This window comes from Pseudomonas sp. Irchel 3F6, assembly GCF_900187595.1.
Taxonomy (GTDB): Bacteria; Pseudomonadota; Gammaproteobacteria; order Pseudomonadales; family Pseudomonadaceae; genus Aquipseudomonas; species Aquipseudomonas siliginis.
Window position 1 is genome coordinate 1 of the sequence record NZ_FYDP01000007.1, and the last position, 57,391, is coordinate 57,391.

Consider the following 57,391-nt stretch of genomic DNA (forward strand, 5'->3'; position numbering starts at 1 on the left):
TGTCAAGTGATTATTTTCAGAAGTTTTCGAAGAATTTTTCAACAACTTCAACCACTTGCGCTTCCGATCTCTCGTTAGCGGGAGGCGAATTCTACAGCGTTAATCGCTGCTGTCAACACCTCTTTTTTTCCGCTTTCGACCGAGAAGATCGAACCGTTAAAAGAACTACACATCACTGCCCTTTCAACTCCTTCCAGGCTTCGACGACCTGAAGCAAGCCGCTGTCGAAAACCGCATAACTCTTTGAATCTTAAGGAGTTTTCCGTTTCGACTGCGCCGGAAGTGGGGCGAATTATAGACCTCTGGAATCTGCCGTCAACCGTTAATTTCGCTTTTCTTGCAGATTCTGCTTTTTAGCCATTAAACGCGGGATTCGCCTCATCACCGGCGGCACACGAAGCAGCAAGAGCACAGCGCCTATAAAGGCATAAATCGCCCACTCCTCTAGATCGGCCCGCACGATCCAGAGCATATGCAGCAAACCCAGCCCAAGTATCACGTAAACCAAGCGATGCAGCTTCTTCCAGCGAGCACCCAAACGACGCTGACTATAACGATTCGACGTCACTGCCAGTATCAGCAATCCGAGAAAGCCGAGTGCACCGACAATGATGTAAGGCCGCTTACGTAGCTCAACGCCCAACTGTGACCAGTCAAACCCGAGGATAAACGCCATATAGCTGAACAGATGTAGCGCTACATAAGCAAAACACCAAAGCCCTAACTGCCGGCGCACTGCAATCCACCCCGCCCAACCGCTCAGCTTTTGCAACGGCGTCATGCTCAACGTAATCAACAGCAACACCAGCGTGCCAAGCCCGAGACGATCAACCAGCACCTTGCCTGGATCAGGCCCGAGCAGATCGGCGAACGCCTGATAGAACCACAGCAATGGCCAGATCGCTGCCGCAATGAACACGCCCACTCGCCAGAACGGATAACGCATCAGTAGTTCTTCCGCAGATCGAGCCCTGTATATAAAGAAGCGACTTCATCCGAGTAGCCGTTGAACATCTCCGTATCGCGCACATTCGGTTTGAACAGGCTGTTCGGCAAGCGCCGCTCGCGGGCTTGGGTCCAGCGCGGATGATCAACCGTCGGATTCACATTCGCGTAGAAGCCATATTCATCGGCAGCAATGCTTTGCCAAGTGGTCTTCGGCTGCTCGCTGACCAGACTGATGCGCACAATGGATTTCACGCTTTTGAAGCCGTACTTCCACGGCACCACCAGACGCAAAGGCGCGCCGTTCTGGTTCGGCAGTTCGCGTCCATACATGCCCACCGCCAGAATTGCCAAAGGATTCATCGCCTCATCCAGACGCAAGCCTTCGACGTACGGCCAGTCGATCAAGGCAAAACCGGAACGCTGGCCGGGCATGCTCTTGGGATCCTGCAGGGTTTCAAAGCGGATGTACTTGGCCTTGGAAGTCGGCTCGACCTGCTTGAGCAAGGCCGAGATGGGAAAGCCGATCCAGGGAATGACCATCGACCACGCCTCGACGCAGCGCAGACGATAAATACGTTCCTCCAGTTGATACGGCTTCATGAAGTCTTCCAGCGCATAACGCCCCGGCTTACCCACCTCCCCGTCAATGACCACGCTCCAGGGTTCGGTTTTCAGGTCGCCAGCGTTCCTCGCGGGATCGCCCTTGCCGGTACCGAATTCATAAAAGTTGTTGTAGTTCGTAGCGTCTTTATAAGGCGTGATCGCCTCGTCCTTGACATTGACCGCCCCCCATTGAGTAGAAGGAAGCTTTTCGGCAAACCAGGCCGGAGCCTTGCCGGATTCGACGTCAGAGTAGCGAGGGGTATCAGCGGCATTGGCCCAGCGCGGCAGGCTGCTCACGGCAATACCGGCAGCAGTGGCGCCGAGCAATTGGCGGCGGGAGAGATAAATGGCTTCAGGCGTGACATCCGACTCATGGCAGTCGGATGCTTTGGGGATCTTGATCAACATGACAACTCCGCAGCTTTGGAGGACAGGTGCACCCATAGACTGCGGAGTATGCGGGAAATTACATCACTCGGCGTTTTTGTGACGACGAAGGCGCAACAGATACTGCACCGGACCGGACGCCGCATAGGCGAGGAACACCAGCAGCAGAATGCGCGGCGGATCACTGAACACGACAGCGAATACCAGCACCACCGCCAGGATCGCCACGAACGGCACGCGACCTTTGAGATCCAGCTCCTTGAAGCTGTTGTACTTGATGTTGCTGACCATCAGCATGCCGGCCGCCGCCACCATCAACGCCACCAGGAACGACATCTTCGAACCCTGAATGCCGTAATCGCTGAACGCCCAGACAATGCCGGCCACCACACCTGCCGCCGCCGGGCTGGCCAGACCGATGAAGTAGCGTTTGTCCGCCGTGCCGACCTGGGTGTTGAAACGCGCCAGACGCAACGCCGCTCCCGCTACATATATGAAGGCGACCATCCAGCCGACCTTGCCCATGTCTCCCAGCGCCCAACCGAAGGCCAGCAATGCCGGCGCGACGCCGAAGGCGACCATGTCCGACAGCGAGTCATACTCGGCGCCGAAAGCACTTTGCGTATTGGTCATGCGCGCTACGCGACCATCGAGACCGTCGAGCACCATCGCGACGAAAATCGCGATTGCAGCGAAGGCGAAGTACTTGCTCGCATTCACCGAGTCGCCGGCGCTCAACGCGGCCTGCGCGCTCATCGAGTTGATGATGGAATAGAAGCCTGCGAACAGGTTGGCGGTGGTGAACAGGTTCGGCAGCAGATAGATACCACGATGCCGGACTTTACGACCTTCGGCGTCGTGCCCTTCTTCGATGTGTTCATCGATGGGCAGCAGGCTTTCGGCGTCGGAAGCCTTGTTCGGCTCTTCGGGACGTTCGCTCATGGACATTACCTTGCAACGGTTTGGAAAAAATTCGACAGAGGCTTGAGGACGACAGTTCGGCCACAAACGATGCAGCTTTATACCAGAAGCACCGGCCCAAACGAAAAAACGCGGCCTAGGCCGCGTTTTTCGTGCAAGGGACGACGACTTAGTTTTTGGCTTTGTCGACGATCTTGTTGGCACCGATCCACGGCATCATGGAGCGCAGTTGCTCGCCGATGATTTCGATACCGTGAGCGGCGTTGTTACGACGCTTGGCGGTCATCGAAGGGTAGCCGGTTGCGCCTTCGCTGATGAACATTTTGGCGTATTCGCCGTCCTGAATACGTTTCAGGGCGTTGCGCATGGCCTGACGGGATTCGGCGTTGATCACTTCCGGGCCAGTCACGTACTCGCCGTACTCGGCGTTGTTGGAGATCGAGTAGTTCATGTTGGCGATACCGCCTTCGTACATGAGGTCAACGATCAACTTCAGTTCGTGCAGGCACTCGAAGTAGGCCATTTCCGGCGCGTAGCCAGCTTCAACCAGAGTTTCGAAACCGGCTTTCACCAGTTCAACGGTACCGCCACACAGAACGGCTTGTTCGCCGAACAGGTCAGTTTCGGTCTCGTCCTTGAAGGTGGTTTCGATGATGCCGGTACGACCGCCACCGACGCCAGCGGCGTAGGACAGTGCAACGTTTTTGGCGTTGCCCGAGGCGTCCTGGTAGATCGCGATCAGGTCAGGGATACCGCCGCCTTTGACGAACTCGGAACGCACGGTGTGGCCCGGGGCTTTCGGCGCGATCATGATCACGTCGAGGTCGGCACGCGGAACAACCTGGTTGTAGTGAATCGCGAAGCCGTGGGAGAAGGCCAGAGTGGCGCCTTTCTTGATGTTCGGCTCGATTTCGTTCTTGTACAGCGAGGACTGGAACTCGTCCGGGGTCAGGATCATGACCAGGTCGGCAGCGGCAACAGCGGAAGCAACGTCGGTCACTTTCAGGCCGTGAGCTTCGGCTTTGGCAACGGTGGCCGAACCTTTACGCAGACCGACGGTAACGTCGACACCGGAGTCTTTCAGGTTGCACGCTTGAGCGTGGCCCTGGGAGCCGTAACCGATGATGGCAACTTTCTTGCCCTGGATGATCGACAGGTCGCAGTCTTTATCGTAGAAAACTTTCATGAATTTCCCCTTATATCCGGCCGTTCAGGCCATGCGCTAATTTGGTTTAGATGCTGAGAACTTTGTCGCCGCGAGCAATGCCGGTCACGCCGCTACGGACGGTTTCCAGAATCGATGCGGTGCCGATGGACTGAATGAAGCTGTCGAGCTTGTCGCTGGTACCGGTCAACTGAACGGTATACACGCTGGCGCTGACATCGACGATCTGCCCACGGTAGATATCGGTAGTGCGTTTGATCTCGGCGCGCTGGGCGCCAGTGGCCTTGACCTTGACCAGCATCAGTTCACGCTCGATGTGAGCGCTTTCCGACAGGTCCACCAGCTTGACCACTTCGATCAGCTTGTTCAGGTTTTTGGTGATCTGCTCGATGACTTCATCGTGGCCCACGGTGGTCAGCGTCAGACGCGACAGGGTCGGGTCTTCGGTCGGCGCCACGGTCAGGCTTTCGATGTTGTAGTTGCGCTGCGAGAACAGGCCGACTACACGAGACAGAGCGCCGGGTTCGTTTTCCAGAAGCAGGGAAATAATGTGCCGCATGATTAAGTACGCTCCGTCTTGCTCAGCCACATATCGCGCATGGAGCCGTCTTTGATCTGCATCGGGTAGACGTGCTCGCTGGTGTCGACCGCAACATCGATGATCACCAGGCGATCCTTCATGGCGAACGCTTCGGCCATCTTCGACTTCAAATCTTTCGATTCGGTGATGCGTACGCCAACGTGGCCGTAGGCTTCAGCCAGCTTGATGAAGTCGGGCAGCGATTCCATGTAGGAGTGCGAGTGACGGCTGCCGTAGCTCATGTCCTGCCACTGGCGAACCATGCCCAGCACACCGTTGTTGAGGATGACGATCTTTACCGGCAAGCCGTATTGCAGGCAGGTCGACAGCTCCTGGATGTTCATCTGGATACTGCCTTCGCCGGTGACGCAGGCAACGTCGTCGTCCGGAAAGCTCAGCTTGATGCCCATCGCTGCTGGCAGACCGAAGCCCATCGTGCCCAGACCACCGGAGTTGATCCAGCGGTTAGGCTTGTTGAACGTGTAGTACTGCGCAGCGAACATCTGGTGCTGACCCACGTCGGAGGTCACAAAGGCGTCGCCCTTGGTCACTTCGCAGAGGGTTTCGATCACGGTCTGCGGTTTGATCTTGCTGCCGTCGCCCTTTTCATAAGGGAACAGGCCGCGATCGCCACGCCATTCATCGACCTGCTTCCACCAACTGGCCACGGACTCCTTGTTCGGGGTCTCGCCGATTTCCTTGAGGATCGCGACCATTTCGGTCAGGACGCTCTCGACCGGACCCACGATTGGCACGTCAGCCTTGATGGTCTTGGAGATCGACGCCGGGTCGATGTCGATGTGGATGATCTTGGCGTTCGGGCAGAATTTCGCCGGGCCGTTGATCACCCGATCGTCGAAGCGTGCGCCGACGGCGAGGATCACATCGGCATGGTGCATCGCCAGGTTCGCGGTGTAGCTGCCGTGCATGCCGAGCATGCCGATGAACTGACGGTCAGTGCCAGGGAAAGCGCCCAGACCCATCAAGGTGTTGGTCACCGGCAGGTTGAGCATTTTCGCCAGCTCGGTCAGTTGCGCGGAGCCATTGCCGAGAATCACGCCGCCGCCGGAGTACAGCACCGGGCGCTTGGCCGCCAACAACATTTCTGCCGCCTTGCGGATCTGCCCGGAGTGACCGCGAACGGCCGGGCTGTAGGAACGCAGCTTGGCTTTCTTCGGGAAAACGTATTCGAATTTCTCGGCCGGATTGGTCATGTCTTTCGGGATGTCGACCACGACCGGGCCCGGACGACCGGACTGCGCCAGGTAGAAGGCCTTCTTCATGACTTCCGGGATTTCCGAAGCGTGCTTGATCATGAAGCTGTGCTTCACGATCGGCCGGGAGATACCGATCATGTCGGTTTCCTGGAACGCGTCGGTGCCGACCATGGTGCTTGGCACCTGACCGGAAATGATCACCATCGGAATCGAGTCCATATAGGCGGTGGCGATACCGGTGATGGCGTTTGTGGCGCCTGGACCGGATGTCACCAATACCACGCCGGCTTTACCGGTGGCACGGGCGTAGCCGTCAGCCATATGGGTCGCCGCTTGTTCGTGACGAACCAGGATGTGGGTCACTTCCGGTTCTTTGAACAGGGCATCGTAAACATGCAGGAGAGCACCACCCGGGTACCCGTAGATATATTTGACGCCTTCGTCACGCAAAAAGCGGACGAGCATCTCACCGCCAGATAAAAGCTCCACGTTGTTCACCTCTAAAACGCCAGAATACCGTCCACAAAAAAGGGGCGGGTCTTAATAGGTTTACTTCTCGGCAGAGCATGAGCGACGGTGGTCGCCGACTACGTCAGCACTGACTGAGCAAGTATTGGGATCGTCCCAAGTGTTGCGGGCCTTTCCCACCCAGCGCGAGGTAACGCGTTGCGGGTGTAACAGGTCGGCGCGGATGTGCGCCTCATGATCTACCGAGTGGGTCTGCTTCTGGCAGTCCCTCTACAGCGGACTTTGGATTCTTCTGTTTCGCCCTCTGCAAGTCAAGTCGTCTGTGGGGTTAATTGTGGGTAAGCACATGAGAACGCAAGAAAAAACCTGAAAAGCGCTACTCTGTTAGCGTCAATTGCGCATTTTTGCCAAGGAATCAGCATGCGAACGCTCCTCCTTACTCTGCTGATCGGTCTCAGCCCATGGTGCTCGGCCGCTCAAATCTACAAATGGGTCGATGCCCAAGGCGTCACGCATTTCGATGCACAACCGCCGCAGGGCCAACCGGCGACGACCCTGCAAACGCCCTCCTCACCCGCGCCGAAAGCCGCGCCGCTGCCGGGCGGCGGCGTACTCGGCGATCAGAAAGCCATTGATGCCAAGGTGAAGAAACAGGTCGCCGAGCAGCAGGCGCAGCTCGAGGCCTTTTGCGAACAGGCACGCACGAACCTGGCGCAACTGCAGAACAATCCGCGTTTGCGTGAGGAGGTCGAGGGGGATGTGCGCAGGCTCGACGATACACAGCGTCAGGAACGCATCGTCGAAGCGAAGAAGCAGATTGCCGAGAATTGCTCGTAATCGCGACGTCGGAACTTGTAGGAGCTGACGAGTGCAACGAGGCTGCGATCTTTTGATCCTGCTCGTCTAAAGTCAAAAGATCGCAGCCTTCGGCAGCTCCTACAAAGCTCCTACACAACCGCGCTCAGCGGGAGGCAGTGATCAGCCGGTCAAACTCTTTGAGCAGCACCTGCAACTGCCGATCCTTGCCGCCAAGGTTGCGCTGGGCGAAGACCATTTCCGCCATTTCCTGAATGCCCGAGGCGTTCGGTAAGGGCAGATCCTGTTCGAGGATCATCTTCATGCGCGGCAGGAAGATCCATTGCAGCCATTGCTCGAAGTCCAGCGTGTCGACCGAGAACGGCTCGACACTGCTCAGGGCTTCGACCGACGGCTGAACCTCATCCCACCAGCCCTGGGTGCGCAGCTCGCGTTCAATCAACAACAGCTGATCGGCGATTTTCGGGAAACGCACGTCCATCACAGGGAAACCTTGGCCTTCTGACGGGCCAGCGCGGCGCCGGCGGAATCGCCTTGTTTCTCACGAGATTGAGCGATGATTTCCCACAGGCTGGCTTGCAGATCCGGACGACCGTTGGCCATGGTCAACGCGCGACGGGCAAATTGCTCGGCTTGCGGCGCATCGCCCTGGGCCATGCGCACCTGCGCCAGACGGTAAAGCACTTGTGGCTCACGGGGGGCGACACGTTGCGCCCGCTCCAGGCTGGAAGAGGCACCGTTGAGGTCGCCGCCGGCCTGCTGCTGTTGCGCGGTGGTCAGCAAGGCGAGTACCGGACCGTCCAGTTGCTCATCCGCCGACAGCCCGCCACCGCTGCTGGCCGAAGGAATGCCACTTGGCGTCGACGGCATGCTGTAGCTGCCGGAGTTGATCGGTGCCGACTCAACCGCCGATGGGTTGTAAGGCCCCGACGTGATACCGCCGGATGCAGGCCCCGGGACGATCGGCGAAGAACTGATCGGTGTTGACACCGCAGCACCGCCGCCCGGCACCATCACCACCACGCCGGTATCGCCCTGCGGAATCGCCTGAGTCTGGCCCTGCGCCGGGCGCTTGACCGTGGTCTGGCGGAAACCGCCATTGGCGCCGATGCGTTCGCTGTTGGACACGGCCGTACCCGAATCCACTACCGGAATCGAACCACGCTGTACGGTGGAGCAGCCGCTGAGCAAAGCCACGGCGGTCACCGCTGGAATCAACCACTTGTTCACTTGAAACCCTCTTTGCTTAATTCATCCAGCCCTTGACCCAGTCCATCACCGACTCCGGCGAGGCAGGTGTTTCGCTTGCACACGCGGCGCCGGGTGGCGGCTCGCTGCCGCGAATATACGGCATCTGTACCGCGCCGGGGCAGTTGGCATCGGAACCCTGGCCGGTGCGCGAATCGACCCACGCTTGCACGACGTTGTCCGGCTGCGGCATGTCCAGCGGCAGCGGATCGGCCTTGCGCATGAAACTGGTCCAGACCTGCAGCGCACCGGTGGCCCCGGTGAACGGCGTCTTGCCGTTGTCGTCGCGACCCAGCCAGACCACTGCCAGCAGATCCTGACTGAAACCGGCAAACCAGCTGTCGCGCGAATCGTTACTGGTACCGGTCTTGCCCGCCAGTGTCAGGGTCTTGGGCAGCACGTTATAAACCGAACTGCCGGTACCTTCACGCATCACCCGCTGCATGGCGTTCTGGATCAGGTAAATCGAGGCAGGGTCGAAGCGCTGTTCGATCTGGAACGGATAACGCTTGAGCGGCTCGCCCTCGGCGGTCAGCACGCTGCGAATGCCGCGCATCGGCGTATTGAAACCACCGTTGGCCAGCGTCTGGTACATGGTCGCCACTTCGATCGGCGTCATGCCGCCAGCACCGAGCAGCATCGACGGGAACGCCGGGAATTCACGGGTAACTCCCAGACGACCTACGGTCTTGAGCACGTTCGGCACGCCGACTTCCAGGCCCAGGCGCGAGGTCGACAGGTTGTAGGAATGCGCCAGGCCCTGATAGAGGAACACCGTACCGTGGGAGCGGCGATCGTAGTTCTGCGGCTTCCACACCTGACCGTTGGCGCCTTTGACTGACAGCGGATCGTCCGACAGCCAACTGGTCAGCGTGTACTGGCTCGGTTTCTCAAGCGCGGTCAGATACACCGCCGGTTTGATCAGCGAGCCGATCGGGCGTACCGCATCGAGTGCGCGGTTGAAACCGGCGTAACTGGCCTGACGGCTGCCGATCATCGCCTGGACTTCACCGGTTTCCGGGTTGGTCACGACCATCGCCGCTTCGACGTCATCCGAGCCCTTGCGCCCGGCCAGACGCTTGAACGTGTCGTTGACCGAGGCTTCGGCTTTCATCTGCAGAATCGGGTCGAAACTGGTGAAGATGCGCAGGCCTTCTTCGGTCAAGTCTTCGTCGCGGTAGTCTTCGCGCAACTGGCGTTTGACCAGGTCGATAAAGCCCGGGAACGAGCTGTCGGCGAGCTTGCCGCGAGTCGTCACACCGAGCGGCATTTTCTTCGCCGCTTCGACTTGTTCGGGGGTTGCCACGCCTTGCTGCGCCAGCACGTCGAGGACCAGATTGCGCCGCTCCAGCGCGCGTTCCGGGTTGCGGCGCGGGTTGTAGTAGGACGGTCCCTTGACCATGCCGACCAGCATCGCAACCTGATGCAGTTTCAGCTCGGACAATGGCTGGCCGAAGAAGAACTGACTGGCCAGACCAAAACCGTGCACCGCACGCTGGCCGTCCTGACCGACGAAGACTTCGTTGAGGTAGGCCTCAAGAATTTCCTTCTTGTCGTAATGCAGTTCCAGCAGCAACGCCATCATCGCTTCGGTGAGCTTGCGGGTCAGGCTGCGTTCGCTTGTCAGGTAAAAGTTCTTCACCAACTGCTGGGTCAGCGTACTGCCGCCCTGGGTCATCTTGCCGCCGGAGGTGTTGATCCACACGGCGCGGGCGATCGATTTCGGCGACACGCCCCAGTGGCTGTAGAAGTCGCGGTCTTCGACGGCGATCAGGGTTTCGAGCAAGTACGGCGGCACCTGATCGAGTTTGATCAGGATGCGGTCTTCGAGATTTTTCGGGTAAATGCCGCCGATCATCAGCGGCTCGAGGCGCACCACCGACAGTTTCGAACCGTTGGTCGAGGACAGTTCGGCGACGTAATCGCCGGAGAAGCGCACACGCACCGGCTGCGGCTTTTCCAGACCTTCATAGAACTGGAAGCCACGGGTGTTCAGGTCAACCGTATTGCCGCTGACGGCTGCGGCGCCGGGGCCGTTGCTCACGGCTTCGCGGCGATAGCCGAGGGCATCGAGTTCGGTGAGGAAATCGTCCTTGCTGAGCTTCTGTCCGACGAACAGCTCGAGCGGGCGCGCGTATACCTTGGCCGGGATGGTCCAGCGCTTGCCGGAGAACTTCTCCTGCACCACGGCATCGAGGTAAACGGCAAAGCCGGCCAGCACTACAAGGCCGACCAGGCTGAGTTTAATGGCCCAGCTCAACCATGGGCTGAGGCCCTTGGCTGGTGGTTTTTTCTTGGTACGGGGGGATCGGGATCGAGTCATGGCGGCGGATTATACGCACTTTATCGATCCTCAACAGGCACGCGCGGAGGTTTGCGTCAGGCGGGCAAGCAGCCATAATGGCCGCCTCGAATTCCCCCGCCTCTGAAGGATCGCCCGTGAGCCAGTCCCTGATCGCTGCCCTGCAAAACCCGGCCCTCTACCCGCATCCCGTCGAAGGGTTTCAGGTCATCGAAACCCACATCTCGTGGGTGATTCTCACCGGGCCCTTTGCCTATAAAGTGAAGAAGCCGGTGAATTTCGGCTTCCTCGACTTCACCAGCCTCGACGCACGTGCGCATTTCTGCGCTGAAGAGCTGCGGCTGAACCAGCGTCTGACCGATGATTTGTATCTGGACGTGTTGCCGGTCACCGGCAGCGTCGAGGCACCGCAACTGGGCGGCGACGGCCCGGCTATCGAATACGTGCTGAAAATGCGCCAGTTCCCGCAGAGCGGCTTGCTCAGCACCCTGCAAGCCAATGGCGAACTGACCACTCAGCACATCGACGCGTTGGCCGAGCAGATCGCCCATTTCCATCTCAACGCCCCGAAAGTCCCGGCCGAACACGACGCCGGTACACCGGACAGCGTGATGGCGCCGGTCGCGCAAAATTTCGAGCAGATCCTGCCGTTCCTCAGCGACAAGAACGACTTGCTGCAACTTGAGGCATTGAAAGCCTGGGCCGAAAGCAGCTTCGAGCGCCTCAAGCCCCTGTTCGCCCAGCGCAAGACACAAGGTTTCACCCGTGAATGCCACGGCGACATTCACCTGGGCAACGCCACGGTCATCGACGGCAATGTGGTGATCTTCGACTGCATCGAGTTCAACGAGCCATTCCGTTTCACTGATGTCTGGGCCGACACCGGCTTCCTCGCCATGGACCTGGAAGACCGTGGCCTGAAATCGTTGGCGCGTCGCCTCATCAGCCAGTATCTGGAACTGACCGGCGACTATGAGGGCCTGGAAGTGCTGAACTTCTATAAAGCCTACCGCGCGCTGGTGCGGGCCAAGGTGGCATTGTTCAGCATGCCGGCGGACGCGACTGCGGTGCAGCGCGCCACCACCCTGCGCCAGTACCGCAACTACGCCAACCTGGCGGAAAGCTACAGCACCATTCCTTCGCGCTTCATGGCCATTACCCACGGTGTTTCCGCCGTCGGCAAGAGCCATGTGGCCATGCGCCTGGTCGAAGCGCTGGGCGCAATTCGCCTGCGTTCCGATGTCGAGCGCAAGCGCCTGTTCGGTGAGCAGACCGTTGCCAACGACGTGCAGGCCGGCATTTACAGCGCCGATGCCAGCACCGCGACCTACGCGCGCCTGCATGAAATCGCCGAGGTGATTTTGCACGCCGGGTTCCCGGTAGTGATCGACGCGACCTATCTCAAACGCGAGCAGCGCGATAACGCGGCGAAGATTGCCGAAGCCACTGGCACGCCGTTCCTGATCCTCGACTGCAATGCCCCGCAAGCGGTAATCGAAAGCTGGCTGGCGATGCGCCAGGCCGATCAGAAGGATCCGTCCGACGCCACCCTGGCAGTGATCGAAGCGCAGCAGGCCAACCGCGAAGCGCTGACCCCGGAGGAGATTCTGCGCAGCAAACGCGTGCAGACCAATGAATCCGGCACGCTGGACACCGTGGTTGCGCAGATCCGTCAGCGCCTGCCGGGCCTGTAAAAAACTATTTCGGCCGTGAAGCCCTCGCTCGCTTCACGGCCGGCAAATAGTGGCACTATACTGGCGTCATAAAACCAACAGGTGATCTGACATGAGCCAGCCTAAACTGCTCGACACTCCGCTTTACGCCCTGCTGCACAAAGATGACGTTGCAGGCTTCAACAAAGAACGTCCACAGGATGGTCTGATCGACATGGTCGGCGGCGATTTTCGTGGCCTCGACCTGCGTGAACTGAACGCCGATAACGTGGATTTCCGCGATGCGTATTTCCGCTCCGCCGATTTGCGTGGCATCGATTTCCGCAAGGCTTCGCTCGAAGGCGCCAGCCTGGCCCATGCACAGATTTCCGGTGCGTACTTTCCGCCGGAGCTGAGTGCCGACGAGATCCTGATGTCAATGAATTTCGGTACACGGTTGCGCTATCGCACTCGCTGATATCCGGAAATCTTCCTGACACCACGCCTTGCCCCTATGGGAGCGAGCCTGCTCGCGACGGCGTAGTGTCAGTCGATATTGATTGTGTCTGATACGCCCTCTTCGCGAGCAGGCTCGCTCCCCCATTGATAATCGTTTACCTCCCTTCCCTCTGCGTTCGCAGGTCCTTTACCCCCCTTTCTTAGAAGCTTTTGCGTCGAATCCGACCAAACAACCACGCTTTTCCTACTGATGGCTACACTGCTGAGAAGCTCGCCCACGCACCATTCGGCCGTCGCAAGGAGGCTTGATGAATGATGAACTGCAACACCTGAAAAATCTTGGCAAGACATCGGCGCAATGGCTGCATGCCGTGGGCATCCACAGCGCCTCGGACTTGCGTCGCCTCGGTGCAGTGGATGCCTACCGGGCCGTGCGTACTCGAGGCTTTCGCGCTTCAAAGGTGTTGTTGTATGCGATCGAAGGGGCGTTGATGGACGTGCACTGGAACGACATCCCTGCCGAGCGCAAGGACGCCTTGAACAAGCAGCTCGAAGCCATTTCCGCGCGCCATAAAAACTGAACAGGCGCTGACGCCATGTATTTACTGGGGGAACAATCGGCCCACGCCGACGCATTGATCAATCGCTTGCAGAGTCTTCCCGGGCAGTGGCTGCAGGATTTGTCGCCGTGCGCGCCTGTTGTCGAACTGGAGGCCACGGATGATTTGTATACGCAGTTGCCGGACGATCAGCTGTTTTTGCTGAGCGAGGGCGTGGTACATGGCTGCATCGCGGGCCGTGCGCTGTTCTACTGGCAGGAAGGTGATCTGCTCGGCCTGCAACGTGGCGAGCAATGGAGCGACTGTCGCGTATGCAGCGAGAGCACTGTGCGCCTGCTGCCCTATGGTCGCGCAGAGGTTTTGCAGCATTTGTATGCCGACCCTGATCGAGCCGAGCAGCTTCTGAGCTATCTGCTCGGGCAAATGGCGCTGCTCGCCCACGCTGTGGCCGAGTTGAAACCCCGGGAGTTCCGCAGCACCAACGGCTTCAAACGGGTCGAGGCCGGTGCCGTGCTGATTCAACAGGGCGATGCAGCGGACCATGTTTTCGTGATTATCGATGGGCATGCTGAGGCGTTCGTCGACGGGCACAAGGTCGGTGACGTGCCGAAGGACGAGATTTTCGGCGCCATGGCGTTGTTTACCGGCGAGCCGCGCAACGCCACGGTAGTGACTTCCGAGCCGAGCACGGTGATGTTGATTCCCGGTGATCAATTTTTGAGCATGACCCGCAGCAACCCGAAGATCGCCCATGGCCTGATTGAGGGTATGGCTCGGCGCATCGGACAGTTGAATCGCCAGATCACGCAGTTGACGACGCAGCGCACCTAGCGCATAGCCCTTTATTCACAGGGCCTCACCACCACTCGCAAAACTAAATTACAGATTGGCAAAAACAGCGGTTGACTCGGTAATGAGAATCGCTATGATTATCACAACTGGTCGCGAGATCAGTCGATATTCTGAAAAGCCCTTGGTTCGGACTCTCAGATTATCTCCTCATCAGGCTAATCACGGTTATTTGACCCGGTTTTTACCGGGTCTTTTTTTGCCTGCCGGAAAGTCATTTGGCGAATTGCTGACGCATCTGCTCGCAGTAATCCGGCTTCGGTGTGGCCGGCGTGTACCAGACGTAATCGGCCATCGCCGGCGTTACCGCAGCGCCCTGCTCGGCCAGCATCAATACGGTCGGCGCCCTGGTGGCGCCCAGATCGAGCAGATGCAGCGGCACGCCGACATCCTTGCGCGCATGCCAGGCACCGGCCAGCAGGATCGAAGGCGTCGCCGCCGCCAGCATGCGTTGGGCCATTCGCCGATCGCGCTGTTGCTGAATCGCCAGCATCGCCGGCATCTGTGATTCGGGCAGCAAGCCGCAGTGAGATTCACTGACTTGTCCAAGCAACGTGTTCTGCACGGACAACGCATTACTGCGAGGACCGTTCAGCGCAGGTGGATTTCGGTAAAACGCACGGATTTCGCTGTCATCGAGATTGGCCGCCAGCAGCGGATATGGCTGTGTCAGAGCGAAGCGCACGATCGGCCCGTAAAGATTCCAGTCCCAGCCCTCCTGCCAGGCCAATGCCGCAGGCAAATCAGCCGCGACGGACTTCGACTGGCGCAGCGCATCGACTTTCGCTTGTTGATCCGGCGTGAGCATTTCCAGCAGCAGACTGCCTTGCACCCGGCGCTCGCCCAGCGACTGCAACAGCCACAATTGCGCAGCATGATGATCGGCATTGTCGTGCTGCTCACCGATGATCAAACGCTCAGGTTCAGCGAGACGCACCAGCAGTTGCTGCGCGGTGAGCATCTCGCCGCTGCGCAGATCGCGGATATCGCCACCCACCGGTGGAGCCGCCACGTGCTGACACCCCGCGAGCAACACCAGTGCCAACAACCACAATCCACGCATGCGACACCTCGATGATTGATCAGCGGGCGATGATCAGCGGATGCCCACGCTCCGGGTGCGGTTGCACCAAAACCTCCAGGCCGAACACCGCTCTGAGCGTATCCGGACGCAGAACCTGCTGCGGGGTATCCAGCGCAACCGGGCGCCCCTCCTCCAGCAACAGCACGCGATCACAATAGCGCGCCGCAAGATTCAGATCATGCAGGATCACCAGTACCGCCGCGCCGCGATCGGCGAACTCGCGCACCGCTTGCAAGGTGGTGTGCTGATGCAGCGGATCGAGCATCGATGTCGGTTCGTCGAGCAACAAGGTTTGCCCGGCCTGACCCGGCCAGAGTTGCGCCAGCACCCGCGCCAGATGCACGCGCTGACGCTCGCCACCTGACAACGCCAGATAGCTGCGCCCACTCAGGTGCCCGGCATCGGCGGCGGCCAGCGCTGCCGCGACGATTTCGTCATCACGTACACGCCCGGTCTGGTACGGCAAACGGCCCATGCCGACGACCTCTTCGACGGCAAAGGCAAAATCCAGCGTCGACACCTGCGGCAACACCGCCAGTCGTTGTGCCCGCTGTGTTCCGCTCCAATAGCTCAATGCCTGACCATCGAGCGAAACGTTGCCGTCACTGGCGAGCAACTCCCCGCACAAGGCGCCAAGCAACGTGCTTTTCCCGGCGCCGTTCGGTCCCAGCACGCCAAGCACCTCGCCGGGTTCGAGCCCGAGCGTAACCCCACTGAGCACCGCTTTGCGGCCACGGCGGACATGCAGATCGTGCGCGGACAACATCAGGCACGCCCTCGCAGCAGCAGATAAAGGAAAAACGGCGCGCCGATAAACGCGGTGACAATGCCGATCGGCAACTCCGCCGGCGCCAGCGCCAGGCGCGCCACCAGATCGGCGAGCAATAACAGGCTCGCACCCGCCAGCACCGAGGCTGGCAATAGCACTTTGTGATCCGGGCCGGCCAGCAGGCGCACCAGATGGGGCACCACCAGCCCGACAAAACCGATCATGCCCGCAGCGGCCACCGCCGCGCCGACACCCAGCGCGGTGCAGAACACCAGTTCGCGCTTGAGCCGTTCGACATCGATGCCCAGATGACCGGCCTCGGATTCACCGAGCAACAAGGCATTCAATGCCTTGGCCCGACGCGGCAGCCACAGCGCCACGCCGATGGTGATGATCAGCAAGGGCCACAGCCGCGCGTAACTGGCGCCGTTGAGGCTGCCCAGGTTCCAGAAGGTCAGGGTGCGCAGCGTCGCGTCATCGGCCAGATAAGTGAACAGACCGACCGCCGAACTGGCCAGCGCCGTCAGCGCGATACCGGCCAGCAACATGGTCGCCACGTGGGTCTGACCGTTGCGCCGGCCCAGCCGATAGACCAGCGCCGTCACCCCGAGACCACCAAGAAACGCACACACCGACAACAGATACGGCCCGAACCACTCCGGCAGGCCGCCAAAGAACGAGCCGCCGACAATCGCAATCGCCGCGCCAAGTGCCGCGCCACTGGACACCCCGACCAGCCCCGGGTCCGCCAGCGGATTACGAAACAGACCCTGCATCGCCACGCCGGACAGCGCCAGCACGCCACCGACCGCCAAGCCGAGCAAGGTTCGCGGCAGGCGGATCTGGCCGAGAATCAGCTCGGCCTGCTCCAGACCTTCCGGCGCCAGCGGCACGCCGATCAGACGCAGCGCCGCGCGCAGGGTATCGAACAACGGCAGGCTCACCGGCCCCAATGCCAGCGACAGCCAGATCGCCAGCAAACACAGCAATGTCAGGCCGATGAACAAGCCACGGGGTTTGACCTGTGTGGTCATTGGCCGCCCTTGGCCGGGTAGAAACCGTCCGTCAGGGTTTGCAAAGCAGCCGGCAACCGTGGCCCGAGACCGCCCACCAGCAGCGTCGGGTCCAGCTCCATCACCCGCCCGCTCTTGGCCGCGCGGCTGGAATTGAGGATGGGGTTTTCCTTGAACAACGCGGCTTTTGCCGCCTCGCCGGTCAATGCTCGGTCAGCGAACACCAGCACTTCGGGATCGAGGCTGGCGAGGGATTCGACAGAAAACGGTTTGTAGCCGGTATGCGTCGCAAGGTTGTGCCCGCCAGCCTGTTGCAGCAACCAGTCGGCGGCAGTGTCCTTGCCGGCGATCAACGGCTTGCCGCCGGCGTGCCCGAGCAACAGCAACACACCGGGGGCTTTCTGTGTGGTTTGCACTTGGGCAACTCGCACTGTCTGCGCCTGGAGTTGCTGTTGATAACTCTGCAGTAGCTGCGCCGCCTGGCTTTGTGCGCCGAGCAACTGGCCCAGATGAGTGACATTCTTTTCCAGCGTCGGCAGATCAGGCTGGGCTGAAAACAACTCGACTTTGACCTTGGCCGCTTTGACTTGCGCCAGAACCGGCGGCGGCCCCATTTCTTCGGTACCGATCAGAATGTCCGGGCGCAGGCTCAAGATGCCTTCGGCCGACAGGCTGCGCTGATAACCAATGCTCGGCAGCGTCTGCAACGATTGGGGATGCTGACTGGTGGTGTCGACCCCTACCAGCTTCGATTCGCCGCCCAGTGCGCTGACCCATTCCGACAGCGCACCGCCGGCGCTGACCCAGCGTTGCGGTAAATCCGCTGCGCTCGCCTGATGGCTGAGAAAAAGGCCGACGCACAGTACGGCAACGCGGGTTTTCAGGCGCATACGCAGCTTCCTTGAACAAGGTTTCCCGGGCATCGGCGCAGCGAGCCAAGTATCCTCGGCAACGGCCAGACTCCCTGTGGGAGAAGGTCGCCATTTGATAATTGTTTGCATTTGAACGTCAAGCTCGGACATATCCCGACACGAGCGGACATTAGAGGATAGCCATGAAGTTTCTCTGCGCCGGCAGTGATCTGGCCGAAGCCGGCAGTCGCGGTTTCGAAATTGAAGGCAAAAAGCTTTTCGCCGTGCGTCGTGGCGGGCAGGTCTATGTCTACTTCAATCGCTGCCCGCATCGCGGCGTCGGGCTGGAATGGCAGCCCGACCAGTTTCTCGACCCCAGCAACAGTCTGATCCAGTGCGCCACCCATGGCGCACTGTTTCTGATCGAGAACGGCGAATGCGTCGCCGGCCCCTGCGCCGGGCAGTCACTCACGGCAATTGAATGCCGGGAAGATACACGAGGCGTGTGGGTCGACGTTTAACCGTTGAGCCGCACATCGAGTCGGCGGTCGATGACCATCTCTTCATGGTCCAGGCGCACGCCGTACGCCAACACCTCGACACCGCACGCGACCGCTTCACGCAGCGCCTCGGCGTAAGCCCAATCGATTTCCTCGGCCGGGCGCACGGCATCGATGCCGGAGAGGTTCACGCAGTACAACTGCACCGCCCGAATGCCGTCGCGCGCCAGATGCGCCAGCTCGCGCAGATGTTTGGCGCCGCGCTGGGTCACCGCATCGGGAAACGCCGCCACCGCCGTGCCGTCGAAGCCGAGGGTGACGCTTTTGACTTCGACATACGCCGGTCCGCTGGGGTATTCGAGGCGGAAGTCGATGCGGCTTTTTTCCTGTCCGTAGGCAACCTCACGCTTCAACGCGGTATAGCCGTTCAACTCGGTAATCACGCCAGCCTGCAAGGCTTCTTCAACCAGCCCATTCGCCCGCCCGGTGTTGACACAAAACAGCCGGCCCTGCGGTGTTTCGCCAATCTCCCAAGTGCCGGGCAACTTGCGTTTAGGGTCGTTGGAGCGGCTGAACCAGACCTGCCCGCCCTCGACCTGGCAATTGAGCATCGAACCGGTGTTCGGGCAGTGAATGGTCAGCAATTCGCCGCTAATGGTCTCGATATCGGCGAGAAAACGCTTGTAACGTCGAATCAGCCGCGCTTCTTCCAGAGCAGGATAAAAGCGCATCAGCCTTGCCAGCTCTTCAAGCCGCGCGCGATGCGCTCCACCGCTTCCTGCAAACGTGCGAGGTTTTGTGTGTAAGCGAAGCGCACGTGATGACCGGCCTGATAACGACCGAAATCCAGTCCCGGCGTAAAGGCGACGTGCTCGGTTTCGAGGAAATGCCGGCAGAACGCGAAGGCATCGCCGCCGAAACGGCTGATATCGGCGTACAGATAAAATGCGCCTTCCGGCTCAACGGCAATGTTGAAACCAAGTTCACGCAGCGCCGGCAGGAGAAAATCGCGACGGCGCGCAAACTCGGAGCGGCGCTCTTCGAGAATCGCAATGGTGGCTGGCTCGAAACAGGCCAGCGCAGCGTATTGCGCCATGCTCGGCGCGCTGATGTAGAGGTTCTGCGCAAGCTTTTCCAATTCGCTGACCGCCGCGTCTGGCGCCACCAGCCAGCCCAGGCGCCAACCGGTCATGCCGAAATACTTGGAGAAACTGTTGAGGACAAAAGCGCCGTCATCGACTTCCAGCACACTGGCAGCATCAGTGCCGTAGGTCAGGCCGTGGTAGATCTCATCCACCACCAAGTGCCCGTGTCGGGCCTTGATGGCTGTGGACAGTCCGCCCAGTTCATCACGGGTCAGCAGGGTTCCGGTCGGGTTGGCCGGCGAAGCGACGAGGGCGCCGACACTGTCGTGGTCCCAGTGCCGCGCCACCAGATCCGGGGTCAGTTGATAACGCACCTCCGGCCCGACCGGCACCAATTGCGCCGCGCCTTCGACCAGCCGCAAGAAATGCCGATTGCACGGGTAGCCCGGGTCGGCGAGCAGCCAGTGTTTACCCGGATCGACCAACAGGGCACTGGCCAGCAACAACGCGCCGGAGCCGCCCGGCGTGATCAGAATCCGCCGTGGGTCGATATTCAGGCCGTAACGCGATTGGTAGAAACCGGCGATCGCCTCGCGCAGTTCGGGAATGCCACGGGCGGCGGTATAACGGGTCTTGCCCGCCGTCAACGCAGCTTGCCCGGCGCGAATGATCGGCTCGGCGGTGGTGAAGTCCGGCTCGCCGATTTCCAGATGGATCACGTCGTGGCCTTCGGCCTGCAATTCATTGGCCCGCGCCAGCAGCGCCATCACATGGAACGGTTCGATCGCACGACTGCGCGCACTGTAGGGGGCCATTGGAATGCCTTCGACGGAAAAAAGAGACGATTCTACCTGTCTGCCGGAACGAGCGAGAACCCGTGAAGGTCACAGCCTCAAGAACGCTGGACTGTAACGATCTGAACGTACGCTCCAGGATTGACTAAAATCAGTGATTGAACAGGTCTCCCTTCCCACAGACACGGCTTGTCAGACATCTGCAAGCGCCACCCGCCGGGGGCTCGACATCCGGGAGTAGCGCAGGCTGATTTGATCTGGTAAGTTCGCCCGCTTGCAGCCGCAGGGCCGGCAGGTGTCGGTGATGGAGCAATCCTGCGCAATGGATTACAAGAGTAGAGGCGGTCCATTTCATGCCCACCCAAGCAAAGCAACAGCAGCAAACGTCGATCAGCGGCTTCGAACCTTACGTTCAGAAGGCGGGTGAAGAGTACATGGGCGCTCCGATGCGCGCGCACTTCACCAAGATCCTGAACAAGTGGAAACTGGACTTGATGCAGGAAGTCGACCGTACGGTTGATCACATGAAAGACGAAGCGGCCAACTTCCCTGACCCGGCCGACCGTGCCAGCCAGGAAGAAGAGTTCTCCCTCGAACTGCGCGCCCGCGACCGCGAGCGCAAGCTGATCAAAAAAATCGACAAGACCCTGCAGTTGATCGAAGACGAAGAGTACGGCTGGTGCGAGTCCTGCGGCATCGAGATTGGCGTCAAGCGCCTCGAAGCCCGTCCGACCGCGGATCTGTGCATCGACTGCAAGACCCTGGCGGAAATCAAGGAAAAGCAGGTCGGCAAGTAATCTCGGCCTGAACGAAAAACGGAGCGTGTGAACGCTCCGTTTTTGTTTCTGTGTTTTGCCCGCGGAACCTGCGTCTGCCTCTGTGGGAGCGAGCCTGCTCGCGAAAGCGTCCTCTCAGATAACTCTTTCATGACTGACACAGCTTTCGCGAGCAGGCTCGCTCCCACAGAGGTAACCTGCTCAAATTCTGAATAGCCTTTATCGCCTCCATGACTGCCAAATCCCCCGCCTACATCGGCCGCTTCGCCCCTACCCCCAGTGGCCACCTGCACTTCGGTTCGCTGGTCGCTGCGTTGGCGTCTTACCTCGACGCCCGCTCCGTCGGTGGGCGCTGGCTGGTGCGCATGGAAGATCTCGATCCGCCGCGCGAAGAGCCCGGTGCGCAAGCGGCGATTCTCAAGGCGCTGGAAAGCTACGGTTTCGAATGGGACGGCGAAATGGTCCGCCAGAGCGATCGGCACGCTGCCTACGCCGAAGTGCTCAACAGCCTGTTCAACCATGGCCTTGCCTACGCCTGCACCTGCTCGCGCAAACAACTGGAGCCCTATCACGGGATTTATCCGGGGTTTTGCCGCAATGCCGGGCATGATCAGCACGACGCCGCGATCCGCCTGCGCGTGCCGGAGCTGGAATACCACTTCATCGATCGCGTGCAGGGCGAATACCGTCAGCACCTGGGCCGCGACGTCGGCGACTTCGTCATTCGTCGGCGCGATGGTCTCTACGCTTATCAATTGGCGGTGGTGCTCGACGACGCCTGGCAAGGCATTACCGATATTGTGCGCGGCGCCGATCTGCTCGATTCGACGCCGCGTCAGCTGTACCTGCAAGAACTGCTCGGCCTGAAACAGCCGCGCTATCTGCACCTGCCACTGATCACCCAGCCGGATGGCAACAAACTCGGCAAGTCCTACCGTTCGCCGCCGCTCGAAGCCGATCAGGCCACGCCGTTGCTGCTGCGGGCCTTGCGTGCATTGGGACAGAATCCCGGCACCGAACTGGCACACGCTTCGCCGCGCGAACTGCTGGCCTGGGGCAGCGCGCACTGGGATGCCGAAGAGATCCCGCGCACACTGACCCTGCCCGAAGCGCAACTGCAATGACGACACTTGCAGTCGCGCGCCCATCCGTTACCATCGCCGCACGTTTTCGGGCACGCGCATAAAAAAGAGAGGCCGGGATGTACATCTATCGCTTGGTCCTGCTTTTGGTCGTCGGGATCTACCTGTTCTCCCCCGCCATCATGGATTGGTGGATCGACGCGACGGGCGCCTGGTATCGCCCTTATCTGCTCTGGCTGATCCTGATTGTCGTGACCTTCATCCTGCAGAGCCAAAAAGATGCCGATGAGCTTTAGCCTGACCCAGATGATCCTGATCAGCGCCGCGTACCTGGCGGCGCTGTTCGGCGTTGCCTGGGTCAGCGAACGGGGCATGATCCCGCGCGCGATCATTCGCCACCCGTTGACCTACACCCTGTCGCTGGGGGTTTACGCCAGTGCCTGGGCGTTCTACGGCACGGTGGGCCTGGCCTATCAATACGGTTACGGCTTTCTGTCCAGTTATCTCGGCGTGTCCGGTGCATTCCTGCTGGCGCCGGTGCTGCTCTATCCGATCCTGAAGATCACCCGCACCTATCAACTGTCGTCGCTGGCCGATCTGTTTGCCTTCCGCTTTCGCAGCACTTGGGCCGGCGCGCTGACCACGATTTTCATGCTGATTGGCGTGTTGCCATTGCTTGCCCTGCAGATTCAGGCAGTGGCCGACTCGATCGGCATCCTCACCGGCGAACGTGTGCAGAGCCGCGTGGCGCTGGCGTTCTGTGCGCTGATCATTCTGTTCACGATTTTCTTCGGTTCCCGGCACATCGCCACGCGCGAGAAACATGAAGGGCTGGTGTTCGCGATTGCTTTCGAATCGATCATCAAACTGATCGCCCTCGGCGGCGTTGGCCTGTATGCGCTGTATGGCGTATTCGACGGCCCGCAACAGCTCGAACTGTGGCTGCTGCAAAACCAGACCGCCCTCGCCGCCCTGCACACGCCGTTGCAGGAAGGCCCGTGGCGCACACTGTTGCTGGTGTTCTTCGCCTCGGCGATCGTGATGCCGCACATGTATCACATGACCTTTACGGAAAACCTCAACCCGCGCTCGCTGGTCAGCGCCAGTTGGGGCCTGCCGCTGTTTCTGCTGCTGATGAGTCTTGCCGTACCGCTGATTCTCTGGGCAGGCCTGAAACTCGGCGCCACCACCGACCCGGAATATTTCACCCTCGGCATCGGCATTGCGGCCAACAGCAAACCGCTGGCCTTGCTCGCCTACGTCGGTGGCCTGTCCGCCGCCAGTGGCCTGATCATCGTCACCACCCTGGCCTTGTCGGGCATGGCGCTGAACCATCTGGTGCTGCCGCTCTATCAGCCGCCGGCCGAAGGCAACATCTACCGCTGGCTGAAATGGACCCGTCGGGCGCTGATCGTGGCGATCATCATGGCCGGTTTCGGTTTCTACCTGATGCTCGGCGTCGAACAGGATCTGGCCAACCTCGGCATCGTCGCGTTCGTTGCGACCCTGCAATTTCTGCCCGGGGTGTTGTCGGTGCTGTACTGGCCGACCGCCAACCGCCGCGGTTTCATTGCCGGTCTGCTGGCGGGGATCACGGTCTGGGTGGTGACCATGCTGCTGCCGCTGGTCGGCAATCTGCAGGGTTTCTATATCCCGCTGCTGAACATGATCTACGTGCTCGACGACACCAGTTGGCACATGGCGGCCATCGCCTCGCTGGCCGCCAACGTGTTGATGTTCACCCTGATCTCGCTGTTCACCAACGCCAGCCCGGAAGAAGCCAGCGCCGCCGAAGCCTGCGCCGTGGACAACGTGCGCCGCCCGCAACGCCGCGAACTGCACGCCGCTTCGCCGCAGGAGTTCGCCACGCAACTGGCCAAGCCGCTGGGTGCCAAGGCCGCGCAGAAGGAGGTCGAGCAAGCGCTGCGCGACTTGTATCTGCCCTTCGATGAACGCCGGCCGTATGCCTTGCGCCGGTTGCGCGACCGCATCGAGGCCAACCTGTCCGGCCTGATGGGTCCGAGCGTTGCGCAGGACATGGTGGAAACCTTCCTGCCCTACAAGGCTGGCGGCGAAAACTACGTCACCGAAGACATTCACTTCATTGAAAGCCGTCTCGAGGATTACCACTCGCGCCTCACCGGCCTGGCCGCCGAACTCGACGCCCTGCGCCGCTACCACCGCCAGACCTTGCAGGAACTGCCGATGGGCGTCTGCTCGCTGGCCAAGGATCAGGAGATCCTGATGTGGAACAAGGCCATGGAAGAGCTGACCGGCATCGCTGCGCAGCGAGTGGTCGGTTCGCGTCTGAGTACCATCGCCAACCCGTGGAAAGAGCTGCTGCAAGGCTTCATCAACCTGCCCGACGAGCATTTGCACAAACAGCATCTGGCCCTCGATGGTCAGACCCGCTGGCTGAATCTGCACAAAGCGGCAATCGACGAGCCGTTGGCCCCGGGTAACAGTGGCCTGGTGTTACTGGTCGAGGATTTGACCGAAACGCAGATGCTCGAAGATAAACTGGTGCATTCCGAACGGCTGGCCAGCATCGGTCGACTCGCAGCGGGTGTGGCCCACGAAATCGGCAACCCGATCACCGGCATCGCCTGCCTGGCGCAGAACCTGCGCGAAGAGCGCGAAGACGACGGCGAGCTGACGGAAATCAGCTGGCAGATTCTCGAGCAGACCAAACGCGTCTCGCGCATCGTCCAGTCGCTGATGAGCTTCGCCCATGCCGGCAGTCATCAGCACAACGACGAACCGGTGTGTCTGGCCGAAGTCGCGCAGGATGCCATCGGCCTGCTGGCGCTGAACCGGCGCAATTTCGAAGTGCAGTTCTACAACCTGTGCGATCCCGATCATTGGGTCGAAGGCGACCCGCAACGGCTCGCCCAGGTGCTGATCAATCTGCTCTCCAACGCCCGCGACGCCTCGCCGCCGCACAGTGCGGTACGGGTCAAGAGCGAAGCCGGCGAACACACGGTCGATCTGATCGTCGAAGACGAAGGCAGCGGTATTCCGTCGAGCATCATGGACCGATTGTTCGAACCTTTCTTCACCACCAAGGATCCGGGTGAAGGCACCGGTCTGGGCCTTGCACTGGTCTATTCCATCGTTGAAGAGCATTATGGACAAATCACCATCGACAGCCCGGCTGATGTACAAAGCCAACGCGGCACCCGTATCCGGGTGACCTTACCGCGTCATGTCGAAGCGACGTCCGCTGTGAACTGAGACCGTCGAGAGTATCGAATCAATGCCGCACATTTTGATCGTCGAAGACGAAACCATTATCCGCTCCGCCTTGCGCCGCCTGCTGGAACGCAACCAGTACCAGGTCAGCGAAGCCGGATCAGTGCAGGAAGCACAAGAACGCTTCACCATTCCTACGTTCGATCTGATCGTCAGCGACCTGCGCCTGCCGGGCGCTCCGGGCACCGAGCTGATCAAGCTCGGCCAGGGCACACCGGTGCTGATCATGACCAGTTACGCCAGCCTGCGCTCGGCGGTCGACTCGATGAAAATGGGCGCGGTCGATTACATCGCCAAGCCGTTCGACCACGATGAAATGCTCCAGGCGGTTGCGCGGATCCTGCGTGATCGTCAGTCGGCGCCAGCTGCCGGCGAAGCCACGGCGAGCAAGCCTGCCGCCGGCAATGGCAAAGCCGCTGTGGATAACAGCAATGGCGAAATCGGCATCATCGGCTCCTGCCCGCCGATGCAGGACCTGTACAGCAAGATCCGCAAAGTCGCGCCAACCGATTCCAACGTATTGATTCAGGGTGAGTCCGGCACCGGTAAAGAACTGGTGGCCCGCGCCCTGCACAATCTGTCGAAACGCGCCAAGGCGCCGATGATTTCGGTGAACTGCGCGGCGATTCCGGAAAGCCTGATCGAGTCCGAACTGTTCGGCCACGAGAAAGGCGCGTTCACCGGCGCCAGCGCCGGTCGCGCCGGTCTGGTCGAAGCGGCGGACGGCGGCACCTTGTTTCTCGATGAGATCGGCGAACTGCCCCTCGAAGCCCAGGCTCGCTTGCTGCGGGTTCTGCAGGAGGGCGAGATCCGCCGCGTAGGTTCGGTGCAGTCGCAGAAAGTCGATGTGCGCCTGATCGCTGCAACGCACCGAGATCTGAAGAGCCTGGCGAAAATCGGCCAGTTCCGTGAAGACCTTTATTACCGTCTGCACGTGATTGCCCTGAAGCTGCCGCCGCTGCGCGAGCGTGGCGCCGACGTCAACGAAATCGCCAATGCCTTCCTCGCTCGCCAGAGCGCGCGGATCAATCGCACCGACCTGAAATTCGCTGCCGACGCTGATCAGGCGATCCGGCACTATTCGTGGCCCGGTAACGTGCGTGAGCTGGAGAACGCTGTCGAGCGCGCGGTGATTCTCAGCGAAAGCCCGGAGATTTCGGCCGACCTGCTGGGCATCGACATCGAGCTGAGCGATCTGGAAGACGACGAGTTCATCGGTCTGCCGCCGCAAACCGGCGGTAACGCCAGCAACAGCAGCCATGAGCCGACCGAGGATCTGTCGCTGGAAGACTATTTCCAGCACTTCGTCCTCGAGCATCAGGACCACATGACCGAGACCGAACTGGCACGCAAACTGGGCGTCAGCCGCAAATGCCTGTGGGAACGCCGCCAGCGTCTGGGCATTCCACGACGCAAGACCGGGGTCGCCAGCGAAAGCTGAGCGTTACCCACCGCGTGCGCGGGTAACGCATGACAATGTGAAAAAACTGTTACCGCAGTCGATTCACGTAACAGAAGCCGGGGTTATCGGTAACGAAACCCCGGCTTTTTTTCGCCCCTGCAAAACGGTTATATCGACCTAACCCCTTGTTTTACTGGGCTTGGCAAAAGTTGGCACGCACCCTGCTATATGTTTGGTACAAGAACAATAACAAGCAATGCACAAGACAATAAAAATAAGACGAATCGACTCACGCACAATAAAAACAAGACGGCGAGAGGCGCAGCTAACTGATTCTTTTGGAGAGGCGTTGTATTTGGGGCTTGCCCCACGACCAGGCCGAGAACAACAAAAACTGTCCTAAGACAGAGCCTGTACTGGTTGGATCGACAGATCACTGCAATTCAGCGACCAAAGCAATCCGTTTGCTCTTGGCTCCCGATTGGGAGGGTCACGAAGGAAACGCTTCGTGGCGAGGGCACTCAACAAAAACAAGAAGCCCGAATCAATAATAAAAAGAGCACGCAACTACTTCTTGGGGAGCTTCGGCTCCCCTTGTAGTTTCTCCCCTCCGTGAAATTCCCCCGTTTTCCTCGCTGGACCCTTGTAGCTTGGGGCTTGCAGCTCATATCTGCCGCGTCCTACACCATCCCCCGACTAAATGCTAGAATCTGCGCCCATCATGCGGTCATTCTTTTGGTATGGCCGAACATTCCTTCAAACAGTGCATCCCATGCTGAAGAAGCTGTTCCAGTCATTCCGAACTCCCGTGCGTCGTACGCAACACATCCGCAGCACCCCTGAAGTGCTCAACAGCGGCCAACATTCGCTGCAGAAAACGCAGTTCAGCCGCTATGCGGTGAATATCGTCGAACGCCTGCAAGGTGCCGGTTACCAGGCTTATCTGGTCGGTGGTTGCGTGCGTGACATGCTGTTGGGCATCACGCCCAAGGATTTCGACGTCGCCACCAGCGCCACCCCCGAGCAGGTCCGTGCCGAATTCCGCAATGCGCGGATCATCGGTCGCCGGTTCAAACTGGTGCACATCCATTTCGGTCGCGAAATCATTGAAGTCGCGACCTTCCGCGCCAATCACCCGGTCAACGAAGACGAGGAAGACAGCAACCAGTCTTCGCGCAACGAGAGCGGGCGGATTCTGCGCGACAACGTCTACGGCACCCTGGAAGAAGACGCGCAACGCCGCGACTTCACCATCAATGCTCTGTATTACGATCCGGTCAGCGAGCGCATTCTCGATTACGCCAATGGCGTGCACGACATTCGCAATCACCTGATCCGTCTGATCGGCGACCCGAAGCAGCGTTACCAGGAAGATCCGGTGCGCATGCTGCGGGCCGTGCGTTTTGCCGCCAAGCTCAACTTCGGCATCGAGAAGCACACCGTGCAGCCGATCCGTGAGCTGGCGCCGATGCTGCGCGAGATTCCTTCGGCGCGGCTGTTCGAAGAAGTGCTCAAGCTGTTCCTCTCCGGGCACGGCGCGATCACCTTTGAAATGCTGGTCGATCTGCAACTGTTCGCCCCGCTGTTCCCGGCCAGTGCCGAAGCGCTGGAATACAATCCGGAATACACCCACACCTTGATCAGCGAAGCGCTGACCAACACCGACCTGCGCATCAAGCAGAACAAACCGGTGACCCCGGCGTTCCTGTTTGCCGCCCTGCTCTGGCCGGCACTGCCGGCCCGCGTGTTGCGTCTGCAGGAACGTGGCATGCCGCCGATTCCGGCGATGCAGGAAGCCGCTCACGAGCTGATTGCCGAACAGTGCCAGCGCATCGCGATTCCGAAGCGCTTCACCATGCCGATCCGCGAAATCTGGGACATGCAGGAACGCCTGCCACGGCGCAGTGGCAAACGCGCCGATCTGTTGCTGGACAACCCGCGCTTCCGCGCCGGCTACGATTTCCTCCTGCTGCGTGAAAGCGCCGGCGAGGAGACCGATGGCCTCGGCGAATGGTGGACCGATTATCAGGACGCCAACGACAGCGAGCGTCGCGACATGATCCGCGACCTCAGCGGCAAGGGTGACGATACCAGCGGCGCGCCACGCAAACGTCGCCGCAGCGGCGGTTCCAAGCGCAAGCGCGCCGGCGCCTCGAGCGCGACGGGCGAGTAAGCGATGGAACGCATCTACATTGGTCTGGGCAGCAACCTCGCTGACCCGGCCGACCAGTTGCGCAGCGCCATCGCGGCGCTGGGGCAATTGCCGCAGACGAGTCTTGCCGGCGTTTCAGCCTTTTATCAAAGCGATTCACTGTTGCCGGGCCAGCCGCGCTACACCAACGCAGTCGCCGCCCTCGACAGCTCGCTCGCACCGATCGAGTTGCTCGACGCCTTGCAGGCGATCGAAAACGCTCAGGGCCGCGAACGTCTGGAACGCTGGGGGCCACGCACCCTGGATCTGGATATTCTGCTGTTCGGCGATCGCCTGATCGACGAGCCACGGCTGAAAGTCCCGCATTACCAGATTCAGGAGCGGGCGTTCGTTCTCTATCCCCTCGCTGAACTGGCACCGCAGGATCTGCGTCTCGCCGATGGCCGCACGCTGACAGACCTGCTGGCCGCCTGCCCGTTTGTCGGCCTTGAACGTATCTCCCACGCCTGACACAAATCCCCTGTAGGAGCTGTCGAGTGAAACGAGGCTGCGATCTTTTGATCTTTCAAATCAAGATCAAAAGATCGCAGCGTTCCGCAGCTCCTACAAAATGCAGCGTTCAACATTCAGTTTTTGTCAGACAAAAATCCTTCGAATCAGGCCCGCCAAGCCGCTGAATCGCATCAGTAACGCCGGTAACACCGCCCGCGTAACAAGGCGGTAACACACGCAATTGACTTCCTGTTGGCTCATCACGACTATAGGCGTCCCGCTGCCGCCAACCCGGCATGAACGGGCGCAATCCAGGCCTTTCAAAGCACGACACAAGACCGTGCGCCTGAGTAGATGAAGAATCACGCGCGTGACTCGCAGCAGTTTCCAGAGCGCCTGAACGAGGATTTTTTACATGCCAGCCATCACCCTGACCACGCTCCAGAGCCTCAAGCAGAAAGGTGAAAAAATCACCATGCTGACCTGCTATGACGCGACCTTCGCCCATGCCTGCAATGAGGCCGGTGTCGAAGTGCTGCTGGTCGGCGACTCCCTGGGCATGGTCCTGCAGGGGCACGACAGCACCCTGCCAGTGACCACGGCGGAAATGGCCTATCACGTCGCCAGCGTCAAGCGTGGCAATGGCGATGCCCTGATCCTCGCCGACCTGCCGTTCATGGCCAACGCCACCCTCGAACAGACCATGAACAACAGCGCCATGCTGATGCAGGCCGGTGCGCACATGGTCAAGGTCGAAGGTCAGCTGTGGCTGGCGGAGTCGATCCGTCTGCTCGCCGAACGTGGAGTGCCGGTGTGCGCGCACATGGGCCTGACGCCGCAAGCAGTGAACATTCTCGGTGGCTATAAAGTGCAGGGCCGCAATGAGAACCAGGCGCGGCAGATGCGTGCCGATGCGATCGCGCTGGAGCAGGCCGGTGCGGCCATGCTGTTGCTCGAGTGCGTGCCGAGCGAACTGGCAGCAGAAATCAGCCAGGCCGTGGGCATTCCGGTGATCGGTATCGGTGCCGGCAACGCCACCGACGGCCAGGTGCTGGTATTGCACGACATGCTCGGCCTGTCGATCACCGGCCGCGTACCCAAATTCGTCAAGAACTTCATGCAAGGTCAGGACAGCATCCAGGCCGCGCTGAAGGCTTACGTCAGTGAAGTCAAAGCCACCACGTTTCCCGGCATCGAACACGGATTCTCTGCATGAACACCGTCAAAACCGTACGCGAACTGCGTGCCGCCGTCGCTCGCGCGCGCAGTGAAGGCAAGCGCATCGGCTTCGTGCCGACCATGGGCAACCTGCACAGCGGCCACGTCGCATTGATCACCAAGGCTACGCAGCGAGTCGATTTCGTCGTCGCGAGTATTTTCGTCAACCCGCTGCAGTTCGGCGCCGGCGAAGACCTCGACAAATACCCGCGCACCCTCGCCGCCGATCAGGAAAAGCTCCTCGAAGCCGGTTGCGACCTGCTGTTCGCGCCGACGGTTGAAGAGATGTACCCGGACGGCATGGCCGGCCAAACCAGGGTCAGCGTGCCGCAATTGTCCGAAGGCCTGTGTGGTGCCAGCCGTCCGGGGCACTTCGAAGGTGTGGCGACCGTAGTCAGCAAGCTGTTCAACATGGTCCAACCGGACCTGGCGATCTTCGGCCAGAAGGATTACCAGCAACTGGCGGTGATCCGCGCACTGGTGCATGACCTGAACATGCCGATCCAGATCATCGGCGAGCCAACCGTACGTGCTGCGGACGGTCTAGCGCTGTCGTCGCGCAACGGCTTCCTCAGTGAAGACCAGCGCGCCGTGGCGCCGGTGGTGTATCGCGTGCTGAGCAGCATTGCGGAAGCGATCAAGCAAGGTGAGCGTGATTACCCGGCGCTGATCGCTGCGCAGTTGCAGGTGCTGGAATCAGCGGGGCTGCGTCCGGATTATCTGGAAATCCGTCATGGCCTGACCTTGCGTCCGGCGACGGCGGAGGATCGCGATCTGGTGATTCTTGCGGCGGCGTTCCTCGGCACTACGCGGTTGATCGACAACCTGCACCTGAATCTCGATAGCCCGATTTAAGCAGTAACAAAACTTCCTGTGGGAGCGAGCCTGCTCGCGAAAGCGGTGTATCAGCGACTTATAAGTTGCCTGACACGCCGCCTTCGTGAGCAGGCTCGCTCCCACATGTATTTCCGGTGCATGCCGGTGGGCGAAAGTCTTCCGGGCACCTCCGTTTGTCGGCCAGATTCCTCTGCGGATGTTAAAAAAGTACAGGGATCTGGTCAGACAAAGTCAAGACAGAACGCAGCGCGAGGTTTACTGTATTCGCCCTGTGTCCAGATCTCGTGTCGACGCAGTTGATCCCATGCGCTAAAACCCGTGGTTGATCTGTACCGTGTTCAAAAGGCCGTTCAAGTAAAAAGGAAAACCGCAGCGATGGCGTACTACCGCACTCCTCACGACGTTACCGCTCTGCCCGCCTGGCAAGCGTTGAAAGACCACCGCCAAGCCATGCAGGATTTCAGCATGCGCGAAGCCTTCAACGCCGATCCGCAGCGTTTCAATCAGTTCACCCTCAGTAGCTGCGGTCTGTTTCTCGATTATTCGAAGAATTTGATCAACGCCGAGACCCGCAACCTGCTCGTGGGCCTGGCCAATGAAGTCGATCTGAAGGGCGCGATCAAAGCGCTGTTCGACGGCGAAATCGTCAATGCCTCCGAAGGCCGCCCGGCACTGCACACCGCCCTGCGCCGCCCGGTCGGCGACAAATTGTCGGTCAACGGCGTCAACGTGATGCCGGAAGTGCACAAGGTGCTGAACCAGATCACCGATCTGGTTGGCCGAATTCATGATGGCTTGTGGCGCGGTTACACCGAGAAGCCGATCACCGACGTGGTCAACATCGGTATCGGTGGTTCGTTCCTCGGTCCTGAGCTGGTGTCCGAAGCACTGCTGTCCTACGCGCAGAAAGGCGTACGTTGCCACTATCTGGCAAACATCGACGGCAGCGAATTCCATGAGCTGACGCAGAAACTGCGCGCCGAGACCACGCTGTTCATCGTTTCGTCGAAGTCGTTCAACACCCTCGAAACCCTGAAGAACGCGCAGGCCGCACGCGCCTGGTACCTGGCGCAGGGCGGTTCCGAAGCCGAGCTGTATCGCCACTTCATCGCTGTGTCGAGCAACAACGCCGCCGCTGTGGCTTTCGGGATTCGCGAAGAAAACATCTTTCCGATGTGGGACTGGGTCGGCGGGCGTTACTCGCTGTGGTCGGCCATCGGTTTGCCGATCGCACTGGCCATCGGCATGTCCAACTTCAAGGAACTGCTGTCCGGTGCCTACACCATGGACCAGCATTTCCAGACCGCGCCGTTCGAACAGAACATGCCGGTGCTGCTGGCCCTGCTCGGCGTCTGGTACGGCAACTTCTGGGGTGCGCAAAGCCACGCGATCCTGCCGTACGACCACTACCTGCGCAACATCACCAAGCACTTGCAACAGCTGGACATGGAGTCCAACGGCAAGAGCGTGCGTCAGGACGGCACCTCGGTGTCGACCGATACCGGCCCGGTGATCTGGGGCGGCGTCGGCTGCAACGGTCAGCACGCTTATCACCAGTTGCTGCACCAGGGCACCCAACTGATCCCGGCCGACTTCATCGTGCCGATCGTCAGCTTCAACCCGGTTTCCGACCATCACCAGTGGCTGTACGCCAACTGCCTGTCGCAGAGCCAGGCGCTGATGCTCGGCAAGACCCTGCCGGAAGCCGAAGCCGAACTGCGCGACAAAGGCATGGGCGAAGACGACGTGCGCAAACTGGCGCCGCACAAGGTGATCCCGGGCAATCGCCCGAGCAACACCTTGGTGGTGGAACGCATCAGCCCGCGTCGCCTTGGCGCCCTGGTGGCGATGTATGAGCACAAAGTGTTCGTGCAAAGCGTGGTCTGGGGCATCAACGCCTTCGACCAGTGGGGTGTGGAACTGGGCAAGGAATTGGGCAAAGGCGTCTACAACCGCCTGGTCGGCAGCGACGAGACCGTGGCTGACGATGCCTCGACTCAAGGCCTGATCAACTACTTCCGCGGGCGCCATCGCGGCTGATAAAAGCCTTCGGGCACAACGCTGTTCCCCTGTGGGAGCGAGCCTTCTCGCGAAAGCGGTTCTTCATTCAACACCTTCGTTGACTGACATTCCGCCTTCGCGAGCAGGCTCGCTCCCGCAGTTGTTTTGGCGCATGACTTGAACCTGTGCAGCGCTCGGCGCATCTTTATTCGTGTCGCACCACAAGAATAAGGAACCGTCATGTTCGATATCAGCACGTTCCCCAAAGCCGATGCCGTGCGCCAGGCCGCTCAGTTGAGCCAGGACGAGTATCGGCGCCTGTACCGCGAATCGATTGAACACCCCAGCGCCTTCTGGGCCGAGCAGGCCACGCGCTTCCTCGATTGGAGCACGCCGTGGCAGACCGTTCAGCGCTATGACCTGAAGACCGGTGAAGCGGCCTGGTTTGCCGGCGGCAAGCTCAACGTCAGCTACAACTGCATCGACCGTCACCTCAAGCAACGCGGCGAACAGACCGCCCTGCTCTGGGAAGGCGACGATCCTGCCGAATCGGCGCAGATCACTTACAACAAACTCCATCACCACGTCTGCCGTTTGGCCAACGTGCTGAAAAGCCGTGGCGTGAAGAAAGGCGACAGGGTGTGCATCTACATGCCGATGATCCCCGAAGCCGCCTACGCCATGCTCGCCTGCGCGCGAATCGGCGCGATTCATTCGGTGGTGTTCGGCGGATTTTCCCCGGATTCCCTGCGTGATCGAATTCTCGACGCCGACTGCCGTACCGTGATCACCGCCGATGAGGGCGTACGTGGCGGCCGCTTCGTGCCACTGAAAAACAACGTCGACAAAGCCCTGCAAAGCTGCCCGAACGTCAGCACCGTGGTGGTCGTCGAGCGCACTCAGGGCCAAGTCGATTGGGTCGAAGGCCGTGACCTTTGGTATCACCAGGCCGTGCGCGAGGTCAGCGATGACTGCCCGCCGGAACCGATGGACGCCGAAGATCCGCTGTTCATCCTCTACACCTCCGGCAGCACCGGCAAACCCAAAGGCGTGCTGCACACTACCGGCGGCTATCTGCTGCAAGCGGCGATGACCTTCAAATATGTGCTCGACTACCGCGACGGCGAAGTGTTCTGGTGCACCGCCGACGTCGGCTGGGTCACCGGCCACAGTTACATCGTCTACGGGCCGCTGGCCAACGGTGCTACCACACTGATGTTCGAAGGCGTGCCGAGCTACCCGAGCAGTTCGCGCTTCTGGCAGGTCATCGACAAGCACAAGGTCAACATTTTCTACACAGCACCCACCGCCCTGCGCGCGCTGATGCGCGAAGGCGCCGGACCATTGAAGGAAACTTCGCGCGCCAGCCTCAGATTGCTCGGCAGCGTCGGTGAGCCGATCAACCCGGAAGCGTGGGAATGGTATTTCAATGCCGTCGGTGAACAGCGCTGCCCGATCGTCGACACCTGGTGGCAGACCGAAACCGGCGGCATCATGCTCAGCCCGCTGGTCAGCGCGCAACGGATCAAACCGGGGTGCGCGACGCAACCGATGTTCGGCGTGCAACCGGTATTGCTTGACGAAGCCGGCAAGGAAATCAAAGGCGCCGGCAGCGGCGTGCTGGCGATCAAATCCAGCTGGCCGGCGCAGATTCGCAGCGTCTACGGCGATCCGCTGCGGATGATCGACACCTACTTCAAGCCCTATCCCGGCTATTACTTCACCGGCGACGGCGCCCGCCGTGACGAGGACGGCGATTACTGGATCACCGGACGCATCGACGACGTGATCAACGTTTCCGGCCACCGCATCGGCACCGCCGAAGTGGAAAGCGCCCTGGTGCTGCACGACAGCATCGCCGAAGCCGCCGTGGTCGGTTATCCCCACGACGTCAAAGGCCAGGGCATCTACGCATTCGTGACGCCAATGAACGGCACCGAGGCCAACGAAGAGCTGAAGAAAGACCTGCTGGCGCATGTCAGCAAGGAAATCGGCAGCTTCGCCAAACCGGACCTGATCCAGTGGGCGCCGGCATTGCCCAAGACCCGTTCGGGCAAGATCATGCGGCGGATTTTGCGCAAGATTGCCTGCAATGAGCTCGACAGTCTGGGCGATACTTCGACTCTGGCTGATCCAAGTGTGGTGCAGGACCTCGTTGATAAACGGCTCAATACTTGAGAGCTGCAAGTTTCTAGCTACAAGCTGCAAGCTAAAGCGGTCCGCGCAGCTTTTCGCTTTTAGCTTGCAGCTAGAAACTTGCCGCTTGTAGCTCCCCGACTGCTAAGCTTCGCGTTTTTTCAGCAAGGCGCCCGCATGTCTTCCTTGAATCAGGCGCTGCGCGCCGCCCTCGATCAACGCCAGGACCTGCTCGCTGTGCTGCACAGCCAGGGCACCGATTGCTATCGGCTGTTCCACGGCAGCCAGGAAGGCGCCGGCGGCCTGACCATCGACCGCTACGGCCCGCAATTGCTGGTACAGAGTTTTCACCAGACGCTCGAACGTGACGACCTGCTGCAACTGCATGCCATGGTCAACCAGACGCTGGGCTTCGACAGCCTGCTGGTCTACAACGACCGCTCTCGGGGCAATTCGCGGATCGATCGCGAGGACAGTGTCTATAAAGCCGATGACGCCGCACTGGCGGATCTGGTCGGGCATGAATGGGGCCTGAACTACCGCGTGCGCGGGCGTCATGCCGGGCAGGATCCGCTGCTGTTCCTCGACCTGCGCAACACCCGTGGCTGGGTCAAGGATCATGCGCAAGGCAAAAGCGTGCTCAACCTGTTCGCTTACACCTGTGGCGTTGGTCTCAGTGCTGCGGCAGGCGGTGCGCGCGAGGTGTGCAACCTGGACTTTGCCGAGGGCAATCTGGCGGTCGGTCGCGAGAATGGATTGCTCAACCCGCAACTGCCGGAGATGCAATTCATTCAGTCCGATTACTTCCCGGCGATCCGCCAGCTCGCTGGCCTGCCGATCAGCGTGCGGCGCGGGCAGAAGCTGCCGAGCTATCAGCGCCTCGAACAGCGCCAATACGATCTGGTCCTGCTCGACCCGCCGGCGTGGGCCAAAAGTGCGTTCGGCACCGTCGATCTGCTGCGCGATTATCAGAGCCTGCTCAAACCCGCGCTGCTGACCACCGCTGACAACGGCGTACTGATCTGCTGCAACAACCTGGCGAAAGTCAGCATGGACGACTGGCGCGAACAAGTGCTGCGCTGCGCCGAAAAGGCCGGCCGCCCGGTGCGCGAATGGAGCGTGATGACCCCGGGTGCGGACTTCCCCTCGCGGGACCAGCAGCCACCGTTGAAGACACTGATTTTGCAGCTCTAATCCCTCAAGCATGAGCGATTACATTCCCCTGTGGGAGCGAGCCTGCTCGCGAAAGCGCAGTGTCAGTCGACTTGTTTTTCACTGAACCAGCGCATTCGCGAGCAGGCTCACTCCTACAATGGGTATCTGTTCCTACAGAAATTTCTGAACAATCCTGTCCCACATCAAGCACTTCGGAACCAGAATCGCGTGCCATACTCCAAGGCACTCCGATTCAGACAGATGAAGCCGCACATGCCCAAAGGATTGATTCGCGCGATTGGCGCACTGCTGACAGCCCTGGCCCTCTACAGCCTGCTGGGGTTTCTGATCCTGCCGGGCATTGCCTTGCGCGTGGCCAACCAGCAACTGGCGAACTACGCGACGGTGCCGGCGCATCTGCAGCGCATCGAACTCAACCCCTTCAGCCTTGAGGTCACCCTCTGGGGCCTGGTCATCGGCGAGCCGGGCAAGGAGCAGGTCGGCTTCGATCGCCTCTATGCCAACCTGCAAATCGACAGCCTCTGGACCAAAGCGCTGCATCTGTCCGACATCGAACTGGACAAACCCAAAAGCGAAATCCTCTTCGCCAAGGACGGCAAGCTCAACCTGCTGGGCCTGTTCAACGTGCCGCCGAGCGAGCCGACACCCGCCGATCCCGACGCCAAGCCATTCCCGCTGCGTATCGACAACATCAAACTGGCCGGCGGTGTGGTGCATTTCGAGGATATGCGGCCCAGCGAGCCGATCGAATTTCTTTACGACGACCTCAGTTTCGAGCTGAAAAACCTCAGCACTTTGCCCGAGGACAGCGCCGACATGACCCTCGTCGCCATCGGCCCCGCTGGCGGGAGGATCGACTGGACCGGCAATTTCAGCCTGATCCCGTTCACCTCCGAAGGCACCCTGAAAGTCACCGATGGCCAGATGAAATCCTTCTGGCCTTACGTGCGTGACGCCGTGCCGCTGGTGCTGGAAAACGGCGTGGTCAGCCTCAGCACTGAGTACAAACTCAACCTGTCGAAACAAACCGAACTGCTGCTGAACAACGTCGCGGTGAGCATTGCGCCGTTCGCCATCAAGGCTCCGGACGGACGTCCGCTGGCCAGGCTCGAACGCCTCGACGTCAGCGAAACCTCGCTGGACCTGGCCAAGCAGCAAGTGGTGGTCGGCAAGATCCGCAGCAACAAACTGGAAACCTGGGCGGCGCTGGAAGCTGACGGCCAACTGGACTGGCAGAAGCTGTTCGCCAGCCAGCCGTCGAAACCGGCTGCCAAAGCCGCTGCCGAACCGGCGGATACACCGGCCGCCGCCGACTCGCCGAAACCTGAGCCAAGCGCCCCGAGCAAGCCATGGCAGGTGCTGGTCAAGGATGTGCAACTGCGCAACTACACGGTCCATCTCGCTGACCGCTCGGCGCAACCGGCGGTGGCGCTGGACATCACCCCGCTGAACGTCGATCTGCAGGATTTCGACAGCCTCAACGGCTCGCCTTTCAAGCTCAAGCTCGACAGCGGCCTGGGCAAGCAAGGCAAGATCAGCGCCGACGGCACGGTCAATCTGGCCCCGGTCAACGCGCAGCTCAACGTGAAAACCCAGGACGTCGACTTGCGTGTCGCGCAGTCCTATATCAACCCGTTCATTCGTCTGGAACTGCGCAGCGGCATGCTCGGCAGTGACCTCAAGGTCAACCTGAAAAGCACCGAACCACTGGCCCTCAGCGTCACCGGCCGCGCGCAGATTGATCAACTGCACACCCTCGATACGCTCAAGACCCGCGATTTTCTCAAATGGCAGCAAGTAGTGGTCGACGGCATCAACTATCAGCACGGCGACAGCCTGTCGATCGACAAGGTCAACCTGTTGCAGCCCTATGTGCGCTTCATGATCAACGACGATCGCACCACCAACGTCGACGACCTGCTGATCCCGCAACCGGCCGACAGCGGTGCAAAAAGCACCGCAGCCAAACCGGCCGGCAAGGACAAACCACTGGGCATTCACATCGGCGCGATTGCGATCAACGACGGCTCGGCCAACTTCGCCGACTTCAGCCTGACGCCGAATTTCGCCACCGCCGTGCAGCAGCTCAACGGTCAGATCGGCACCATCGACAGCCGTCAGGCAAAACCGGCCAGCGTCGATATCAAAGGCAAGGTCGACCGCTATGCGCCGGTGACCATCAAGGGGGCGGTCAATCCGTTCGACCCGATGGCCAGCCTCGACATCGCCACCAGCTTCAAGCGCGTCGAACTGACGACCCTGACGCCCTACTCCGGCAAGTTCGCCGGCTACCGCATCCGCAAGGGCCGGCTCAACCTTGATCTGCACTACCTGATTACCAAGGGCCAATTGAAAGCCGACAACAAAGTCGTGGTCGAGCAATTGCAACTGGGCGAGAAGGTCGACAGCCCTGATGCGGTGAGTCTGCCGCTGAAACTGGCGATCGCCCTGCTCAAGGACGTCGACGGCAAGATCTCCATCGAATTGCCAGTGACCGGCGACCTGAATAATCCACAGTTCAGCGTGATGCCGATCGTCTGGCAGACCCTGCGTAACCTCATCGTCAAAGCCGCCGCCGCACCGTTCAAGATGATCGGCGGACTGGTCAGTGGCGGCGGCTCCGAAGACCTCGGCACGGTGTCCTTCGCGCCGGGCTCCAGCGATCTGAGCAAAGACGCCGAAACGGCGCTGGTGAAACTGTCGCAGGCACTCAAGGAACGTCCGGCGCTGCGCCTGGAAATCGAAGGCACTGCCGCGAAGAGCAGCGATGGGCCACTGCTCGCCGAACAACGTCTGGAACGCGAATATCAGTACAACTACTACAAGATGCTCCAGCGCCGTGGCGACAAAGTCCCGGCCCAGGCCTCGCTGTTGCAAGTGCCCGAAAGCGAGAAAGGCGCGTTGCTCGAAGGCATCTACCGCACCCGCTTGAAAACCCAGCCACCGGCTGAATGGAAAGACCTGGGCAAGGAAGAACGCACGGCGAAAATGCGCCAGGGCGTGATCGCGTTCTGGAGTGGCAGCGAGGTGCTGTTGCGCCAGTTGGGCCAGGATCGCGCCAGCACCATCAAGGATTACCTGGTCGACAAGGGCAAGCTCGAGGATGACCGCGTGTATTTCATCGACGCCAACCTCGGCGAGGCCGAAAGCGATGGCCGCGTGGTCACGCAAATGCACCTGGATGCCGAATGACCGTGCGTAACTGGTTGATGGCGCTCGCTCTGACCTGCGCCGCCTGCCATGCGTCGGCTTCGGATACATTGCGCTGCGGCAGCCAATTGATCAGCCTCGGCGACCGCGCCAGCGAAGTGCTGCAAAAATGTGGTGAGCCGGTCAGTCGCGATGTGCTCGGCTACAAGCGCAGTGCCAATCGGCGCGAAGAGTTTCAGGTCGAGGAATGGACCTACGGACCAAACAACGGCATGTACCAGTACCTGCGCTTCGAAGGTAATCGCTTGCGGCAGATCAACAGCAAACGCGGTAACTAAGCCGAACGAAATTCACCCTGTGGGAGCGAGCCTGCTCGCGAATACGGTCTGTCTACTGACGAACTTGTCGGCTGACACTACGCATTCGCGAGCAGGCTCGCTCCCACATTGGTATTGCCCAAAATAGAACAGGCCCCGACACAAGTGCCGGGGCCTGTAATGGTCACATCCGTGTGACCGTTCGCATGAACTCTAAAGTTGCGGCAGACGTATTGCTCGGCCCGTCTGTCGCGTCTTCTCCCGGTTCAGGCGAGAAGTCTTGCCTTACTCGGCTTTCAGGCCATCAGCGGAGACCGCTTTAACGCCTTTGATTTTCTTGGCAATGCCAACGGCGACTTCTTTCTGCGACTCGGTTACCGCAGTGGTCGACGACAGGGAAACTACACCCTTGTTGGTTTCGACTTTGATGTCGGTGCCTGGAATGCCTTTTTCGGTAACCAGGTCAGCTTTGACCTTGGTGGTGATCCAGGTGTCGCTGGTATCTTGTTTCATTTCGGTAACTTCACCGGCAGCCAGAACCATTGGCGCCTGGGTAGCCTGAGCGGACTGGGCGAAAGCGCCACCAGCCATGGTCAGGGTCAGGGTCAGAGCGGTAGCAGCGGCAGTGATAGCGAACTTCTTCATACGAGTAACTCCTGTTTTTACTGGAAGTCTGCTGTAACGCTTGTCAGCAGGGTTACCGGATATATTGCGAACGCTGTGCCAACTTTTTTTGCCATATAAATTCTTTTAAAAACAATGAGTTATGAAAAATGCCAATTTTCATTTTCATGCAAAATGCATGACTCGCTCAATCTTCGCATGCAAGTTGCGGTTTTTTGGAAAGTTCATAAGCTGCTGAAATTATTGGAGCTTTTGTAGACAGGTGACCATACGAAAATGCCCCGCAGTGCGGGGCATTCGCTTTGTACTCAGTTAAACGCCAGGGCAACTGGTCGTCGTGTATTCCTTGGAACCGGAGAAGCCGCAAGACCAACCCGCGGTCGCACTACGAGTCAAGGTGATCGTCTGGCCAAGAACCGGAGCCGGAGCATTAAGCAACTTGCAAGTAATCGTCCCGGTACCGTCAGCCACTTTGCCACTCACACCCATTGTGCAGTTTTGAGTGGCACCTACGTTTGCGTTGACGTTAGCCAAAGTTGGATCACCAGATCCCGCGTTGATCACGTCTTCGAAATTGACTTTGAGGGCGGAAACTTCGGCAATACCCGCCGTCACCTTCGACCGCGCCTGATACTTCGAATACTGCGGCAGGGCGATAGTCGCCAGAATGCCGATGATCGCCACAACGATCAGCAGCTCGATCAATGTGAAACCTTGTTGTTTTTTCATAGACACGCTCCATGCATGAGTCGAAATCTCATGATCTGAACAAGGCTCAGCACAGCCCATGCCAACGCCTTTCAGGCCCCGCCTGCTGGGCGCGCGCAATCGCCTGCGCCGTTTCCTACAACCCGCAACCGCACTATCTGACACTTTTTGTCACCTGCACCGGCCGTGTTTGGCGCTGTCACTTGACTAGGCTATAAGTCATGAACGGCAAGCGTGCGGAATCCCCATGAATGACATCGCTCTGAGCGGTCTGGCCAAGCAATTGGTCCAGGCCGAACTGCTCACGGAAACAAGCGCCCGGCAATCCTGGGCGCAGGCCCAGCGCAATCGCGTGTCGCTGGTCAATTACCTGGTGCACAACAAACTGGTCAACAGCCGGCAAATTGCCGAGATCGCCTCGGAACATTTCGGCATGGCCCTGCTCGATCTGCATTGCCTCGACAAAGAGACTCAGCCCAAGGGTCTGGTCAGTGAGAAACTGGTTCGCCAGCACTGCGCCCTGCCCCTCTGGCGGCGCGGCAACAAACTGTTCGTGGGCCTTTCCGACCCAAGCAATCAGCAGGCGATCAGCGACATCCAGTTCAGCACCGGCCTGAGCACCGAAGCGATTCTGGTGGAGGACGACAAGCTCAGCGACGCCATCGACAAGTTCTTCGACAGCCATGCCTCGGGCCTGGAGGAAATGGCCGATGTCGATCTCGACGGCCTCGACGTCGAGTCCATTGATGACAACAAACAGGACGTGATCGGCGGCCTCGATGCCGACGACGCCCCGGTCGTACGTTTTGTGCACAAGATGCTGCTCGATGCGATCAAAAGCGGCTCTTCCGACCTGCATTTCGAACCCTACGAAAAAAACTATCGGGTGCGCATGCGCACCGACGGCATGCTGCGCGAGGTGGCCAAGCCGCCGATCCAGTTGGCCGGGCGCATTGCCGCGCGCTTGAAGGTAATGGCCAGTCTGGATATCTCGGAACGGCGCAAACCTCAGGACGGCCGCATCAAAATGCGCCTGTCGAAAAGCAAATCCATCGATTTCCGCGTCAACACCCTGCCGACTCTGTGGGGCGAAAAAGTAGTGATCCGGATTCTCGACCCGTCCAGTGCACAAATGGGCATCGACGCACTGGGTTACGAAGCCGAACAAAAAGCCTTGTACCTCGCCGCGCTGAAACAGCCGCAAGGGATGATTCTGGTCACCGGCCCCACCGGCTCCGGTAAAACCGTGTCGCTGTACACCGGGCTGAACATCCTCAACACCGTCGACATCAATATTTCCACCGCCGAAGACCCGGTGGAAATCAACATGGAAGGCATCAATCAGGTCAACGTCAATCCCCGCCAAGGGCTGGACTTTGCCCAAGCGCTGCGCTCGTTTCTGCGTCAGGACCCGGACGTGATCATGGTCGGCGAGATCCGCGATCTGGAAACCGCCGAGATCGCAATCAAGGCTGCGCAGACCGGCCACCTGGTGCTGTCGACCCTGCACACCAATAGCGCAGCGGAAACCCTGACACGCCTGCACAACATGGGCATTCCCGGTTTCAACATCGCCACCTCGGTCAGCCTGATCATCGCCCAGCGTCTGGCGCGCAAGTTGTGCGCACACTGCAAGCGGCCGCTGGAGATCCCGCACGAAACCTTGCTCAAGGAAGGCTTCCCCGAGGAACGCATCGGCCATTTCACGATCTACGAGCCGGTCGGTTGCGATCACTGCAATGGCGGTTACAAAGGACGCGTGGGGATTTATGAAGTGGTAAAGAACACACCGGACCTGCAACGGTTGATCATGGCCGAGGGCAATTCGCTGGAAATCGATATTCAGATGCGCCGCGACGGCTTCGCCGATCTGCGCACTTCCGGGCTGCACAAGGCCATGCAAGGCATCACCAGCCTTGAGGAAATCAACCGGGTCACCAAGGATTGAACATGGCGGTCAAGGCAGCGAAAGTCAGCGTTTACGCCTGGGAAGGCACGGACCGCAAAGGCAGTAAAGTCAGCGGCGAGTTGAGCGGACAGAACCCCGCACTGATCAAGGCGCAACTGCGCAAACAGGGGATAAACCCGGGCAAGGTGCGCAAGAAATCCGCCTCCCTGCTGACCTTGGGCAAACGCATCAAACCGCAGGACATCGCCCTGTTCACCCGGCAGATGGCGACCATGATGAAGGCCGGCGTGCCGCTGTTGCAGTCCTTCGACATCATCGGCGAAGGCTTCGAAAACCCGGCCATGCGCAAACTGGTCGACGAGGTCAAACAGGAGGTCGCGGCCGGTAACAGCTTCGCTACGGCCCTGCGCAAGAAACCGCAATACTTCGACGAGTTGTACTGCAATCTGGTCGACGCCGGCGAACAGTCTGGCGCCCTCGACACCTTGCTTGAACGGGTCGCGACCTATAAGGAAAAAAGCGAAGCGCTCAAGGCCAAGATCAAGAAAGCCATGACCTACCCCACCGCCGTGGTGCTGGTGGCGGCAGTGGTAACAGGCATTCTGCTGGTCAAAGTGGTGCCGCAGTTCCAGTCGGTGTTTTCCGGGTTCGGCGCAGAACTGCCGGGCTTCACCCTGATGATCATCAGCCTGTCGGAATTCATGCAGCAGTGGTGGTGGGCCATTCTTTTTGCGCTGGTGGCAGCGTTTTTCGGCACTCGCCACGCGTTGAAGACTTCGCAGGCCCTGCGCGACCGGCGCGATGCCTGGCTGCTGAAGCTGCCACTGGTGGGCACCTTGATGTACAAGTCCGCCGTCGCACGTTTTGCCCGCACCCTGTCGACCACATTCGCAGCCGGTGTGCCGCTGGTGGAAGCACTGGATTCGGTCGCCGGTGCCACCGGCAATGTGGTGTTCAAGCGCGCGGTGTTGCGGGTGCGGCAGGACGTCTCGACCGGCATGCAACTGAATTTCTCCATGCGCAGCACCGGTGTGTTTCCCAACATGGCGGTGCAGATGACCGCCATCGGCGAGGAATCGGGCGCGCTGGATGACATGCTCGACAAGGTCGCCGGTTTTTATGAAGCGGAAGTCGATAACATGGTCGACAACCTCACCAGCCTGATGGAGCCGTTCATCATGGTGGTGCTGGGGGTCATCGTCGGTGGACTGGTGGTGGCCATGTACCTGCCGATCTTCCAGCTCGGCTCAGCGATCTGACATGCCTATCGACGAACTGTTTGCCGTGTATCCGCTGGCCTTTGTGGTCAGCGCGCTGCTGCTCGGGCTGGTGGTCGGCAGCTTCCTCAACGTAGTGGTCTGGCGCCTGCCGAAGATGCTCGAGCGCGACTGGCGCCAGCAGGCCCATGATGTGCTCGGCCTGCCCACTGAAACGCCTGTGCCGACCTACAACCTGATGCTGCCGCACTCCGCGTGCCCGCATTGCGGACACCGGATCCGCCCTTGGGAAAACATTCCGCTGCTCAGTTATCTGCTGCTGCGCGGTCGCTGCTCGGCCTGCTCGGCGCCGATCAGCAAACGTTACCCGCTGACCGAACTGGCCTGCGGCGTCCTCTCGGCATTCATTGCCTGGCATCTCGGCTTCGGTTGGCCGGCAGGTCTGCTGATCTTGCTGACATGGGGCTTGCTGGCGATGAGTCTGATCGACTGCGAACATCAGCTGCTGCCCGATGTGCTGGTGCTGCCGCTGCTGTGGCTGGGGCTGATCGTCAACAGCTTCGGCGTGTTCGTGGCGTTGCCCGATGCGTTGTGGGGCGCGGTCGCGGGTTATCTGGCGCTGTGGTCGGTGTTCTGGCTGTTCAAACTGCTCACCGGCAAGGACGGTATCGGCCATGGCGATTTCAAGCTGTTGGCCTTGCTCGGCGCATGGGGTGGCTGGCAGATTCTGCCGCTGACGATTCTTCTATCTTCCCTGGTGGGGGCGATTTTGGGCGTTGTCATGCTGCGTCTGCGCGCCCAGGAAACCTCGACGCCGATCCCCTTCGGACCCTTTCTGGCGATTGCCGGCTGGATTGCCTTGCTCTGGGGTGGTCAAATAACCGACTTCTATTGGCAGTCTGTCGGTTTGAAATGAATACCCCTGTGGAAAAACCCTGGATCCTCGGCCTGACCGGCGGCATCGGCAGCGGCAAAAGTGCGGCGGCGCAGCACTTCATCGATCTCGGTGTGCATGTGGTGGATGCCGATCATGCGGCGCGCTGGGTAGTCGAACCGGGGCGTCCGGCGCTGGCGAAAATCGCCGAGCATTTCGGTTCCGGCGTGTTGCAGTCCGATGGCACGCTGGACCGCGCCGCCCTGCGCAAACTGGTTTTTGAAGAGCCCGAACAGCGACGTTGGCTCGAAGCGCTGCTGCATCCGTTGATCGGCGAAGAAATCGCTCATCATCTGGCGCAGGCAAAATCGCCTTACGCGATTCTGGTTTCACCGTTGCTGATCGAGTCCGGGCAATACGCGATGACCCAGCGCATTCTGGTCATCGATGCGCCGCAACCACTGCAGATCGAACGCACCTTGCAGCGTGACCAGACCAGCGAAGCGCAGGTGCAGGCGATCCTCAAGGCGCAATCGAGCCGTGAAGACCGCGTGAGCCGTGCCGACGACGTGATCGTCAACGACCGCGACCTCGCCTGGCTGCACAGCGAGGTCGAGCGTCTGCATCACTTTTATCTGACTTTATCCGGAGGCCAAGCATGAGCCAGATTCCAACCGTTGAATGCCCAACCTGCGGCGCCCCCGTCGAATTCACCCCGGCGAACAAATTCCGTCCGTTCTGCTCCGACCGCTGCAAACTGATCGACCTCGGCGCCTGGGCCTCGGAAGAGCACAAGATTCCGGTCGCCCCGGATGCCGAAGACGAGCTGTTTTCCGGCGATTTCGATCCGCGTCACTGATCGCTGATCAGGGCCGCATAAAGCCGTAGTCCTGACTGTCGTCGAGGTTCTCCGCGAGAAAGCGCAACTCGTCGGCCAGGTCTTCGGCATTGCGCACTGCCTTGCTTTGCTGCACCACGGCGCTGAGCAGGGCGCGCAAACTCAGGCCCGGGTCAAAGCCCACTTCCTGCGCCAGCTCCAGACTCTGCCGGGTTTCCTGCCGCGCCCATTCATAAACGCCCATGCCACTGCTCCTGAAGGGATTTGCGCGAGCATGAAATCTCTGCGGCATGGCCGGTTTGATGTGGATCAAGACTTCGGATCGTCGTCCTTCCACGGCGCCGAAAGGTACCGGGTGCGGTTGAAGGTCTCCAGCCATTCCGGGCAGAACACCACCAATGCACTGACGACCATGCCGTTGATAAAAGCCTCGGGAAACAGCAGCAACCACAGGTAGCCGACGAAATCTTCCAGCCATTCCGGCATGGCGAAGAGGCCGTCGTACCACAGCAGCGTCAGGCTGAGGATCAGGCACAACAGGCCGGACAACGCGGCGGCGAAGAAGCCGGAACAGAAGATGTAAACGAATGGATTGCGTGGCTGCGCACGCTCGACCAGAATCGCCACGCACTCGGTGATCAGCACTGGCAGCAGAATCAGCAACGCGCCATTGACGCCCACCGCAGCCAGGTCCTGACGCCCCAAAAGCACCAGGCCAATCTGCGCAACCAGCCCGCCGACAATCGCCAGCGGCCAATCGAGCAGCAGCGTCACCGCGGTCATGCCGATGAAGTGATAAGACACACCGGTGTCGAAATCCCTGCGCACCAGCCACAGCAGAAACAGCGCGAACACCGTGCCGAACAGCAAGTGCTGCCGACGACTGTCGCTGAACAGCTCGACCCATGGCGCACGCATGATCGCCCAGAGCAGCGCCGGCAGATAAATCAGCCAGCCGAGTGTCAGGCTTGCCGTTGAAAGCAGTTCGGCACCGATCATGATTCCCTCACCTGCTACTCGACACGCTTTTTTGTAGGAGCTGCCGAAGGCTGCGATCTTTTGATCTTGTTTATAAAAGCAAAAGATCGCAGCCTTCGGCAGCTCCTACAAGGGCGCAATCGCGCGACGTTTATGTCTGAGCCGATGCAAAGCTATCTGCTTGTCGCATTTGGACGCTAAGCTTGGGCTTATGGATGATTCAGATTATTTACGCCTGCTGACCATCGCGGCCGAGCAAGCCAACGCGTTCCTGTCCAATGCCCGCAAATGGGAGCGTGAGCGTTGGGTCTGCCAGCGCCTGCTGCAAGGTCTGAACATCCCCTACCGCGCCGACGAATTCGCCCCGGCCGGTGAGCCGCCGGACGTGTTGTTTCGCGATGCCAATTTCGAAGTTTTTTTCGTCCTCGATGAGGGCCGCCGTCTCAATGATGAATGGCGCGACGAATTGCAGCGTCGGCGCAGCGCGTTTTCCCTGAGCCAACTGGTGCGCCGCGAAGCCAAGCCCAAACGCATCCCGGCCAATGAATTTCTCCTGCGCCTGGCGCCAACCCTGCGCAAGAAGGCGCACAACTACAAGGAACGCGGCATGGATCTGGGTGAACTGGACATCATCGCCTTCGCCAGCCTCAAGCGCGAAGTGCTCGATCTCAACAGTCATTTCCCGCCACCGACCGAATATCTGCGTCAGGGCTGGCGCTCGCTGTCGCTGGTCGGCCCGACATTCGCCCGCGTGTTGTTCGCCCACCCCGACGCACCGGACTTTCTGCGCAGCAACCTCGGCCGCAGCATTGTGTTCGACGTGGGTATCAGCCTGTGACGCCGCTGCAGCAGTTGATCGCCGAGGTTCCGCAAACCGGTCGTGTGCGCTGGATCGGTGTGCGTCCAGAATCCCGTGGGCCGATGCTTGAGCTCGAGGCGGTCGAGGCGCGGCTGGAAGCCGGGCTCACCGGCGACCACGCCCGCCCGGGCGTTCGCAATGCGCGACAGGTGACACTGATTCAATGGGAGCACCTGGCGGTAATCAACGCATTGATGGGCCGTCCCGATGACGAGCCGGTCCGGCCTGAAGATCTGCGGCGCAATCTCGTTATAAGCGGAATCAATTTGTTTAGCCTGAAGGGGCGGCGCTTTCGCATCGGGCAAGCGATACTCGAAACCACTGGCTGGTGTCAGCCCTGCGCACGTTTGCAGAACAATCTCGGCCCGGGCACTTTTCAAGCCGTGCGCGGGCATGGCGGGATCACCGCCCGGGTGTTACAAAGCGGCATCATTCGCCTCGACGATAGCGTGTGCGTCGAACCGGTCCCGGGCAGCGGCTACGCTGCGTTCAATCCGGGCTGAAAACCGCTGTAGCCTGTGCTCATTCAGTAACGTCTACCTGACGAGGCAAATATGACCAGCCGCCTGAACCCCGAAGACCAAAAGCATGTCGAAGAGTACCTGCAATTGTCCCAACACCGTGTCGAGCGCCGGCCTTTCCGGCCTTGGATGCTCCTGGTGCTGGTGCTGGCAGTGACCATTGGTCTGGGCCTGTTGAGCCGATTTATCAGTTACCTGACGTTATGAGCTGCCTTGCGCTCCCTCGGGTAACCGCACCGATTTCCTTTAAAAACCTTGCGAGTTATCCCTATGTCCCATCGTATTGTCATTGTCGGCGGCGGCGCCGGCGGTCTGGAGTTGGCTACCCGTCTGGGTAAGACTCTGGGCAAGCGCGGCACGGCCAGCGTGATGCTGGTCGACGCGAACCTGACCCACATCTGGAAACCGCTGCTGCACGAAGTGGCCGCCGGTTCCCTGAACTCCTCCGAAGACGAACTCAACTATGTCGCCCAGGCGAAATGGAACCACTTCGAGTTCCAGCTCGGGCGCATGAGCGGGCTTGATCGCGCGCAGAAGAAAATCCAGCTGGCCGCGACCTATGACGAAAACGGCGTCGAGCTGGTGCCGGCGCGTGAAGTGGCTTATGACTCGCTGGTCATCAGCGTCGGCAGCACCACCAACGATTTCGGCACCCAGGGCGCGGCGCAGCATTGTCTGTTCCTCGATACACGCAAACAGGCTGAGCGCTTCCACCAGCAATTGCTCAACCATTATCTGCGCGCCCACGCCGGGCAGACCGATGTGGTCGAGCAGATCAGCGTGGCCATCGTCGGCGCTGGCGCCACTGGCGTCGAACTGGCGGCAGAGCTGCACAACGCCGCCCATGAATTGGCCGCGTATGGTCTGGACCGGATCAAACCGGAAAACATGCACATCACGCTGATCGAAGCCGGCCCACGAGTGCTGCCTGCCCTGCCGGAGCGCATCAGCGGGCCGGTGCACAAAACCCTGGAGAAGCTCGGGGTCAATGTGATGACCAACGCAGCAGTCAGCGAAGTGACTGCCGACAGCCTGATCACCGCCGATGGCAACGAGATCAAGGCCAGCCTGAAAGTCTGGGCTGCCGGCATTCGCGCACCGGGCTTCCTCAAGGACATCGACGGTCTGGAAACCAACCGCATCAATCAGCTGCAAGTGCTGCCGACCCTGCAAACCACGCGCGACGAAAACATCTTTGCCTTCGGTGACTGCGCGGCGTGCCCGCAACCGGGCACTGATCGCAACGTGCCGCCACGGGCACAAGCGGCGCATCAACAAGCCTCGTTGCTGGCCAAGTCGCTGAAACTGCGCATCGAAGGCAAGACCCTGCCGGAGTACAAATACACCGACTACGGCTCGCTGATCTCGCTGTCGCGTTTTTCTGCTGTGGGTAACTTGATGGGTAACCTGACCGGTAGCGTCATGCTCGAAGGCTGGCTGGCGCGGATGTTCTATGTGTCGCTGTACCGCATGCACCAGATGGCGCTGTACGGGCCGTTCCGCACGGCGATGCTGATGCTGGGCAGCAAGATTGGTCGTGGCACCGAGCCGCGTCTGAAACTGCACTAAGGCCAACATCTGTGGGAGCTGGCTTGCCAGCGATGGCGCCGGGTCAGTTGATATTTCTGTTGCCTGACCCACCGCTATCGCGGGCAAGCCCGGCTCCCACAGGTTTTCGTGCTGCTCGAAGATCAGGCGCATTCGCGAGCAGGCTCGCTCCCACCTTTGATCTTTATTCCAAGCCCCGCATCGCGCGGGGCTTTTTATTGGCTGTCGATCACAGCTGGAAGCGCCGCACCATACCCTGCAGCGCATTGGCCAGTTGCGACAGTTCGTGGCTCGATGCGCTGGTCTGATCAGCCCCCGCAGCCGAACGCACCGACAGGTCGCGAATATTCACCAGATTACGATCCACTTCCCGCGCCACTTGCGCCTGCTCCTCGGCGGCGCTGGCGATCACCAGGTTGCGCTCGTGAATCTCGTGCACCGACGCCGTGATCGTCACCAACGCCTCACCTGCCCGCTCTGCGAGAACCAGCGTACTCGCCGCACGAGATGCGCTGGCCTGCATTGACTCCAGCGCCTGGCTCGAACCGCTGCGCATGCCTTGCACCATCTGTTCGATTTCCTGCGTCGATTGCTGGGTGCGATACGCCAGCGCTCGCACCTCATCGGCTACCACCGCAAAGCCGCGACCGCTTTCGCCCGCACGTGCTGCCTCGATGGCAGCGTTGAGCGCCAGCAGATTGGTCTGCTCGGCGATGGCGCGAATCACGTCCAGAACCTTGCCGATGTCCTGTGACTGATTGGCCAGCGACTGCACCAGCTCGCCGGTGTTCTGTACATCACTGGCCAGCGCATTGATCGCGCTGGCGGTTTCGCTGACGCGCTCCTGGCCCAATTGCGCCGACTGACTGGACTGGCGCGTGGCATCGGACGTCGACACCGCGTTGCGCGCGACCTCCTCCACCGCAGCGGTCATCTCGTTAACCGCAGTGGCGGCCTGTTCGATTTCGTTGTTCTGCTCTTGCAGGCCCTGAGTGCTGTCGACGGTGACGGCGCTCAGTTCATCCGCGGCGGTGGCCAGTTGCGTAGCTGAGCCGCTGATACCTTGCAGGGTTTCGCGCAGGTTCTGTTGCATCGTCGCCAAGGCCTTGAGCAAGCGGCTGACTTCGTCGTTGCCATGGGTTTCGATCGGTCGGGTGAGATCGCCCTTGGCGACACTTTCGGCGGCATCCACCGCGCTGCTCAGCGGGCGCACGATACTGCGCGTGAGCAACATCGCCAGCGCCACCGTGGCCAGCGCTGCCAAGGCAATGAACAGAGTTACGATGGTGCGCGAGGTTTCATAATGCGCGGCGGACTTCTCGCTTTCGGCAGCGACCTGGCGGGCGAACAGATCGGCGAGATCGTTGAGTTGCTTGCCGGAGCCGTCGACCACGGTCTTCATGTCAACCAGCAACAATTTGGTCAGCTCGTCACGCTTGCCTTGCTCAGCGAGGGTGAACGACTGGGCGATGCCGGTGCGATAGGCGGCGAAGGTTTTCTTGAACTGGTCATACAGCTGCTGGCCTTCGGCAGTGTCGACCAGTTTGTCGTAGGCGGCGATCTTCTCGCTCAGTTCCTTGTCGCGGGTGTCCATCTGGCCGCGATAGGTGGCGATATTGGCCGGATCCTGATCGAGCGCCATGCGCAGGGAGATAGTGCGGATGCGCAGCATCAGTTCGCGGATCTCGTCGCCGCCACGGATGCTCGGCAACCAGCGGTTCTCCACCGCCACCTCACTGTCGCGAATGCTCGACATCTGCCCCAGCGCAAACACGCCGAGCAAGGCCACCAACACCGCGATCAGGGCAAATCCCAGGGCAGCCCGGGGAGCAATATTCAACTGACGAAGCAACATGACGAACGCCCTTATTCTTGTAATGGCCAGATCAAGGGGCGAAGCGTTGGCAGTCCCCTCGTGTTAGCGGGCTATCGGCAGGTTGTATGACGACTTGAAGGGATTCAGCTTTCGGCAGGCAAAAAAAATCCCCGTATCTTTCGATACGAGGATTTTCAATATGGTCGGGGTAAGGGGATTCGAACTCCTGACATCCTGCTCCCAAAGCAGGCGCGCTACCGGACTGCGCTATACCCCGGTAAAAAAAAGGCGACCTTTCAAAGATCGCCTTCTTCGATCAGCGCTTTTGGCCTCTGATCTTAAGATTCGATCCCAGCGCAAACTGGTTTCAAAAATGGTGGGTCGTGTGGGATTCGAACCTACGACCAATTGGTTAAAAGCCAACTGCTCTACCAACTGAGCTAACGACCCAAATATGGTCGGGGTAAGGGGATTCGAACTCCTGACATCCTGCTCCCAAAGCAGGCGCGCTACCGGACTGCGCTATACCCCGGTTTGAAATTGGCTCCGTGACCAGGACTCGAACCTGGGACCCAATGATTAACAGTCATTTGCTCTACCGACTGAGCTATCACGGAACTACATATTTCAATTTACAACGGTGAAGCTTTGTTGCATCTCGCCACCCGTTCGCATCGCTGCGTTCGTATGTCTGAGGCGCGCTATTCTACAACCTAGAACACCTCTGTCAACCCCCTAAATTGCTTTCAAGTTAATGATTTGCAACTTATTTCAGATTCCAACCCGGTGGGTTGAAACGCTGCCGGTGACTGACTGCGGGGCGCACTTTACAAGCCTTTTCCTTTGAGTTCAACAGCCTGGCGAAAAAAAGGCCTCGCAATGCGAGGCCTTCCCGGTTTCATTGCCCTGAGGCTTAGCCGAAAACGATTTCGTCGTTCTCGACCTTGCCGGTGGCGGTGTCGCCCGGCATGAAATGACCCGACAGGATCAACTGCGCCAGCGGGTTTTCGATCCAGCGCTGGATCGCCCGTTTCAAAGGACGTGCGCCATACACCGGGTCGTAACCGACGGCGATCAGCTTGTCCATCGCTTCCGGGCTCAGCTCCAGCTTCAGCTCGCGCTCGGCCAGACGGCTGCGCAGGCGACCCAACTGGATCTCGGTAATCCCGGCGATCTGATCCCGCGCCAGCGGCTCGAAGATCACCACCTCGTCAACGCGGTTGATGAACTCCGGACGGAAGTGCGAGGTCAGCGCGTCCATCACAGCAGCACGCTGCGCCTCACGATCACCGACCAGTTCCTGGATCTGCATCGACCCGAGGTTGGAGGTCATCACGATCACCGTGTTGCGGAAGTCCACCGTACGCCCGTGACTGTCGGTCAGCCGGCCATCCTCAAGCACTTGCAGAAGGATGTTGAACACATCCGGATGGGCCTTCTCGACTTCGTCCATGAGGATCACCGAGTAAGGCTTGCGACGCACCGCTTCGGTCAGATAACCGCCCTCTTCATAGCCGACGTAGCCTGGTGGCGCACCGATCAGACGGGCCACGGAGTGTTTCTCCATGAATTCGGACATGTCGATCCGCACCATCGCCTCTTCAGTATCGAAGAGGAACTCGGCCAAGGCCTTGCACAGCTCGGTTTTACCGACACCGGTCGGGCCGAGGAACATGAACGAGCCGCTCGGCCGATTCGGGTCGGACAGCCCGGCGCGGGAACGCCGCACGGCGTTGGCCACAGCCACGACCGCTTCTTCCTGACCGATTACCCGTTTGTGCAACAGGCTCTCCATCTTCATCAGCTTGTCGCGCTCGCCTTCGAGCATTTTCGACACCGGGATGCCGGTCCACTTCGACACGACTTCGGCAATCTCTTCTTCAGTCACCTTGCTGCGCAGCAACTGGTTTTCGCTCTTGCCGTGCTGGTCGACCATTTGCAGGCTGCGCTCCAGGTCGGGGATCACCCCGTACTGCAACTCGGCCATGCGGTTCAGGTCGCCTTTGCGGCGTGCGGCTTCCAGTTCCTGGCGCGACTGTTCGATCTTCTGCTGAATCTGCGCAGAACCCTGCACCTCGGCTTTCTCCGAGTTCCAGATTTCCTCCAGATCGGAATACTCACGTTCGTGACGCTCGATTTCTTCCTGGAGTTTTTCCAAGCGTTTCTTCGCCGCGTCGTCGCTTTCTTTCTTCAGCGCCTGGGATTCCACCTTCAGCTGAATCAGGCGCCGCTCCAGACGATCGAGTACTTCCGGTTTGGAGTCGATCTCCATGCGGATACGGCTGGCCGCCTCGTCGATCAGGTCGATGGCCTTGTCCGGCAGCTGTCGATCCGTGATGTAGCGATGGCTGAGCTTGGCCGCAGCGATGATCGCGCCATCGGTGATCGCCACTTTGTGGTGGACCTCGTAACGCTCCTTGAGGCCACGCAGAATCGCGATGGTGTCTTCTTCGCTCGGCTCGTCCACCAGAACTTTCTGGAAACGCCGCTCGAGCGCCGCATCCTTCTCTATATATTGGCGATACTCGTTGAGCGTGGTCGCGCCGACGCAGTGCAACTCGCCGCGAGCCAGCGCAGGCTTGAGCATGTTGCCGGCGTCCATCGAGCCTTCGCCCTTACCAGCGCCGACCATGGTGTGCAGCTCGTCGATGAACAGAATGATCTGCCCTTCCTGCTTCGACAGTTCGTTGAGCAACGATTTCAGGCGCTCTTCGAACTCACCGCGATACTTGGCGCCGGCAATCAGCGCGCCCATGTCCAGCGACAGCAGGCGCTTGCCTTTAAGGCCGTCTGGCACTTCGCCGTTGATGATGCGCTGCGCCAGCCCCTCGGCGATCGCGGTTTTACCCACGCCAGGTTCACCGATCAGCACCGGGTTGTTCTTGGTGCGGCGTTGCAGAACCTGAATGGTGCGGCGGATCTCGTCGTCACGGCCGATCACCGGATCAAGCTTGCCTTCTTCGGCGCGCTTGGTCAGGTCGACGGTGTACTTGTCCAGCGCCTGCCGCGACTCTTCGTGGTTGGCGTCATTTACCGCTTCGCCACCACGCAGGTTGTTGATCGCGTTTTCCAAGGCTTTCTTGCTCACGCCTTGGCCGAGCAGCAACTTGCCGAGCTTGCTGTTCTCGTCCATCGCGGCGAGCAGCACCAGTTCGCTGGAAATGAACTGGTCGCCCTTCTGCTGAGCCAAACGGTCAGCCTGATTGAGCAGGCGCGCCAGATCCTGCGACATGTTGACGTCGCCGGTCGGGTTCTGGATTTTCGGTAGTTGATCGAGCTCTTTGGTCAGCTCTTTACGCAAGCTGTTGACGTCGAAGCCTACTTGCATCAGCAACGGCTTGATCGAACCGCCCTGCTGTTCAAGCATGGCCTGCATCAAGTGCGCCGGCTCGATGGCCGGATGATCGTGGCCAACCGCCAACGACTGGGCGTCGGACAGGGCCAACTGTAATTTGCTGGTTAAACGGTCAATACGCATGGGTCACCTTCCTTTTGAGCAGGCCGGACCTAAGAAACCATCCTGAATAAAGAAACCTGCCAGATACCACTGTAGATGCGGTCGATTCTGGGAGATTCAAGCGTCGGAGAGTTGATGCAGATCAGAGAGTTTAGCGGGTGAGCCAAACAAGGGAGGCGAAACGACCGGTGCGCGACGCACGGCGATAGGAGAAGAAGCGCGGATCGGTCACGGTGCAGAAACCGCCACCATAAACAGCCGTGACACCCCGTTCAGCCAGACGCAGGCGCGCCAGCAGATAGATATCAGCCATGAACTTGCCGGCATTGTTGCTCGGTACGAACGCTTCTGCTGCTTCAGGCAGTTGATTGATGAAGACTTCCCGTACTTCCGGACCGACTTCAAAGGCTTTGGGGCCAATGGCCGGGCCGAGCCAGACCAGTACCTCGTCAGCAGGAACATCGAGGCTGTCGAGAGTTGCCTCAAGCACACCCGCCGCCAGACCGCGCCAGCCGGCATGGGCTGCCGCAACCCGAGTGCCCGCACGATCGCAGAACAACGCCGGCAAGCAATCCGCCGTCATCGCCGCGCAGGCAATACCCGGCGTTGCCGTCCAACTGGCATCTGCAGTCGCAACGATGCCCGGATCAGCATGCGCAACGGTGATCCCGTGCACTTGCTGCAACCAGGCAGGCTGTATGGAGAAGTGTTCGGTCAAGCGGCGACGATTTTCGGCCACCGCTTGCGGGCGATCATCGACATGATCGCCCAGATTGAGGCTGTCGAACGGCGCCTCGCTGACACCACCCTCGCGGGTGGTGACACAGGCCCTGACGCTGGCCGGCGCAGGCCAGTCCGGCGTCAGCCAGTTCATCCGACGAAGGCCTCGCGATCCTGCTTGAGCAGGGTCAGCAGCCAGACGAAATCTTCCGGCAGCGGCGATTCCCAGCTCATGCGCTCACCGCTCGTCGGGTGATCGAGTTCAAGGAAGCGCGCGTGCAGCGCCTGACGCGGGAAGTGCTTGAGCGATTCCACCATGGTCGGGTTGGCCGCAGGCGGAATGCGGAAACGCCCGCCATACGCCGGATCGCCGACCAATGGGAAGTTGATGTGCGCCATGTGCACGCGGATCTGGTGGGTCCGACCGGTTTCCAGTTTCACCCGCACGTGGGTGTGCGAACGGAAACGCTCGAGCACGCGGTAATGGCTGACGGCAGGCTTGCCGCCTTCCATCACTGCCATGCGCTGGCGTTGCTGGCCGTGACGACCGATCGGCGCATTGATCTTGCCGCCGGCGGTGACGACGCCGATCACGATGCACTCGTAGATACGGCTGACGCTGCGGCTCTGCAATTGTGCGACCAGCTTGGTCTGCGCCTGAATGGTCTTGGCCACCACCATCAGACCGGTGGTGTCCTTGTCCAGACGATGCACGATACCGGCGCGCGGGACATTGATGATGTCCGGCACATGGTGCAACAAAGCGTTGAGCAGGGTGCCATCGGCGTGACCGGCGGCCGGGTGCACCACCAGGCCCGCAGGCTTGTTGATCACCAGGATGTCGTCGTCTTCATAGACGATGTCGAGCTCGATGTCCTGGGCGATCCACTCGCCCTGGGCTTCCTGCTCGGCAGTCAGCTCAAGGACGGCACCGCCATGCACAATGTCGCGCGGGCGGATCACCGCCCCGTCCACAGTCAGGCGACCTTCTTTGATCCAGGCGGAAAGGCGCGAGCGTGAGTGCTCAGCGAAGAGTTGGGCGGCGACTTGATCGAGGCGT

General features: G+C 60.1%; 52 protein-coding genes and 4 tRNA genes (1 of these 56 cut by a window edge). 29 read left to right on the forward strand and 27 right to left on the reverse strand.

The genetic code is table 11. The features are described 5' to 3' along the window. Positions 1-322: 322 nt before the first annotated feature. The 6 genes from msrQ to CKW30_RS21075 form a co-directional block, all read right to left on the reverse strand. The gene (gene msrQ, locus CKW30_RS21050) at positions 323-946 is read right to left on the reverse strand and encodes a protein-methionine-sulfoxide reductase heme-binding subunit MsrQ (protein WP_095181813.1); all 624 of its coding nucleotides are present in this window, start codon (positions 944-946) and stop codon (positions 323-325) included. Continuing rightward, positions 946-1,959, reverse strand: a complete 1,014-nt coding sequence (msrP, locus tag CKW30_RS21055) for a protein-methionine-sulfoxide reductase catalytic subunit MsrP (protein WP_095181814.1) — start codon at positions 1,957-1,959, stop codon at positions 946-948. The genes msrQ and msrP overlap by 1 nt, the downstream gene beginning before the upstream one ends. A gap of 63 nt (positions 1,960-2,022) precedes the next feature. Next, complete coding sequence (gene pssA, locus CKW30_RS21060; RefSeq protein WP_016773182.1) at positions 2,023-2,880, reverse strand: CDP-diacylglycerol--serine O-phosphatidyltransferase; 858 nt, start codon at positions 2,878-2,880, stop codon at positions 2,023-2,025. A 148-nt stretch (positions 2,881-3,028) separates the two neighbouring features. Continuing rightward, positions 3,029-4,045 (reverse strand): ketol-acid reductoisomerase, encoded by a 1,017-nt coding sequence (ilvC, locus tag CKW30_RS21065; RefSeq protein ID WP_003228216.1) that lies wholly within the window; start codon positions 4,043-4,045, stop codon positions 3,029-3,031. A 46-nt stretch (positions 4,046-4,091) separates the two neighbouring features. Beyond that, positions 4,092-4,583 (reverse strand): acetolactate synthase small subunit, encoded by a 492-nt coding sequence (gene ilvN, locus CKW30_RS21070; RefSeq protein WP_003176102.1) that lies wholly within the window; start codon positions 4,581-4,583, stop codon positions 4,092-4,094. Positions 4,584-4,585: 2 nt separating this feature from the next. After that, complete coding sequence (locus CKW30_RS21075; protein WP_039761986.1) at positions 4,586-6,310, reverse strand: acetolactate synthase 3 large subunit; 1,725 nt, start codon at positions 6,308-6,310, stop codon at positions 4,586-4,588. A 399-nt stretch (positions 6,311-6,709) separates the two neighbouring features. On the opposite strand from CKW30_RS21075, the gene CKW30_RS21080 reads away from it, so the two are divergent. Then, positions 6,710-7,126, forward strand: coding sequence for a DUF4124 domain-containing protein (locus tag CKW30_RS21080; protein ID WP_095181815.1), 417 nt, complete (start codon positions 6,710-6,712; stop codon positions 7,124-7,126). Positions 7,127-7,250: 124 nt separating this feature from the next. On the opposite strand, the gene CKW30_RS21085 is transcribed toward CKW30_RS21080, so the two are convergent. The 3 genes from CKW30_RS21085 to mrcB are packed head-to-tail and all read right to left on the reverse strand — an operon-like array spanning position 7,251 to position 10,676. Beyond that, positions 7,251-7,586 (reverse strand): YqcC family protein, encoded by a 336-nt coding sequence (locus tag CKW30_RS21085; protein ID WP_056790386.1) that lies wholly within the window; start codon positions 7,584-7,586, stop codon positions 7,251-7,253. Further along, positions 7,586-8,335 (reverse strand): M48 family metallopeptidase, encoded by a 750-nt coding sequence (locus CKW30_RS21090; protein ID WP_041477844.1) that lies wholly within the window; start codon positions 8,333-8,335, stop codon positions 7,586-7,588. The genes CKW30_RS21085 and CKW30_RS21090 overlap by 1 nt, the downstream gene beginning before the upstream one ends. 16 nt (positions 8,336-8,351) lie before the next feature. Beyond that, positions 8,352-10,676 (reverse strand): penicillin-binding protein 1B, encoded by a 2,325-nt coding sequence (mrcB, locus tag CKW30_RS21095; RefSeq protein ID WP_095181816.1) that lies wholly within the window; start codon positions 10,674-10,676, stop codon positions 8,352-8,354. Between the two features lie 116 nt (positions 10,677-10,792). Here mrcB and CKW30_RS21100 point away from each other — a divergent pair, with 116 nt between their 5' ends. The 4 genes from CKW30_RS21100 to CKW30_RS21115 all read left to right on the forward strand — a co-directional run bounded on the left by CKW30_RS21100 (position 10,793) and on the right by CKW30_RS21115 (position 14,157). Continuing rightward, positions 10,793-12,349 carry a bifunctional aminoglycoside phosphotransferase/ATP-binding protein gene (locus CKW30_RS21100; protein WP_056790394.1) on the forward strand — a complete coding sequence of 519 codons (1,557 nt, stop codon included), beginning with the start codon at positions 10,793-10,795 and terminating at the stop codon, positions 12,347-12,349. A gap of 91 nt (positions 12,350-12,440) precedes the next feature. After that, the gene (locus CKW30_RS21105; RefSeq protein ID WP_041477841.1) at positions 12,441-12,785 is read left to right on the forward strand and encodes a pentapeptide repeat-containing protein; all 345 of its coding nucleotides are present in this window, start codon (positions 12,441-12,443) and stop codon (positions 12,783-12,785) included. A 289-nt stretch (positions 12,786-13,074) separates the two neighbouring features. Further along, on the forward strand, positions 13,075-13,347 hold the full coding sequence (locus CKW30_RS21110) for a TfoX/Sxy family protein (RefSeq protein WP_016773175.1): 273 nt from the start codon (positions 13,075-13,077) through the stop codon (positions 13,345-13,347). A 15-nt stretch (positions 13,348-13,362) separates the two neighbouring features. Further along, complete coding sequence (locus CKW30_RS21115; protein ID WP_095181817.1) at positions 13,363-14,157, forward strand: Crp/Fnr family transcriptional regulator; 795 nt, start codon at positions 13,363-13,365, stop codon at positions 14,155-14,157. 232 nt (positions 14,158-14,389) lie between these two features. On the opposite strand, the gene CKW30_RS21120 is transcribed toward CKW30_RS21115, so the two are convergent. Genes CKW30_RS21120 through CKW30_RS21135 form a run of 4 tightly spaced genes read right to left on the reverse strand, consistent with a single transcriptional unit; the run spans position 14,390 to position 17,931 of the window. Next, positions 14,390-15,238 (reverse strand): ChaN family lipoprotein, encoded by an 849-nt coding sequence (locus CKW30_RS21120; RefSeq protein ID WP_095181818.1) that lies wholly within the window; start codon positions 15,236-15,238, stop codon positions 14,390-14,392. Positions 15,239-15,257: 19 nt separating this feature from the next. Further along, on the reverse strand, positions 15,258-16,025 hold the full coding sequence (locus tag CKW30_RS21125; protein ID WP_095181819.1) for a heme ABC transporter ATP-binding protein: 768 nt from the start codon (positions 16,023-16,025) through the stop codon (positions 15,258-15,260). Next, complete coding sequence (locus CKW30_RS21130) at positions 16,025-17,008, reverse strand: iron ABC transporter permease (RefSeq protein WP_163032956.1); 984 nt, start codon at positions 17,006-17,008, stop codon at positions 16,025-16,027. Before CKW30_RS21130 ends, CKW30_RS21125 begins: the two co-directional genes overlap by 1 nt. A gap of 50 nt (positions 17,009-17,058) precedes the next feature. Beyond that, on the reverse strand, positions 17,059-17,931 hold the full coding sequence (locus tag CKW30_RS21135; RefSeq protein WP_095181821.1) for a hemin ABC transporter substrate-binding protein: 873 nt from the start codon (positions 17,929-17,931) through the stop codon (positions 17,059-17,061). Positions 17,932-18,095: 164 nt separating this feature from the next. Between CKW30_RS21135 and CKW30_RS21140 the strand changes: the two genes are divergently transcribed. Next, positions 18,096-18,413 carry a Rieske (2Fe-2S) protein gene (locus CKW30_RS21140; protein WP_056790410.1) on the forward strand — a complete coding sequence of 106 codons (318 nt, stop codon included), beginning with the start codon at positions 18,096-18,098 and terminating at the stop codon, positions 18,411-18,413. Here the strand turns inward: CKW30_RS21140 and sfsA are convergent. Together sfsA and CKW30_RS21150 are read right to left on the reverse strand one after the other, a co-directional pair. After that, positions 18,410-19,123 carry a DNA/RNA nuclease SfsA gene (gene sfsA, locus CKW30_RS21145; protein WP_095181822.1) on the reverse strand — a complete coding sequence of 238 codons (714 nt, stop codon included), beginning with the start codon at positions 19,121-19,123 and terminating at the stop codon, positions 18,410-18,412. The genes CKW30_RS21140 and sfsA overlap by 4 nt on opposite strands. Continuing rightward, positions 19,123-20,292, reverse strand: a complete 1,170-nt coding sequence (locus CKW30_RS21150; protein WP_095181823.1) for a pyridoxal phosphate-dependent aminotransferase — start codon at positions 20,290-20,292, stop codon at positions 19,123-19,125. Before CKW30_RS21150 ends, sfsA begins: the two co-directional genes overlap by 1 nt. A 332-nt stretch (positions 20,293-20,624) precedes the next feature. On the opposite strand from CKW30_RS21150, the gene dksA reads away from it, so the two are divergent. From dksA to CKW30_RS21220, 14 genes are all read left to right on the forward strand, one after another. After that, entirely contained in the window at positions 20,625-21,068 is a 444-nt protein-coding gene (gene dksA / locus CKW30_RS21155) for an RNA polymerase-binding protein DksA (protein ID WP_041477831.1), read from the forward strand. Between the two features lie 209 nt (positions 21,069-21,277). Beyond that, positions 21,278-22,171, forward strand: a complete 894-nt coding sequence (gene gluQRS / locus CKW30_RS21160; protein WP_095181824.1) for a tRNA glutamyl-Q(34) synthetase GluQRS — start codon at positions 21,278-21,280, stop codon at positions 22,169-22,171. Between the two features lie 77 nt (positions 22,172-22,248). Next, the gene (locus tag CKW30_RS21165; RefSeq protein ID WP_003176118.1) at positions 22,249-22,425 is read left to right on the forward strand and encodes a hypothetical protein; all 177 of its coding nucleotides are present in this window, start codon (positions 22,249-22,251) and stop codon (positions 22,423-22,425) included. Then, entirely contained in the window at positions 22,409-25,363 is a 2,955-nt protein-coding gene (locus CKW30_RS21170) for a sensor histidine kinase (RefSeq protein WP_177434228.1), read from the forward strand. Before CKW30_RS21165 ends, CKW30_RS21170 begins: the two co-directional genes overlap by 17 nt. A 22-nt stretch (positions 25,364-25,385) precedes the next feature. Further along, complete coding sequence (locus tag CKW30_RS21175) at positions 25,386-26,822, forward strand: sigma-54 dependent transcriptional regulator (protein WP_095181826.1); 1,437 nt, start codon at positions 25,386-25,388, stop codon at positions 26,820-26,822. Between the two features lie 733 nt (positions 26,823-27,555). Beyond that, positions 27,556-28,956: a polynucleotide adenylyltransferase PcnB gene (locus CKW30_RS21180; protein ID WP_177434229.1), complete on the forward strand. Its 1,401-nt coding sequence runs from the start codon at positions 27,556-27,558 to the stop codon at positions 28,954-28,956. A gap of 3 nt (positions 28,957-28,959) precedes the next feature. After that, the gene (gene folK, locus CKW30_RS21185; protein WP_095181828.1) at positions 28,960-29,445 is read left to right on the forward strand and encodes a 2-amino-4-hydroxy-6-hydroxymethyldihydropteridine diphosphokinase; all 486 of its coding nucleotides are present in this window, start codon (positions 28,960-28,962) and stop codon (positions 29,443-29,445) included. Positions 29,446-29,842: 397 nt separating this feature from the next. Further along, a complete protein-coding gene (gene panB / locus CKW30_RS21190) occupies positions 29,843-30,643 on the forward strand; it encodes a 3-methyl-2-oxobutanoate hydroxymethyltransferase (RefSeq protein WP_041477826.1) in 801 nt (266 codons plus the stop codon). After that, positions 30,640-31,500, forward strand: a complete 861-nt coding sequence (panC, locus tag CKW30_RS21195) for a pantoate--beta-alanine ligase (RefSeq protein ID WP_095181829.1) — start codon at positions 30,640-30,642, stop codon at positions 31,498-31,500. Before panB ends, panC begins: the two co-directional genes overlap by 4 nt. Positions 31,501-31,857: 357 nt before the next feature. Continuing rightward, positions 31,858-33,522 carry a glucose-6-phosphate isomerase gene (gene pgi, locus CKW30_RS21200; protein WP_016773160.1) on the forward strand — a complete coding sequence of 555 codons (1,665 nt, stop codon included), beginning with the start codon at positions 31,858-31,860 and terminating at the stop codon, positions 33,520-33,522. A gap of 201 nt (positions 33,523-33,723) precedes the next feature. Continuing rightward, positions 33,724-35,661, forward strand: a complete 1,938-nt coding sequence (acs, locus tag CKW30_RS21205; RefSeq protein ID WP_095181830.1) for an acetate--CoA ligase — start codon at positions 33,724-33,726, stop codon at positions 35,659-35,661. Positions 35,662-35,796: 135 nt separating this feature from the next. Beyond that, positions 35,797-36,813, forward strand: a complete 1,017-nt coding sequence (locus CKW30_RS21210) for a class I SAM-dependent rRNA methyltransferase (protein ID WP_095181831.1) — start codon at positions 35,797-35,799, stop codon at positions 36,811-36,813. A 222-nt stretch (positions 36,814-37,035) separates the two neighbouring features. Then, positions 37,036-39,987 (forward strand): DUF748 domain-containing protein, encoded by a 2,952-nt coding sequence (locus tag CKW30_RS21215; protein WP_095181832.1) that lies wholly within the window; start codon positions 37,036-37,038, stop codon positions 39,985-39,987. After that, positions 39,984-40,283, forward strand: a complete 300-nt coding sequence (locus CKW30_RS21220) for a DUF2845 domain-containing protein (RefSeq protein WP_095181833.1) — start codon at positions 39,984-39,986, stop codon at positions 40,281-40,283. The genes CKW30_RS21215 and CKW30_RS21220 overlap by 4 nt, the downstream gene beginning before the upstream one ends. Positions 40,284-40,547: 264 nt before the next feature. Here the strand turns inward: CKW30_RS21220 and CKW30_RS21225 are convergent, their stop codons facing one another. Both CKW30_RS21225 and CKW30_RS21230 read right to left on the reverse strand, forming a co-directional pair. Next, on the reverse strand, positions 40,548-40,907 hold the full coding sequence (locus tag CKW30_RS21225) for a BON domain-containing protein (protein WP_095181834.1): 360 nt from the start codon (positions 40,905-40,907) through the stop codon (positions 40,548-40,550). 291 nt (positions 40,908-41,198) lie between these two features. Next, positions 41,199-41,615: a pilin gene (locus CKW30_RS21230; RefSeq protein ID WP_071173630.1), complete on the reverse strand. Its 417-nt coding sequence runs from the start codon at positions 41,613-41,615 to the stop codon at positions 41,199-41,201. Between the two features lie 226 nt (positions 41,616-41,841). On the opposite strand from CKW30_RS21230, the gene pilB reads away from it, so the two are divergent. From pilB to yacG, 5 genes are read left to right on the forward strand one after another with little or no spacing between them, the layout of a single operon-like run. Next, positions 41,842-43,542: a type IV-A pilus assembly ATPase PilB gene (gene pilB / locus CKW30_RS21235; RefSeq protein ID WP_056790439.1), complete on the forward strand. Its 1,701-nt coding sequence runs from the start codon at positions 41,842-41,844 to the stop codon at positions 43,540-43,542. A gap of 2 nt (positions 43,543-43,544) precedes the next feature. Then, the gene (locus CKW30_RS21240; RefSeq protein ID WP_095181835.1) at positions 43,545-44,762 is read left to right on the forward strand and encodes a type II secretion system F family protein; all 1,218 of its coding nucleotides are present in this window, start codon (positions 43,545-43,547) and stop codon (positions 44,760-44,762) included. 1 nt (position 44,763) lies between these two features. Then, positions 44,764-45,636 (forward strand): A24 family peptidase, encoded by an 873-nt coding sequence (locus CKW30_RS21245; protein WP_041477817.1) that lies wholly within the window; start codon positions 44,764-44,766, stop codon positions 45,634-45,636. Then, complete coding sequence (gene coaE, locus CKW30_RS21250; protein WP_095181836.1) at positions 45,633-46,256, forward strand: dephospho-CoA kinase; 624 nt, start codon at positions 45,633-45,635, stop codon at positions 46,254-46,256. Before CKW30_RS21245 ends, coaE begins: the two co-directional genes overlap by 4 nt. Further along, the gene (gene yacG, locus CKW30_RS21255) at positions 46,253-46,453 is read left to right on the forward strand and encodes a DNA gyrase inhibitor YacG (RefSeq protein ID WP_016773149.1); all 201 of its coding nucleotides are present in this window, start codon (positions 46,253-46,255) and stop codon (positions 46,451-46,453) included. The genes coaE and yacG overlap by 4 nt, the downstream gene beginning before the upstream one ends. A gap of 7 nt (positions 46,454-46,460) precedes the next feature. Here yacG and CKW30_RS21260 read toward each other — a convergent pair whose 3' ends face one another. Both CKW30_RS21260 and CKW30_RS21265 read right to left on the reverse strand, forming a co-directional pair. Continuing rightward, on the reverse strand, positions 46,461-46,676 hold the full coding sequence (locus tag CKW30_RS21260; protein WP_016773148.1) for a hypothetical protein: 216 nt from the start codon (positions 46,674-46,676) through the stop codon (positions 46,461-46,463). A gap of 65 nt (positions 46,677-46,741) precedes the next feature. After that, complete coding sequence (locus tag CKW30_RS21265; RefSeq protein WP_041477814.1) at positions 46,742-47,431, reverse strand: energy-coupling factor ABC transporter permease; 690 nt, start codon at positions 47,429-47,431, stop codon at positions 46,742-46,744. Between the two features lie 190 nt (positions 47,432-47,621). On the opposite strand from CKW30_RS21265, the gene CKW30_RS21270 reads away from it, so the two are divergent. The 4 genes from CKW30_RS21270 (at position 47,622) to CKW30_RS21285 (ending at position 50,359) form a co-directional block, all read left to right on the forward strand. Then, positions 47,622-48,248, forward strand: coding sequence for a DUF1780 domain-containing protein (locus CKW30_RS21270; protein ID WP_007909887.1), 627 nt, complete (start codon positions 47,622-47,624; stop codon positions 48,246-48,248). Beyond that, positions 48,245-48,772 (forward strand): MOSC domain-containing protein, encoded by a 528-nt coding sequence (locus CKW30_RS21275; protein WP_095181837.1) that lies wholly within the window; start codon positions 48,245-48,247, stop codon positions 48,770-48,772. The genes CKW30_RS21270 and CKW30_RS21275 overlap by 4 nt, the downstream gene beginning before the upstream one ends. A gap of 51 nt (positions 48,773-48,823) precedes the next feature. Then, positions 48,824-48,997 (forward strand): DUF3094 domain-containing protein, encoded by a 174-nt coding sequence (locus CKW30_RS21280; protein ID WP_007909875.1) that lies wholly within the window; start codon positions 48,824-48,826, stop codon positions 48,995-48,997. Positions 48,998-49,060: 63 nt separating this feature from the next. After that, positions 49,061-50,359, forward strand: coding sequence for an NAD(P)/FAD-dependent oxidoreductase (locus tag CKW30_RS21285; RefSeq protein ID WP_016773144.1), 1,299 nt, complete (start codon positions 49,061-49,063; stop codon positions 50,357-50,359). Positions 50,360-50,567: 208 nt separating this feature from the next. Here the strand turns inward: CKW30_RS21285 and CKW30_RS21290 are convergent, their stop codons facing one another. The 8 genes from CKW30_RS21290 to rluD form a co-directional block, all read right to left on the reverse strand. Beyond that, positions 50,568-52,193: a methyl-accepting chemotaxis protein gene (locus CKW30_RS21290; RefSeq protein ID WP_071173634.1), complete on the reverse strand. Its 1,626-nt coding sequence runs from the start codon at positions 52,191-52,193 to the stop codon at positions 50,568-50,570. A gap of 161 nt (positions 52,194-52,354) precedes the next feature. After that, a tRNA-Pro gene (locus CKW30_RS21295) sits at positions 52,355-52,431 on the reverse strand. A 97-nt stretch (positions 52,432-52,528) separates the two neighbouring features. Then, positions 52,529-52,604: transfer RNA gene (locus CKW30_RS21300), tRNA-Lys, on the reverse strand. A 5-nt stretch (positions 52,605-52,609) separates the two neighbouring features. Beyond that, positions 52,610-52,686, reverse strand: a tRNA-Pro gene (locus tag CKW30_RS21305). Between the two features lie 9 nt (positions 52,687-52,695). Beyond that, a tRNA-Asn gene (locus tag CKW30_RS21310) sits at positions 52,696-52,771 on the reverse strand. A 296-nt stretch (positions 52,772-53,067) separates the two neighbouring features. Then, positions 53,068-55,632, reverse strand: coding sequence for an ATP-dependent chaperone ClpB (clpB, locus tag CKW30_RS21315; protein WP_056790458.1), 2,565 nt, complete (start codon positions 55,630-55,632; stop codon positions 53,068-53,070). A 130-nt stretch (positions 55,633-55,762) separates the two neighbouring features. Further along, positions 55,763-56,485 (reverse strand): peptidoglycan editing factor PgeF, encoded by a 723-nt coding sequence (pgeF, locus tag CKW30_RS21320; RefSeq protein WP_095181838.1) that lies wholly within the window; start codon positions 56,483-56,485, stop codon positions 55,763-55,765. Continuing rightward, positions 56,482-57,391, reverse strand: partial view of a 23S rRNA pseudouridine(1911/1915/1917) synthase RluD gene (rluD, locus tag CKW30_RS21325; RefSeq protein ID WP_016773140.1) — the 3' portion only. 53 nt of this gene lie beyond the right edge of the window; only the last 910 of its 963 coding nucleotides appear in the window; its start codon lies beyond the right edge, outside the window; it ends in the stop codon at positions 56,482-56,484. The genes pgeF and rluD overlap by 4 nt, the downstream gene beginning before the upstream one ends.

Coding starts and splice junctions, on each gene's coding strand:
- msrQ (WP_095181813.1), bottom strand. CDS start 946: ATGCGTTATCCGTTCTGGCGAGTGGGCGTGTTCATTGCGGCAGCGATC.
- msrP (WP_095181814.1), bottom strand. CDS start 1,959: ATGTTGATCAAGATCCCCAAAGCATCCGACTGCCATGAGTCGGATGTC.
- pssA (WP_016773182.1), bottom strand. CDS start 2,880: ATGAGCGAACGTCCCGAAGAGCCGAACAAGGCTTCCGACGCCGAAAGC.
- ilvC (WP_003228216.1), bottom strand. CDS start 4,045: ATGAAAGTTTTCTACGATAAAGACTGCGACCTGTCGATCATCCAGGGC.
- ilvN (WP_003176102.1), bottom strand. CDS start 4,583: ATGCGGCACATTATTTCCCTGCTTCTGGAAAACGAACCCGGCGCTCTG.
- CKW30_RS21080 (WP_095181815.1), top strand. CDS start 6,710: ATGCGAACGCTCCTCCTTACTCTGCTGATCGGTCTCAGCCCATGGTGC.
- CKW30_RS21085 (WP_056790386.1), bottom strand. CDS start 7,586: ATGGACGTGCGTTTCCCGAAAATCGCCGATCAGCTGTTGTTGATTGAA.
- mrcB (WP_095181816.1), bottom strand. CDS start 10,676: ATGACTCGATCCCGATCCCCCCGTACCAAGAAAAAACCACCAGCCAAG.
- CKW30_RS21105 (WP_041477841.1), top strand. CDS start 12,441: ATGAGCCAGCCTAAACTGCTCGACACTCCGCTTTACGCCCTGCTGCAC.
- CKW30_RS21110 (WP_016773175.1), top strand. CDS start 13,075: ATGAATGATGAACTGCAACACCTGAAAAATCTTGGCAAGACATCGGCG.
- CKW30_RS21115 (WP_095181817.1), top strand. CDS start 13,363: ATGTATTTACTGGGGGAACAATCGGCCCACGCCGACGCATTGATCAAT.
- CKW30_RS21120 (WP_095181818.1), bottom strand. CDS start 15,238: ATGCGTGGATTGTGGTTGTTGGCACTGGTGTTGCTCGCGGGGTGTCAG.
- CKW30_RS21125 (WP_095181819.1), bottom strand. CDS start 16,025: ATGTTGTCCGCGCACGATCTGCATGTCCGCCGTGGCCGCAAAGCGGTG.
- CKW30_RS21135 (WP_095181821.1), bottom strand. CDS start 17,931: ATGCGCCTGAAAACCCGCGTTGCCGTACTGTGCGTCGGCCTTTTTCTC.
- CKW30_RS21140 (WP_056790410.1), top strand. CDS start 18,096: ATGAAGTTTCTCTGCGCCGGCAGTGATCTGGCCGAAGCCGGCAGTCGC.
- sfsA (WP_095181822.1), bottom strand. CDS start 19,123: ATGCGCTTTTATCCTGCTCTGGAAGAAGCGCGGCTGATTCGACGTTAC.
- CKW30_RS21150 (WP_095181823.1), bottom strand. CDS start 20,292: ATGGCCCCCTACAGTGCGCGCAGTCGTGCGATCGAACCGTTCCATGTG.
- dksA (WP_041477831.1), top strand. CDS start 20,625: ATGCCCACCCAAGCAAAGCAACAGCAGCAAACGTCGATCAGCGGCTTC.
- gluQRS (WP_095181824.1), top strand. CDS start 21,278: ATGACTGCCAAATCCCCCGCCTACATCGGCCGCTTCGCCCCTACCCCC.
- CKW30_RS21165 (WP_003176118.1), top strand. CDS start 22,249: ATGTACATCTATCGCTTGGTCCTGCTTTTGGTCGTCGGGATCTACCTG.
- CKW30_RS21170 (WP_177434228.1), top strand. CDS start 22,409: ATGCCGATGAGCTTTAGCCTGACCCAGATGATCCTGATCAGCGCCGCG.
- CKW30_RS21175 (WP_095181826.1), top strand. CDS start 25,386: ATGCCGCACATTTTGATCGTCGAAGACGAAACCATTATCCGCTCCGCC.
- CKW30_RS21180 (WP_177434229.1), top strand. CDS start 27,556: ATGCTGAAGAAGCTGTTCCAGTCATTCCGAACTCCCGTGCGTCGTACG.
- folK (WP_095181828.1), top strand. CDS start 28,960: ATGGAACGCATCTACATTGGTCTGGGCAGCAACCTCGCTGACCCGGCC.
- panB (WP_041477826.1), top strand. CDS start 29,843: ATGCCAGCCATCACCCTGACCACGCTCCAGAGCCTCAAGCAGAAAGGT.
- panC (WP_095181829.1), top strand. CDS start 30,640: ATGAACACCGTCAAAACCGTACGCGAACTGCGTGCCGCCGTCGCTCGC.
- pgi (WP_016773160.1), top strand. CDS start 31,858: ATGGCGTACTACCGCACTCCTCACGACGTTACCGCTCTGCCCGCCTGG.
- acs (WP_095181830.1), top strand. CDS start 33,724: ATGTTCGATATCAGCACGTTCCCCAAAGCCGATGCCGTGCGCCAGGCC.
- CKW30_RS21210 (WP_095181831.1), top strand. CDS start 35,797: ATGTCTTCCTTGAATCAGGCGCTGCGCGCCGCCCTCGATCAACGCCAG.
- CKW30_RS21215 (WP_095181832.1), top strand. CDS start 37,036: ATGAAGCCGCACATGCCCAAAGGATTGATTCGCGCGATTGGCGCACTG.
- CKW30_RS21220 (WP_095181833.1), top strand. CDS start 39,984: ATGACCGTGCGTAACTGGTTGATGGCGCTCGCTCTGACCTGCGCCGCC.
- CKW30_RS21225 (WP_095181834.1), bottom strand. CDS start 40,907: ATGAAGAAGTTCGCTATCACTGCCGCTGCTACCGCTCTGACCCTGACC.
- CKW30_RS21230 (WP_071173630.1), bottom strand. CDS start 41,615: ATGAAAAAACAACAAGGTTTCACATTGATCGAGCTGCTGATCGTTGTG.
- pilB (WP_056790439.1), top strand. CDS start 41,842: ATGAATGACATCGCTCTGAGCGGTCTGGCCAAGCAATTGGTCCAGGCC.
- CKW30_RS21240 (WP_095181835.1), top strand. CDS start 43,545: ATGGCGGTCAAGGCAGCGAAAGTCAGCGTTTACGCCTGGGAAGGCACG.
- CKW30_RS21245 (WP_041477817.1), top strand. CDS start 44,764: ATGCCTATCGACGAACTGTTTGCCGTGTATCCGCTGGCCTTTGTGGTC.
- coaE (WP_095181836.1), top strand. CDS start 45,633: ATGAATACCCCTGTGGAAAAACCCTGGATCCTCGGCCTGACCGGCGGC.
- yacG (WP_016773149.1), top strand. CDS start 46,253: ATGAGCCAGATTCCAACCGTTGAATGCCCAACCTGCGGCGCCCCCGTC.
- CKW30_RS21260 (WP_016773148.1), bottom strand. CDS start 46,676: ATGGGCGTTTATGAATGGGCGCGGCAGGAAACCCGGCAGAGTCTGGAG.
- CKW30_RS21265 (WP_041477814.1), bottom strand. CDS start 47,431: ATGATCGGTGCCGAACTGCTTTCAACGGCAAGCCTGACACTCGGCTGG.
- CKW30_RS21270 (WP_007909887.1), top strand. CDS start 47,622: ATGGATGATTCAGATTATTTACGCCTGCTGACCATCGCGGCCGAGCAA.
- CKW30_RS21280 (WP_007909875.1), top strand. CDS start 48,824: ATGACCAGCCGCCTGAACCCCGAAGACCAAAAGCATGTCGAAGAGTAC.
- CKW30_RS21285 (WP_016773144.1), top strand. CDS start 49,061: ATGTCCCATCGTATTGTCATTGTCGGCGGCGGCGCCGGCGGTCTGGAG.
- CKW30_RS21290 (WP_071173634.1), bottom strand. CDS start 52,193: ATGTTGCTTCGTCAGTTGAATATTGCTCCCCGGGCTGCCCTGGGATTT.
- clpB (WP_056790458.1), bottom strand. CDS start 55,632: ATGCGTATTGACCGTTTAACCAGCAAATTACAGTTGGCCCTGTCCGAC.
- pgeF (WP_095181838.1), bottom strand. CDS start 56,485: ATGAACTGGCTGACGCCGGACTGGCCTGCGCCGGCCAGCGTCAGGGCC.